The 57,671-nt window shown below is 46.8% G+C and carries 51 protein-coding genes (2 of these 51 only partly in view); 15 read left to right on the top strand and 36 right to left on the bottom strand.

Features of this window, described 5'->3' with window-relative positions:
* Nucleotides 1-832 carry the 3' portion of a sensor histidine kinase gene (locus tag AYR61_RS03295; RefSeq protein ID WP_054711836.1) on the top strand. Its footprint begins 467 nt before the window's first position, so the window shows 832 of its 1,299 coding nt (coding positions 468-1,299); its start codon lies beyond the left edge, outside the window; it ends in the stop codon at nucleotides 830-832.
* A complete protein-coding gene (locus tag AYR61_RS03300; RefSeq protein ID WP_065901666.1) occupies nucleotides 829-1,671 on the top strand; it encodes a DNA-binding domain-containing protein in 843 nt (280 codons plus the stop codon). Before AYR61_RS03295 ends, AYR61_RS03300 begins: the two co-directional genes overlap by 4 nt.
* A gap of 133 nt (nucleotides 1,672-1,804) precedes the next feature.
* On the opposite strand, the gene AYR61_RS03305 is transcribed toward AYR61_RS03300, so the two are convergent.
* The 5 genes from AYR61_RS03305 to AYR61_RS03325 all read right to left on the bottom strand — a co-directional run bounded on the left by AYR61_RS03305 (nucleotide 1,805) and on the right by AYR61_RS03325 (nucleotide 8,116).
* Nucleotides 1,805-2,998, bottom strand: coding sequence for an iron-containing alcohol dehydrogenase (locus tag AYR61_RS03305; protein WP_054711834.1), 1,194 nt, complete (start codon nucleotides 2,996-2,998; stop codon nucleotides 1,805-1,807).
* Between the two features lie 475 nt (nucleotides 2,999-3,473).
* Nucleotides 3,474-4,664: an aminotransferase class I/II-fold pyridoxal phosphate-dependent enzyme gene (locus tag AYR61_RS03310; RefSeq protein WP_056987297.1), complete on the bottom strand. Its 1,191-nt coding sequence runs from the start codon at nucleotides 4,662-4,664 to the stop codon at nucleotides 3,474-3,476.
* Nucleotides 4,665-4,675: 11 nt separating this feature from the next.
* Nucleotides 4,676-5,812 carry an aminotransferase class I/II-fold pyridoxal phosphate-dependent enzyme gene (locus AYR61_RS03315; protein ID WP_065901668.1) on the bottom strand — a complete coding sequence of 379 codons (1,137 nt, stop codon included), beginning with the start codon at nucleotides 5,810-5,812 and terminating at the stop codon, nucleotides 4,676-4,678.
* Nucleotides 5,813-7,087: 1,275 nt separating this feature from the next.
* Complete coding sequence (locus AYR61_RS03320) at nucleotides 7,088-7,657, bottom strand: hypothetical protein (RefSeq protein ID WP_054712279.1); 570 nt, start codon at nucleotides 7,655-7,657, stop codon at nucleotides 7,088-7,090.
* A gap of 15 nt (nucleotides 7,658-7,672) precedes the next feature.
* Entirely contained in the window at nucleotides 7,673-8,116 is a 444-nt protein-coding gene (locus AYR61_RS03325; RefSeq protein ID WP_156319391.1) for a hypothetical protein, read from the bottom strand.
* Nucleotides 8,117-8,458: 342 nt separating this feature from the next.
* On the opposite strand from AYR61_RS03325, the gene AYR61_RS03330 reads away from it, so the two are divergent.
* Both AYR61_RS03330 and AYR61_RS03335 read left to right on the top strand, forming a co-directional pair.
* Nucleotides 8,459-9,457, top strand: a complete 999-nt coding sequence (locus AYR61_RS03330) for an apurinic/apyrimidinic endonuclease family protein (RefSeq protein ID WP_054712277.1) — start codon at nucleotides 8,459-8,461, stop codon at nucleotides 9,455-9,457.
* Between the two features lie 453 nt (nucleotides 9,458-9,910).
* Nucleotides 9,911-10,657, top strand: a complete 747-nt coding sequence (locus AYR61_RS03335) for a hypothetical protein (RefSeq protein WP_065901670.1) — start codon at nucleotides 9,911-9,913, stop codon at nucleotides 10,655-10,657.
* A gap of 517 nt (nucleotides 10,658-11,174) precedes the next feature.
* Here the strand turns inward: AYR61_RS03335 and AYR61_RS03340 are convergent.
* Genes AYR61_RS03340 through AYR61_RS03370 form a run of 7 tightly spaced genes read right to left on the bottom strand, consistent with a single transcriptional unit; the run spans nucleotide 11,175 to nucleotide 18,020 of the window.
* Nucleotides 11,175-11,909 (bottom strand): ECF transporter S component, encoded by a 735-nt coding sequence (locus AYR61_RS03340; RefSeq protein WP_318529577.1) that lies wholly within the window; start codon nucleotides 11,907-11,909, stop codon nucleotides 11,175-11,177.
* Nucleotides 11,906-13,561 carry an ABC transporter ATP-binding protein gene (locus AYR61_RS03345; protein ID WP_083215459.1) on the bottom strand — a complete coding sequence of 552 codons (1,656 nt, stop codon included), beginning with the start codon at nucleotides 13,559-13,561 and terminating at the stop codon, nucleotides 11,906-11,908. The genes AYR61_RS03340 and AYR61_RS03345 overlap by 4 nt, the downstream gene beginning before the upstream one ends.
* On the bottom strand, nucleotides 13,540-14,481 hold the full coding sequence (locus AYR61_RS03350) for an energy-coupling factor transporter transmembrane component T (protein WP_082409401.1): 942 nt from the start codon (nucleotides 14,479-14,481) through the stop codon (nucleotides 13,540-13,542). The genes AYR61_RS03345 and AYR61_RS03350 overlap by 22 nt, the downstream gene beginning before the upstream one ends.
* Entirely contained in the window at nucleotides 14,433-15,299 is an 867-nt protein-coding gene (locus AYR61_RS03355; protein ID WP_065901674.1) for a DUF4430 domain-containing protein, read from the bottom strand. Before AYR61_RS03355 ends, AYR61_RS03350 begins: the two co-directional genes overlap by 49 nt.
* A gap of 32 nt (nucleotides 15,300-15,331) precedes the next feature.
* Entirely contained in the window at nucleotides 15,332-16,282 is a 951-nt protein-coding gene (locus AYR61_RS03360; RefSeq protein ID WP_065901676.1) for a prenyltransferase/squalene oxidase repeat-containing protein, read from the bottom strand.
* 39 nt (nucleotides 16,283-16,321) lie between these two features.
* On the bottom strand, nucleotides 16,322-17,098 hold the full coding sequence (locus AYR61_RS03365; RefSeq protein ID WP_054712257.1) for a DUF4430 domain-containing protein: 777 nt from the start codon (nucleotides 17,096-17,098) through the stop codon (nucleotides 16,322-16,324).
* 43 nt (nucleotides 17,099-17,141) lie between these two features.
* A complete protein-coding gene (locus AYR61_RS03370) occupies nucleotides 17,142-18,020 on the bottom strand; it encodes a DUF5776 domain-containing protein (protein WP_065937528.1) in 879 nt (292 codons plus the stop codon).
* Nucleotides 18,021-18,145: 125 nt separating this feature from the next.
* Here AYR61_RS03370 and AYR61_RS03375 point away from each other — a divergent pair, with 125 nt between their 5' ends.
* Entirely contained in the window at nucleotides 18,146-19,450 is a 1,305-nt protein-coding gene (locus AYR61_RS03375; protein WP_065900857.1) for an IS1380 family transposase, read from the top strand.
* Between the two features lie 191 nt (nucleotides 19,451-19,641).
* Here the strand turns inward: AYR61_RS03375 and AYR61_RS15840 are convergent, their stop codons facing one another.
* From AYR61_RS15840 to AYR61_RS03400, 6 genes are all read right to left on the bottom strand, one after another.
* A complete protein-coding gene (locus AYR61_RS15840) occupies nucleotides 19,642-19,878 on the bottom strand; it encodes a DUF1542 domain-containing protein (protein ID WP_191982295.1) in 237 nt (78 codons plus the stop codon).
* A gap of 3 nt (nucleotides 19,879-19,881) precedes the next feature.
* Entirely contained in the window at nucleotides 19,882-21,228 is a 1,347-nt protein-coding gene (locus tag AYR61_RS03380) for a hypothetical protein (RefSeq protein ID WP_065901681.1), read from the bottom strand.
* A 450-nt stretch (nucleotides 21,229-21,678) separates the two neighbouring features.
* On the bottom strand, nucleotides 21,679-23,061 hold the full coding sequence (gene ltrA / locus AYR61_RS03385) for a group II intron reverse transcriptase/maturase (RefSeq protein WP_065901683.1): 1,383 nt from the start codon (nucleotides 23,059-23,061) through the stop codon (nucleotides 21,679-21,681).
* 540 nt (nucleotides 23,062-23,601) lie between these two features.
* On the bottom strand, nucleotides 23,602-24,708 hold the full coding sequence (locus tag AYR61_RS03390; RefSeq protein WP_065901685.1) for a prenyltransferase/squalene oxidase repeat-containing protein: 1,107 nt from the start codon (nucleotides 24,706-24,708) through the stop codon (nucleotides 23,602-23,604).
* Between the two features lie 456 nt (nucleotides 24,709-25,164).
* Nucleotides 25,165-26,175 (bottom strand): lipoate--protein ligase, encoded by a 1,011-nt coding sequence (locus AYR61_RS03395; RefSeq protein ID WP_054712602.1) that lies wholly within the window; start codon nucleotides 26,173-26,175, stop codon nucleotides 25,165-25,167.
* 109 nt (nucleotides 26,176-26,284) lie between these two features.
* Nucleotides 26,285-27,295 (bottom strand): lipoate--protein ligase, encoded by a 1,011-nt coding sequence (locus AYR61_RS03400; protein WP_054712598.1) that lies wholly within the window; start codon nucleotides 27,293-27,295, stop codon nucleotides 26,285-26,287.
* A 299-nt stretch (nucleotides 27,296-27,594) separates the two neighbouring features.
* On the opposite strand from AYR61_RS03400, the gene AYR61_RS03405 reads away from it, so the two are divergent.
* Nucleotides 27,595-28,062 carry a universal stress protein gene (locus AYR61_RS03405; protein WP_054712595.1) on the top strand — a complete coding sequence of 156 codons (468 nt, stop codon included), beginning with the start codon at nucleotides 27,595-27,597 and terminating at the stop codon, nucleotides 28,060-28,062.
* A gap of 350 nt (nucleotides 28,063-28,412) precedes the next feature.
* Nucleotides 28,413-29,318 carry an RluA family pseudouridine synthase gene (locus AYR61_RS03410; protein ID WP_056987450.1) on the top strand — a complete coding sequence of 302 codons (906 nt, stop codon included), beginning with the start codon at nucleotides 28,413-28,415 and terminating at the stop codon, nucleotides 29,316-29,318.
* A 445-nt stretch (nucleotides 29,319-29,763) separates the two neighbouring features.
* Here the strand turns inward: AYR61_RS03410 and AYR61_RS03415 are convergent, their stop codons facing one another.
* Both AYR61_RS03415 and AYR61_RS03420 read right to left on the bottom strand, forming a co-directional pair.
* The gene (locus tag AYR61_RS03415; RefSeq protein WP_065903763.1) at nucleotides 29,764-30,981 is read right to left on the bottom strand and encodes an ABC transporter permease; all 1,218 of its coding nucleotides are present in this window, start codon (nucleotides 30,979-30,981) and stop codon (nucleotides 29,764-29,766) included.
* Entirely contained in the window at nucleotides 30,974-31,870 is an 897-nt protein-coding gene (locus tag AYR61_RS03420) for an ABC transporter ATP-binding protein (RefSeq protein WP_065901687.1), read from the bottom strand. The genes AYR61_RS03415 and AYR61_RS03420 overlap by 8 nt, the downstream gene beginning before the upstream one ends.
* Nucleotides 31,871-32,033: 163 nt before the next feature.
* On the opposite strand from AYR61_RS03420, the gene AYR61_RS03425 reads away from it, so the two are divergent.
* On the top strand, nucleotides 32,034-32,948 hold the full coding sequence (locus AYR61_RS03425; protein WP_056987452.1) for a DMT family transporter: 915 nt from the start codon (nucleotides 32,034-32,036) through the stop codon (nucleotides 32,946-32,948).
* 372 nt (nucleotides 32,949-33,320) lie between these two features.
* Here AYR61_RS03425 and AYR61_RS03430 read toward each other — a convergent pair whose 3' ends face one another.
* From AYR61_RS03430 to AYR61_RS03455, 6 genes are all read right to left on the bottom strand, one after another.
* Nucleotides 33,321-34,001 (bottom strand): GDSL-type esterase/lipase family protein, encoded by a 681-nt coding sequence (locus AYR61_RS03430; protein ID WP_065901689.1) that lies wholly within the window; start codon nucleotides 33,999-34,001, stop codon nucleotides 33,321-33,323.
* Nucleotides 34,002-34,496: 495 nt separating this feature from the next.
* On the bottom strand, nucleotides 34,497-36,299 hold the full coding sequence (locus AYR61_RS03435; protein ID WP_065901691.1) for an ABC transporter ATP-binding protein: 1,803 nt from the start codon (nucleotides 36,297-36,299) through the stop codon (nucleotides 34,497-34,499).
* 31 nt (nucleotides 36,300-36,330) lie between these two features.
* The gene (locus tag AYR61_RS03440) at nucleotides 36,331-37,071 is read right to left on the bottom strand and encodes a MarR family winged helix-turn-helix transcriptional regulator (protein ID WP_056986913.1); all 741 of its coding nucleotides are present in this window, start codon (nucleotides 37,069-37,071) and stop codon (nucleotides 36,331-36,333) included.
* A 161-nt stretch (nucleotides 37,072-37,232) separates the two neighbouring features.
* A complete protein-coding gene (locus AYR61_RS03445; RefSeq protein WP_065901694.1) occupies nucleotides 37,233-37,769 on the bottom strand; it encodes an antibiotic biosynthesis monooxygenase family protein in 537 nt (178 codons plus the stop codon).
* An 80-nt stretch (nucleotides 37,770-37,849) separates the two neighbouring features.
* Nucleotides 37,850-38,404 (bottom strand): hypothetical protein, encoded by a 555-nt coding sequence (locus AYR61_RS03450; protein ID WP_056986915.1) that lies wholly within the window; start codon nucleotides 38,402-38,404, stop codon nucleotides 37,850-37,852.
* A gap of 172 nt (nucleotides 38,405-38,576) precedes the next feature.
* Nucleotides 38,577-39,086, bottom strand: a complete 510-nt coding sequence (locus tag AYR61_RS03455) for a MarR family winged helix-turn-helix transcriptional regulator (protein WP_083220023.1) — start codon at nucleotides 39,084-39,086, stop codon at nucleotides 38,577-38,579.
* Between the two features lie 87 nt (nucleotides 39,087-39,173).
* Here AYR61_RS03455 and AYR61_RS03460 point away from each other — a divergent pair, with 87 nt between their 5' ends.
* On the top strand, nucleotides 39,174-39,650 hold the full coding sequence (locus AYR61_RS03460; protein WP_054711814.1) for a nuclear transport factor 2 family protein: 477 nt from the start codon (nucleotides 39,174-39,176) through the stop codon (nucleotides 39,648-39,650).
* Nucleotides 39,622-39,798: a hypothetical protein gene (locus AYR61_RS15300; RefSeq protein ID WP_156652759.1), complete on the top strand. Its 177-nt coding sequence runs from the start codon at nucleotides 39,622-39,624 to the stop codon at nucleotides 39,796-39,798. Before AYR61_RS03460 ends, AYR61_RS15300 begins: the two co-directional genes overlap by 29 nt.
* A gap of 625 nt (nucleotides 39,799-40,423) precedes the next feature.
* On the opposite strand, the gene AYR61_RS03465 is transcribed toward AYR61_RS15300, so the two are convergent.
* Nucleotides 40,424-42,802: a phosphoketolase family protein gene (locus AYR61_RS03465; RefSeq protein WP_056986917.1), complete on the bottom strand. Its 2,379-nt coding sequence runs from the start codon at nucleotides 42,800-42,802 to the stop codon at nucleotides 40,424-40,426.
* A 452-nt stretch (nucleotides 42,803-43,254) separates the two neighbouring features.
* Nucleotides 43,255-43,983 carry a GntR family transcriptional regulator gene (locus AYR61_RS03470; protein WP_054711816.1) on the bottom strand — a complete coding sequence of 243 codons (729 nt, stop codon included), beginning with the start codon at nucleotides 43,981-43,983 and terminating at the stop codon, nucleotides 43,255-43,257.
* 159 nt (nucleotides 43,984-44,142) lie between these two features.
* Here AYR61_RS03470 and AYR61_RS03475 point away from each other — a divergent pair, with 159 nt between their 5' ends.
* Nucleotides 44,143-44,649, top strand: coding sequence for an aminoacyl-tRNA deacylase (locus AYR61_RS03475; protein WP_054711818.1), 507 nt, complete (start codon nucleotides 44,143-44,145; stop codon nucleotides 44,647-44,649).
* A gap of 374 nt (nucleotides 44,650-45,023) precedes the next feature.
* Here AYR61_RS03475 and AYR61_RS03480 read toward each other — a convergent pair whose 3' ends face one another.
* Nucleotides 45,024-45,683: an HD domain-containing protein gene (locus tag AYR61_RS03480; RefSeq protein ID WP_404814640.1), complete on the bottom strand. Its 660-nt coding sequence runs from the start codon at nucleotides 45,681-45,683 to the stop codon at nucleotides 45,024-45,026.
* A gap of 207 nt (nucleotides 45,684-45,890) precedes the next feature.
* Here AYR61_RS03480 and aroD point away from each other — a divergent pair, with 207 nt between their 5' ends.
* Nucleotides 45,891-46,676: a type I 3-dehydroquinate dehydratase gene (aroD, locus tag AYR61_RS03485; RefSeq protein ID WP_065901699.1), complete on the top strand. Its 786-nt coding sequence runs from the start codon at nucleotides 45,891-45,893 to the stop codon at nucleotides 46,674-46,676.
* Nucleotides 46,677-46,894: 218 nt separating this feature from the next.
* A complete protein-coding gene (gene rbsK / locus AYR61_RS03490; protein ID WP_054711826.1) occupies nucleotides 46,895-47,827 on the top strand; it encodes a ribokinase in 933 nt (310 codons plus the stop codon).
* Nucleotides 47,828-48,112: 285 nt separating this feature from the next.
* Here the strand turns inward: rbsK and AYR61_RS03495 are convergent, their stop codons facing one another.
* From AYR61_RS03495 to AYR61_RS03505, 3 genes are all read right to left on the bottom strand, one after another.
* Complete coding sequence (locus AYR61_RS03495; protein WP_054711828.1) at nucleotides 48,113-48,673, bottom strand: hypothetical protein; 561 nt, start codon at nucleotides 48,671-48,673, stop codon at nucleotides 48,113-48,115.
* Between the two features lie 552 nt (nucleotides 48,674-49,225).
* Nucleotides 49,226-51,067 carry a hypothetical protein gene (locus tag AYR61_RS03500; RefSeq protein ID WP_065901702.1) on the bottom strand — a complete coding sequence of 614 codons (1,842 nt, stop codon included), beginning with the start codon at nucleotides 51,065-51,067 and terminating at the stop codon, nucleotides 49,226-49,228.
* A gap of 231 nt (nucleotides 51,068-51,298) precedes the next feature.
* On the bottom strand, nucleotides 51,299-51,616 hold the full coding sequence (locus AYR61_RS03505) for a hypothetical protein (RefSeq protein WP_065901704.1): 318 nt from the start codon (nucleotides 51,614-51,616) through the stop codon (nucleotides 51,299-51,301).
* 589 nt (nucleotides 51,617-52,205) lie between these two features.
* Here AYR61_RS03505 and AYR61_RS14790 point away from each other — a divergent pair.
* Together AYR61_RS14790 and AYR61_RS14795 are read left to right on the top strand one after the other, a co-directional pair.
* On the top strand, nucleotides 52,206-52,493 hold the full coding sequence (locus AYR61_RS14790; RefSeq protein ID WP_083215462.1) for a nuclear transport factor 2 family protein: 288 nt from the start codon (nucleotides 52,206-52,208) through the stop codon (nucleotides 52,491-52,493).
* Nucleotides 52,494-52,538: 45 nt separating this feature from the next.
* Entirely contained in the window at nucleotides 52,539-52,829 is a 291-nt protein-coding gene (locus tag AYR61_RS14795) for a hypothetical protein (RefSeq protein ID WP_083215463.1), read from the top strand.
* A gap of 406 nt (nucleotides 52,830-53,235) precedes the next feature.
* Here the strand turns inward: AYR61_RS14795 and tnpC are convergent, their stop codons facing one another.
* The 4 genes from tnpC to adhE all read right to left on the bottom strand — a co-directional run.
* The gene (gene tnpC / locus AYR61_RS03515) at nucleotides 53,236-54,840 is read right to left on the bottom strand and encodes an IS66 family transposase (protein ID WP_225356493.1); all 1,605 of its coding nucleotides are present in this window, start codon (nucleotides 54,838-54,840) and stop codon (nucleotides 53,236-53,238) included.
* Nucleotides 54,841-54,909: 69 nt separating this feature from the next.
* Complete coding sequence (gene tnpB / locus AYR61_RS03520; protein ID WP_065901706.1) at nucleotides 54,910-55,263, bottom strand: IS66 family insertion sequence element accessory protein TnpB; 354 nt, start codon at nucleotides 55,261-55,263, stop codon at nucleotides 54,910-54,912.
* Nucleotides 55,244-55,435 (bottom strand): hypothetical protein, encoded by a 192-nt coding sequence (locus AYR61_RS03525; RefSeq protein WP_054712986.1) that lies wholly within the window; start codon nucleotides 55,433-55,435, stop codon nucleotides 55,244-55,246. The genes tnpB and AYR61_RS03525 overlap by 20 nt, the downstream gene beginning before the upstream one ends.
* Nucleotides 55,436-55,694: 259 nt before the next feature.
* Nucleotides 55,695-57,671: the 3' portion of a bifunctional acetaldehyde-CoA/alcohol dehydrogenase gene (adhE, locus tag AYR61_RS03530; protein WP_156319314.1), read on the bottom strand. The gene runs 654 nt beyond the window's last position; only the last 1,977 of its 2,631 coding nucleotides appear in the window; its start codon lies off the right edge, out of view — the gene reads right to left on this strand; its stop codon occupies nucleotides 55,695-55,697.

The raw sequence follows: 57,671 nt of genomic DNA on the forward strand, positions 1-57,671 counted from the left end.
TATCGTCGCACTCGTTCGAAGCCTATGTAGTTGTTTACTCGCTTTCCTGTACCATCACTTTACATTAATGATGCGCGAAGATAGCCACGAGCAGCGCTACTATCATTTCGTTTGGATTGCCGCCTCAGTTAAAAGTGAGGTGTACTTCATGAAGAAAAACATCAGTGAAATTGAAAATGTCATGAAGAATGCCTATCTGCTAAATCAGAATCTTCAAGATGAAAGTGTTGACCCCAAAAATCGTGATATGGCATTATCAATTGCTCGTGATGTTCATGAAATTAAAAAGGATTATCAAAATGTAATTCGCGGACTTGGTGATTATTTTGATGATGGTGAAGAAACTGCAATGAAATTCACTGACATTTTACGAGTTGTCACTAGTTATATTCGAGTCACGATTAAAGATCGTCAGCAAAACATTGTCATCAACGTTCAAAATGATGTTGAGTTGGTGGTGCCCAATCATTATTACGTTGTCTCTGTCATTTCTAATTTAATTTTTAATAGTATCGATGCCCTTCAAAATAAGACTAACGGTCTCGTCAGAGTGACTGCTGAAGATGCTGGTGACAACATCATCGTCAACATTAGTGATAACGGGTCAGGTATGGATGCTAAAACCATGGCCATGATATTCCAACCAGGCTTCACCACCAAATTTAACGAGGATACCGGCGATGTCTATCGTGGCATTGGACTCTCTCATGTTAAAATTATTGTGCAAGAACAGTTTGACGGAACCATAGAAGTTGCTTCGAAATTGGGCCAAGGCACTAACTTCAAGGTCACTTTTAACAAACAACGTTTACTTCAGGAGGCAACTGCATGAACTTCTACATCGTTGATGACGACCCATCCATCCCAATGATCCTGACACAAATTTTGGAACAAAATGCTGATAATACTGTTGTTGGGACCGCACCTAACGCTAAACAGGCTTTATCCGAAATTATGATGCTCAATGTTGACATCGTTCTGGTGGATCTTTTGATGCCGGAGATTTCTGGCATCGACCTGATCAAACGTCTAAAGCAGCTTAAAAGTCAGCTACGATTCGTTATGATTTCGCAGGTGCGTGACAGTCAACTACGAGCTCAGGCTTACGAAGCTGGCATTGAGTTCTTTATCGATAAACCGATCAACGTTATCGAGGTCAAAACAGTGATTGAAAAAGTCATTCAAAACATTCAAATAACGTCAAAGCTCAATGATATTCAATCCTTAGTTGGCGGCGTCAATATTGCAACGACACCTCCAATAAACCAATACGAAACGGAAAAGGAAAAAATGCTTTCGATTCTGCGTTTTTTTGGTATCACGTCTGAAGCAGGTTCTTCGGACATTCTTGCAATCAGTCAAATTATGTTAGAACAGAACATCGCATTTCGTGACATTGATTTCAATAGTCAGTACCACATTGATGAGCACGAAAAGAAAATTCTTTTTCAACGCATCCGACGCGCCATCAAAACGGGACTCAGCAATCTCGCCAACCTGATGCTTGATGATATGGGTGATGAGCTTGTCGTAGAATACGCCAACGCACTTTTTGATTACAAAAACGTTCGAACTGAAGCACAATTTTTGCAAGGTGACAGAGCTTCCGGTGGTAAGACGTCACTGAAGCACTTTTTCGATGGGCTTGTTCAGGAAAGTCAATCGCACTAAAAAGAAAAAGACCAAGTTCAACGAGCTGTTGAACTTGGTCTTTTTAGTCTAACACAACGTTACTCTATTCAGATGAATAGTTGGGTGAGCAACGCAATATCATTGGGGAATGACAATGTTAATTTTGTAGTTTTTAAAACATCTCCGGTGTCATTGAATCCTGATAGATTGCCACAACATCCGCCGGCGTCAACTTAATATACCCAGCCGTTTCCAACTGACCTTCTTCGACACCAGCCTTGGCCATAACGTCAAACTTGCTGTCGTCGCTGATGCCGACTTCAGGCAACGTCATTTCAGCACCAAGCGATGCGTTCCATTCGTAGGTCTTTTGAATGGCCTGCTTAGCCAGTGTCAGGTCGTCGTCGCCGGTCAAATGCCAAACGATACGTGCTAAACGGGCAAATAATGGCAAGGTCGTTTCGTCTTCGATGACCTGCTTCATCCAGCGGGGCGTCAGAATGCCTAAGCCGATACCGTGCGTGATGTCATAGTAGGCTGACAGTTCGTGTTCCAGCGGGTGAACCGTCCAACCAGTGACGTTAGCGACACTCACAATGCCGTTTAAGGCCATGGTTGATGACCACATCAGATTAGCGCGGGCATCGTAGTTCGAAGGGTTCTTAATGGCAACGGGCGCCCACTTGATTACTGTCCGCATCAAGCCTTCGATCATGCCCTTCGACACATCGTTGGCGTCGTCACGGTCAAAATACTGTTCCGTTAAATGACTCATGATGTCGATGGAACCCGCAGCGGTCTGACGCGCTGGCACAGTTTCAGTCAATTCTGGGTCAAGGAAGGAAATGGCAGGCGTCTCTGGAACGCGCGTCCCAATTTTTTCGTTGATCTCAGGGTTTGAGATGACCGCGTTATGGTTCATTTCAGTCCCAGTGGCGGACAGCGTTAAGATGTCGACGATCGGCACTTCATCCAGCTTGTAACTGTCGGCACCATTGGCGTTAACAACCAGGTCCCAAGCATCGCCGTTATAGAACTTAGCTGAAGAAATCACTTTCGCAGCATCGATAACAGAACCGCCACCAACGGCTAAGATAACGTCAACGTTGTTGTCCTGCGCCAATTTCTGACCGTCGCGAACAGAACTGATTTTAGGATTGGGTTCAACCCCACCAAGTTCAACAACGTTAAGGTCATTCAACAACCCTTTAACGCGGTCATACAGCCCAGATTTTTGAATCGAGTGCCCACCGTAAATGAACAGCACGTTGTTCCCAAATTGAGCAACAGCATCGTGTAATTCGGCGTCAATGTGATCCTTACCAAACCGAATATCGGTCGCGTTTTTAAAACTAAAGTCTCTCATAATAACCTCCTCTGGGCGGGTACCTGTACCCGTCGTTTTTGTACATCTTATAGTAAAGCACTTAGAGGGGGCTCTAAGTCAAGGCCAGAGTGTGGAGCAAGGCGGTCTAGGGGCGGTGTGTAAGGGACTCTGACCGAAAAGTCCGGGCCTGACTTTTTGGTCAGAGTCCCTTACACGTTAGCCCCGTGCCTGGTCTCGCCTTGCGGAACACGTTTAGTCTCCGTCGCCAAGAAAGCTGAAGCCATACTCATCCGGCTGACAAAACACACAAAAGTCCGGGCCTGACTTCTAGACCAGAGTCTCTTACACGTTAGCCCTGTGCCTCCTGGAACACATTTCGGTACCGCTGCCTAAAAAGCCAATCATTTTTAAACCAAAAACAAAAAGCCAGCACCAACCGATGCCAGCTTCTCAGACTTTATTCATTAAACCCAAATCTAATAGAAATAACTACGGTTCAGCAACTACCCAAACCTTACCGACCAACCGGACTGCCAGCCTTCTCGCCAGCAGCAATCTTCGCAAACGCCTGCGCAAAGTCAGCCTTCAGATCATCCACGTCTTCAACACCAACGGAAAGCCGCAGCAAGCCGTCGCCGATACCGCGTTCGTGGCGTTCGTCGGCAGTCAGTTCAGCGTGAGACATCTTTGGCGGGTAGGAAATGATTGATTCCACAGCGCCCAAAGAAACGGAGAAGACAGGAATCTTGAGTTCCTTGACCAGTTTGCGCACGTTGTCTTCAGTCCCAATGTCAAACGACAGGACCGCGCCGCCAGACGTTGCTTGGCTGAATTGCACATCGTGGCCCTCGAAATCATCCAGACCAGGGTAGTCGACCTTTTCAACGATGGGTTGGTCTTCAAACCATTTGGCGAGGGCTAACGCATTGCTGGCTTCGGCCTTGACCCGAATACCCAGTGTCTTGATACCCCGCAACAGTAACCAGCAGTCACTAATGCCAAGCGTTGCGCCCATTGCGTTTTGAATGAAGTAGACAGCGTCGCCAAGTTCCTTGGTTTTTGTCACGATCAACCCAGCCAAAATGTCAGAATGACCAGCCAAGAACTTGGTGCCGCTATGCAACACAAGGTCAACACCCAGATCCAATGGCTTTTGGAAAATTGGCGTCATGAACGTGTTATCAGCAAAGACTAACGCATCATGTTTGTGCGCAATCTCGACCACCTGGCGAATATCCGTCACCTTTAAGGTTGGGTTTGCGGGTGTCTCGATGTAAACCACCTTGGTGTTTGACTTGAACGCCGCCTCCAGGGCTGCTGGGTCATTACAGTCAACGAAATCATATTCGATGCCGTAGTTGGGCAACAGTTCGGTTACTAGACGGAACGTCCCGCCATAAACGTCACTCGTCACGATGACGTGGTCGCCCTGATGTAAGGTCAAAAAAGCGGTTGAGATGGCTGCCATCCCGGTTGCGAACGCAAACCCGCGCGTCCCGTGTTCGAGTTCAGCAATGCTGTCTTCCAGCACGTCCCGGGTCGGGTTGCCGCTCCGCGTGTAATCGTACTTGCCAAAGTGGTCCAAATCCTTTTGTTCAAAGGTGGAAGAGAGTTGAATCGGCGGGTTCAAGGCACCCGTAGCTGGGTCTGGTTTCGTCGTTGTTTTAATGACCTTTGTTGCATCTGAAAAATCTGATAGGCTCATGTGAATTCCCCCTAGTTTGTGGTCTTGATCGTGTTTTTAGCTGCCACTGAAATGGCATGGTTCAAATCGTCAATTAAATCGTTGCTGTTTTCAATCCCCACGGATAAGCGTAAGAGGTTCTTCGTGATCCCCTTAGCTTCCCGTTCAGCAACGGAGAGATCCTTATGCGTTTGGATGGCTGGCACGGTCAGTAGACTTTCGACCCCGCCCAAACTTTCGGCAAAGGAAATGATTTCCAGGTTCTGCAAAATCGTGTTGACCCAGCTTTCATCACGGACGTAGAAACTGATCATGCCGCCGTGACCGGGATACAGGACTTTTTCAACGGCTGTGTTCTTTTCCAGATCAGCCACGATGGCCTTTGCGTTGCGTTCGTGTTGTGCCAAACGCAGCGGTAAGGTCTTCAAACTACGGAGCAACAACCAGCAATCAAATGGATCTAAGACGGCGCCCGTGGTTGTTAAATTACGGTCAAGCAAGTCCGCGTCGTCTTGGTTTTTACAGACGACCGCGCCGGCTAAAATGTCGTTGTGCCCGCTCAGGTACTTGGTGGCACTGTGGACCACGATATCGGCACCTTCGTTGAGTGGTTGTTGCAGCAACGGCGTGTAGAAGGTGTTATCCACGATGACTTTGACCCCATTTTGGTGGGCCACTTCAGCCGTTTTATGAATGTCAATGATCTTCATCGTTGGGTTCGATGGTGTTTCTAACCAAATGCCCTTTGTTGTGGCATGGCGTGTCAGTTCAGCCAACCGGTCGTAATCCTGACCATCCCAGAGATCGAACTTCAAGCCGTAGTTATCGGTCAACAGATCAAAGAACCGAAATGAGCCGCCGTAGAGGTCATCAGAAACAACAATTTCTTCGCCACTCTTGAACTGAGTGAAGACCAACTGAATGGCCGCCATCCCAGAACTCAGCGCAAACGCCGTGTCGCCGTTTTCCAACTTTGCGATCGCTTGTTGGAGCTGATCACGCGTTGGATTGGTTTCTCGTGAATAATCGTACCCCGTCGACTGGCCTAACCCTGCGTGACGGTATGCAGTTGAAAAGTATAGCGGTGTCGAAACGGCACCCGTTTTTTCGTCGTCTGAACGATTTCCTGCTTGCGCAAGAATGGTTTCAATATGTTGTTTTTTTGTCATGCGAAGACCTCCTAGAAATAGAAAAAGCCTCCGCCCCTACTGTATCGGGACGAAGGTTTCGCGTTACCACCTGAAATTTACTTGAATCTCACAATTCAAGCCTTGAAAAGTACCCTCAAAAATGAGGAGACTCCTGCAAGGTATCGATTGCTGACGGATTCGGTAGCCCGTGGACCCCGAATCAGGCTCTGAGATCATCTTCAGTCGTTGAACCAGGCTGCATTTCACCATGCACAGCTCTCTTAACAAGTTCACGCAACTTACTCTTCTCGTCATCGCCTAATATGAGATTGGTTCTAATTTAACTCTCATTTTGTCGTTGTGTCAACCCTTTTTTCTGCTAAATATTTTGCTTTGTATTATGAGAAAGTAATTATTTAGTACGTAGCTTTCGCTCCGTCCGCCGGTCGGCCCTGCAGGCTGTAGTGGGTCGCTCCGGAGCTATTGAATTTCTTGGCAGAAATTCAAGGATCTCCTCCGTCTCCCGTGGTTGTAGGCGAGGACAAAACCCTCGCCAACAACCACCGACACTACTGCCTGCAGGGCCGACCGGCTCCACTACGCTGATACTTGCTGGTAAAGTTATATTGGTTCACTGGGCAACATCGTAAAACCGGCTAACATTCACCAACACTGTCTTAGATTTTACAATCATGACCTTCGGAGTGACTAAATCTACCCATCTTAATTGATAGAAACACGACCAACACAGAGAGATTAGCTGACGATGAGCGTATTAGCAGTCGAGGGCGGATTCTCTACGAACTAGTTTTGACTGCATTTCGATACTTAACTGTGGTCAACAGTAGATTCACAGTCAGTGGAATGGAGCGATTTGGCACGGAGCTGTGGTGTCGATATCACTTGGTGGGCGAGGTCTTCGGCCACCTAGTGATATGCGAGTCGAATGAGATCCATTCGAGAGCTGCGCAGCAGAAATCGAATTAGCTCATTCGCGAGCCACCACTGCGGAGTGCCAAATCGCGCAATGCAACGGACAGATACAACTGAACTAAATGAGCGCAAAAAAAATCCTCACAGCCAGTAAACTGGTTGTGAGGATCAAACGCAGCCCCTTATCGCTAAGTGAGTTCTCAGAAATCCACATTTCCTTTGAACCATGGCACCCACAAATACGGTGGGAAAATCGTGCCCGCTGCCAGAAAATCACCTAGCCGCTTGCGCAGACCGTCATTACTGACGACGTGATTATTCTCGACTCATCGCATAAAACCAGAGTACCACGTTTCGTCACCCTTGTGAAGCTAAACTTCACTAAGATTCCTTTTTCGTGGTCTTCTTTGCAGTCTTTTTAGCGGCTGTCTTCTTAGCCGGTTTCTTGTCAGACTCAGTCTCTTCCTTGGCCTTCAAGGCATCCGTTTCAGCCCGATGTTCTTCGTTGGTCTTAATCGCAGCTAACTGCGTATCTAGCCACTCGCCAATGGATTCTGCCATGACATCCTGATGCGCCTGAAAATCGTCCACAGAGGCCACCTTATCGATGCGCAATGACGACTGGTTCACATCTGGCGACTCCAGCACACTGTAAATGTTGACCGCCATATCGTCTTCGTCAGACAACATCTTTTTGATGGTGTTCACGTACCGCAATGGCAGGTTGATGATGCTGGTCTCCAAGCGAAATTCGATTTCGGCATCCGTAAAGGAGAGGATTGCTGACGCCAGCTCCCCCTTCTTCACCGTTTCCGCAACGAATTCAACGATCGGTGTCAGTACCGCCTTGTCGCCCTGCTGGTCCAGCGCACCCCGCGTGATCTCAAACGTTTGGCTCGTGACCTGTTCTGTTTCTACCTTTTCAATAAAGTCTGCTACCGCAATATCCATATTAGACCTCGATTATTATTTTTGTTGTTCCTGTTGTCGTTTCAATTCCTGATACTTCTTTTCGTCGCGCACATTATCCAGACTATGCCGGTATCGAAAGGCAAGGATCATCCAGTACCCGTTGAACACAAGGACGGCGATGCCGGCAAAGATCATCAGCGCTTTAATCGTCATATTCGCACTGCTGCCATAAAACATGGTTAAAATGACATTGATCAGCCCGACCGAATAAATGATAATGACCAACGCTAATACATAGTAGCCAGCGTTATGCCCCATCGCACCGATCACAATTGGCACGAAGTAGAGCACCGCTGAAATAATGAGTGACTTCATAATATCACTTGTCGTCACCTGTTGACCTAGTTTAACAAATTTTGACGACATTAGCAGATTAACAACGGAAAACAAGACCCACGACACGATACCCAGCGACACCAGTTGCTTTTTTAACATCATAAACTCCTTAATTTTAAGCGTCGGTTAATGGTTTTACTTCGCCGACTACCGTTACTTCTCAACTCGTTAGTAAAATTGTAGCATAGTCGCTCACTTTGTCGCAAGCAAGTCATTATCCCAATGTAAGGGGTTAAATTGAGGGTGGGTTAGGGTATAATTTAGAGCGTGAAGGGAAACGGGTGAGACCAGAGCGTAAGGGAACTTAGTGGTAAATCACGGTTCTGGATTTACCACTAAGTTCCCTTACGCGGCCGGTCTCAGTTTCCCGAAACGCGTTTCGGCGTGGTAGCCAAGAAAGTTTTAAAACCACCACGCAACCCAAAAGTATGAAAGAAGAAAACCATGGACTATCTAATCAACATGCCCCTAAACCGCCAATCGGTCGATGAATTCGATAGCGAACAGGCACTACGGGACTTCTACACACAATACAACTGCCAGGGCGTCGAAGGCATCCTGGTGGGCAACGATGTGTCGCCAAAAATCAAACCAGATATGGTGCAGGGTCTGCATTTAAGTTTTTATCCCACCTGGATGCCGCTGTGGGAAAACAACCATGACGCCCTCATGACCGAATTTGGGTCCGAGGATGCTTGGACGCAATTTTACCAAGCAAAGGACAAGGAAGGCCTCATCGACGTTTACGGTCAGCAGCTGACTAAAGCACACGAGCTGGGCGTCAAGTACGTCGTTTATCACGTGGGCGACACAACGTTAGATGAGCTGTACCACTTCGACGCGCTGCACACCGATCCGGCCAAGCAACAGCGCATTCTGGACGACACGATTGATTTCGTCAACACACTGTACGACCGCTACCATGACGTGATGGATTACGATTTCTTATTTGAAAACCTGACCATCGGCGGTATGGATCTGCTGGATACGGATTTCCCAACGACCCTATTGGACGCCGTCAAAGTGCCAAACGTCGGCATCGTGCTCGACACCGGCCACCTGACAAATACGAATCTGGAGCTGACGACGCAAAAAGAAGCCAGCGACTACATCCTGCACGTGTTATCCAACAACGCTGAGATTCTCCCCTATATCAAGGGGATGCACATCAACTGCAGCGTTAAAACACGGGCCGGTTACTTCGCTGAAGTGGCCAAGGACCTACCGTTTAACAAGGACGCGTCCTACCTCGACCAGTTCGCCCAAGTCTACGACCGCATCGGCAAGATTGACATGCACCTGCCATTCGAGGACCCCGCCATCCAACAAGTCGTCGATTGCGTCCAACCCGACTTCATCGTCAACGAACTCGCCCACCGCACCCATGCGGAATGGGGCGAGCGGATCGGCGCTCAGATGTCTGCACTTGGTGTCTTGAAATAGCAGCTATCTTCCGCTTCGTTCCGCCGGTCGGCTCCACTGCGCTGATACTTGCTGTTGACTAGCATTCAAGGTATTGGCAACTCTGAGGACATTACACATCGCAATCGACCCGAACCCACTGAACAACAACCGTAGAGAGATTCGCTGACAATCGGATAACCGCAGTCGAGGGCGGATTCTCCACAAACTTGTTTTGACTGTATTTCGGTATTTATGTCTTGTTAGCAGTTAGCTCACGGTCAGTGAAATGGAGCGATTTGGCACGGAGTTGTGGTGCCGATATCACTTGGTGGGCGAGGGTTTCGGCCACCTAGTGATATGCGAGTCGAATGAGATCCATTCGAGAGCTGCGCAGCAGAAATCGAATTAGCTCATTCGCGAGCCACCACAGCGGAGTGCCAAATCGCGCAATGCAACGAACTTAGAACCACATGTAAACCCAAGGGAGGCACAATGAGTCAATTTCAATTTAACATGATTATGTTGATCATCAACGCAGTAGTCGCCTTCTACTTTGTGCGGATATTTGCCAAGCAGATCGTGTCCTATGAGGATTATGAGGGCCAGTTTACCATGATGACGCAGTATCTCAGTGCGATCAGGACGTCATTGCAGTCGCAAGAAGGCCGAAGCCAAACGGCATTTGCGTTGATGCGCCTATACATCATTCCGATTCTCGTTGCCTGTCTGCCATCAATTGCGCACATCACCCTAGTGGGGACCAGCAACGTCACGGACATTATCAGCATGGTCATTTTCATCCTGCTGTTCGGGTCGCTGGCGTGGCTGACAAGCAGGTTGATTACCAGCAACCGTATTTGGCTGCCGAGACGGTTCTTTAACACCATCGTGCATAATCTCTGGCAGGAGTACCAAAAGCTCACCAGCATGCCAGAATACCTCATGACGGACATGCCAAAAGAGCCGCTGACAACGGATCAGCTGGACGTGGTGCACGACCAGGCAAATCGATTGCCGGACGGTGATGACCGCGAGTACTTGATTGCCCTGCTGTCCATGTACCTGATGCATACGGACCTCCTGCAGGCCGAAGTGCTGATGGCCGAAGACTTTACCCATAAGTCAGACGAACAGCGGCACAAGGAATATAACCGCTATGTGCGCATGCAGCACATGATCGTTTACCTGACCCTGGGTATCTTAGCGGTGCAACTGGTCTTACAAACCGTTCACTTTTAAATCAAAAAACAATCCTCGCTGTCGATTTCGATGGCGAGGATTGTTTTTTTACTTCACAATTAAAGCCGGTCAAAACAAAAAGAATGGGTCTGCATGATACACAGAGACCATCCTTTAAATTAAATTCAATTCATTAGAAACTGTCAGTGACATTATCGCATCCACTAACACTGTACCAAGCTTCGCTGAAACAAGGTATCACGCAGTCGAGGGCGGATTCTCTAGGAACCAGCTTTGACTGGCATTCGATGTTTAACAAACAGCTAAATTTAGCAGAATGTCAGCGGAATGGAGCGATTTGGCACGGAGTCGTGGTGTCGACATCAGTTAGCGACCGTTCTTTGGTCGGTTACTGATGTGCGAGACGATGAAGATCCACTCGAGAGCCGCACAGCGGAAATCGAGTTAGCTCCATCGCGAGCCACCACGACGGAGTGTCAAATCGCGCAATGCAGCGAACTTAACAGTTTTTCTCGGCAACATAGCTGAAACGCGTTCCGACAATTCCCAAACACCACTAGAAATCGCTCTTATCCAACTGATCCTGCACATCGCCCAACCCATACTTATACTTAAACCGCGTAATGATCCGGTACCAGGACTCATAGAACAGAAACAGCAAAACAGCAGTCGTAATCCCGTGAGTCAGGTCAAAGTAAAAGCTGGCAACATAGGCTGCAATGAACGTTTTAAGGGTCAGTGGCGAGACGTAGACCAGTGCGTACCAGAGATCCATGATCCAGCCGAACAAAAACCCGTAAACGACTCCAAGTGCGGCGAGGTAGTACCGGTTGTGCGCCCATTTGAAGTTGCGGATCAACCCAGCGGTGACGCCCATCATGCCCCAGGCAAACATTTGCCAGGGTGTCCAGGGCCCTTGCCCAAGAAAAATGTTGGAAACGATAGCAGAGGTGGAGCCCACAATGAACCCCGCTTCTGGACCGAGGACTAACCCGGCCATGATGACGATAAAGCTGGTGGGCTTCACGTCAGGAATGGCCGCCAGTGCGACCCGGCCAAGGGCACCGATCGTTACCAGCACAGCAATGAACACGACTTCTCGCGCCTCTGACTGCCGGTTTTCAAAGTGCCAGTAAAATGGCAGCATGCTGACCACCAGGCAGGCAAAGCTCAAGATCAGGTAATGTTGGTCGCCGTTGAAGTAGACGATCCAGACCAGGCAGAGGATCATGACGGCAAGCGATATGAGGTAACCGCCATTTCGTTTGATGTGATGCATCAAGGTTGTCATTGAATGACCTCCTCGCGGTCGATCACGTCGGGCAGCTGATACCGCAGCATCCGGTTGATCGTGGTCGTATAGAAGAAGTTTTCCTCGAAGAACTTATGCGGTTCGTCTTGGGAAACGACTTTGCCGTCAAACAGCAACGCGCACTGGTTTGCGAACTTAGCACTAAAGGTCATATCGTGGCTGACCATGATAATCGTCAACCCATGGTCGGTCTGCAGGTTCTTCAGGATGCGGCCAAGCGCCATCCGCCGAATCGGATCCAACCCCTTCGTCGGTTCGTCCAGCAACAATAGTTTCGGCTGTGACAACAAAAGGAGTCCGAGCGCAATCAACTGCTGCTCGCCACCACTGGCATCGTGCGGGTTCTGCCCCGCGATGTGGCTGATGGTCATCTCTTCAAGCATCCGTTTTGCGGCATCTTCAGGATCATCCAATCCCAACTGTTTGCCGTGTTCGACGTACTCTTCAGTGATCGAATCATAACTGAAATATTCAGACGGTGTCTGGGACAGGTAGGCCACTTCCTTGTGGAACGTGTCCTTATCCTTTTCCCACGACTTCAACCGTTTGCCCAGCAATTTAGCGGACCCTCGCCGTGCCGGCAACAGCCCCATCATGACCTTCAGCAGCGTCGTTTTTCCGGTCCCGTTCTTGCCGATAATCGCCAGCCAATCGTTCTGATGCACCGTTAAATTCACGTCGTCCAAAACGTAATAACCGTTTTTATCGTACTCAAACGAAATGTGGGAAATCTTGGCAACCGCGTCAGCATCATCATGGGTGGCATGCTGAATTAAGTTTTCGTCGAACTTGGTCTGCGTCTCCTGCAACACGTCGCGGCCAGCAACCACCGTCAGCGGCAACTGTTTCAGCGGCATCTTGTCGGTCAGACCCGTGTTCAAGAAAATGTACGGCACGTCTGGCACAAAACTGCGTAGGGTTGGTTCATCCCACAGTTGTTTGAGAACCGAACTCACCTCGCCAGAATACGCCAGTTCGCCGTCCTTAACGATCCACAGTTTGTTGGACAGCGGCAGGACATCGTCTAACACGTGTTCGTTCATGACGATGGCGATCCCGAGTTCATCGTGGATGCGTTTCAGCAACGAGACAAAATCCTTGGTGGCAATTGGGTCCAACTGCGCCGTCGGTTCGTCCAGCAGCAACAATTTCGGCCGGAGAATCAGCACAGCAGCCAAGTTGACCATCTGTTTTTGACCGCCAGACAAATTCTGCACGTTTTCGTACAGGATGTCCTGCAGGCCAAGGAAGCTGACCAGTTCGGCGATTCGTTTTTGAATCGTGCTGGCCGGCAACCCGATGTTTTCTAATGAAAAGGCTAATTCTTGAATGACGTTGTCCATCACGAGCTGGTCGTCAGGGCTTTGAAACACCATCCCGATATTTTGGGCACTGTCGGCCGCGGAAAGCTTGGAGATCTTCTGACCTTCGAAGTAGATCTCCCCGGTCCGTTTGCCCACCGGCCAGAGTTCCGGCTTCATTTGGCGCAACAGCGTGGTCTTGCCGCTGCCGGAGCTGCCGGCAACGGTGATAAAGTCACTGCTGTCAACGCTGAGGCTGACGTCGTTTAGACTCTTATGGTCGGCTAACGCGTATTCAAAATTTAAGCCTACAGTTTTAATAAGTTCCACCACAGCCACTCCCATGCTTCTAAAATGATTGGAAAACTATATAGAAGAATGACACCTACTAACACGACGATGCCCATCCCGGACAGGCCAGCCGTCCCGAGTGACGGGTAAACGACCATCCGACCGACGCCCTTAGACGCCATGTAGAAACAAAAGATGGTTAGCGGCAGATACCAGCACAGCGAGAACACATCCTGGCTCGTAAACCGGTAACGCTGGTAACTGGACCGTTTAGCGCCGCTGGAAAACCCGCGGGCGCTCATCGAATCAGCGGTTTGTAACGCGTTGTTAAAGGAACTTACTAGCAACACTTCCATTAGTTTCATGACACCAATACTGCGTTTGCGTGCGGACCCCTGACTGACGTCGATACCACGAAGCGATTGGACCTGGGTGATATTTTTGAACCGACGAATGAAAAGTGGGACGAACCGCAATGTGATCATCGTCAGCAGCGTCAGTTTCGGTGAGATCCGTGAGAATAAATACATAAATTTTTGACTGGTCAGGATCTTGTTGTAGAAAATGAAAATCAACAAGACGATGATCAGCGAAACGGCCATCATGAAGCCGTAAACCACAGCTTCAACGGTAATGACTGTTCCACCAAAGGACCAGATCACGTGGGCCCCGCGGTTGTTGATCAGGGGATTCAAGATCATGATGAATGCCATCATAAACAGACTCCCCTCAAGCACGCCCCAGACCTGTTTGTTGCTCTTGGACATAAAGTTCACGGCCAAAATGAGCAGCAGTTCAACCAGCAGAAAAATCGGTTGAATGAAGATCATGGAGCAAGCAATCGTCACCACGTAATAGGTGAACGTGACCCACGGATTCAGTTGTTCAAAGACAAGGTGCGGCTTTTTCCCTATTGACCTGTCCAGCCTCGATCGCCTTTCGTCTCCGTGTACATCCATTGAACTACATCTCCACTTTGAACTTTGTAGGCACCTGCACTGTAACTTGGAAATGTGCCATTAACACTATAAATCCACCCACTCGTTGCAGTCGTGTCTTTTTCAAAAAGATTATCAATACCGCGAACATAAAGCGAAGTTCCTGTTCCACTAATACTTACTGAAACTCCTGAATTGTTACATAAAGTCTGTAGTACACTTGCGGCAGTTGCTCCAGCAGTAAAGTCAACAGTGCCTGAAACCAAAATCTTATTTCCTTGACTCAAAGGTCCATAAACATTAACAGTTGCTTGTTCAGTGTCTGATGAACTAGTAGATTCACCGACAAGAGATGTAATCGGTGCTTGTGGTGTTGTCGTGGATCCGCTAGTTGTGGTACTAGTTGTTGGCGTCTTTGTCGTTGACGTAGTGGTCGTTGTCTTCTTGGCAGCAGGTGCTTTACCCTTGATCAGATAGCTGTGCCAAATCCAACCCTTGACCTTACCATTACTTGATTTGACGTAATAGTAAATGGCCTTTTTGCCATTAGCACGCTTAACCGTTCCCTGTTCTGAAGTGTAGAATGTTGTGTTCTTATAGTGAACAGCATAGTGGTTCGCCTTTGTTAACTTGCTGGTGCTGTAGAAAGTTCCCTTTGTCACGTGATAAGCCTTCTTGGCTAATTTCTTATAGGTGACCTTAACGACCTTGGTACTCTTAGTCTTCGCCTGTGCCGTTGTGGTTTGTGCGGCAGGAGTATTGAGGTTAGCGCCGATAAATAGACCGCCCCCAAGTAGCATCACACCTGCAAGTACTTTGACAAGTTTATTGAACTTCATTTTGACATCTCCCTAATGATTTCTTGACTACTCTAGAAGCTAAAAATCGAACCCTTGTGTAATTTGTAGTTCCGATACTGTTCTAGTGCATAGGTTGCTTGTTGTGTAGACATGTGCAACGCACCAGTATTACTATTCCATAACCAGCGGAACTGGCCCGTTGATTTCTGGAACTTCATCAGCCGCTTTACAGGCGTAATACTGCTTGTACCCTTATAAGTATCCGTGTTGACACCGGCAGCTGATAACCCAGCTAAAGCCATTGCGTTTGAATCTGAGTTGGCTTTGGTAGTGAAAGCGCTGGCGATGATGAAATCACCAGATTTTTGATAGGCTTTGTTCTTCAACAAACTAGTTGCTTTACTGATTGCTGTTTTTACGCCTGAATAACTCTTGTGCATACTCAAAGCCATCAGGGCCATCCCAGTTACATCAACATCACTAGCTGTTCCTGAAATTGCCCAACCACCGGCAGAGTTCTGTGCTTTAACGACCTGACTAACCAAGGTCTTCACAGCGGCGTTACTTTTGCTGCCATAGTTCTTGGAACTCAGTGCAATAATGCCCCAAATTTTACCGTTAATTCCAGCGTTAGACTTAGGTGCGGTCTTGATAATACCGGAAACCAGGTTAGTGCTCTCATACTTCTCTGGGTTGCTGCCAATAGACAATGCCCCAATCATGCTGCGTTCATAATCGACAGCAGAATAGTGACCGTCTAAGCTTTTAAAGTGGGCAGCTAATTCCTTTTTGAATACTGCCTTCGCCTTAGAACTCATACCATACGGTGACCGTTTAACAGCCAAAGCATCCCAGGCATCCAGATCACTCTTAGTGGTCTTTGTCTTGATATAACTAGCCCCAGCGTTGATTGCTTTCGTGTAACTAGCAGTTGGCGTGGTTACGCCAGATAATGACACACCTACTAACGCTGTGGCGCAAACGCTGAGTAACCCATACAGTATTTTCTTACCCTTCACCATGTTGTTCCTCCTAACATCCTGTTCAATTCAATTTAAACCCTACTTTTGTGTAACCTGTGGTGCGTCCCGGTCTTTCCCAAGGTTTTCAGTGTACAGCCACTGAATCTTGTCGCCGGATTTCACCTTATACTTCCCAGCTGAATAACCTGGGAACTTGTTGTTCACTGAGTACAACCAACCACTGCCGGAACCCTTGTCAAATTCAAACAGGCCTTTGATACCCCGAATATAAATGCTGGCACCAGCACCTTGGTAAGAAAGTGCGACATGTTTCTCAGCAGTAACTCGCTTCAAAACAGTGCTGACCTTATCACCACTGTGAATACGAATATTTGACGCTGAAAGCAACACTTTGTTTCCCGAACTAATTGGGCCACGGACAATCAAGCTGCAGGTTGCAGCGTGTGACGTAGTAGCATGAGCGGTTGTCTTATGAGTAGTAGCCGATGCGGTTACAGATTTAACACCACTCTTCTTACTGCCAGTCGTACTCTTGGTTGTACCAGTTGATCCGTTTGTACCGGTCGTCCCAGTACTGTTACCATCCTTAAGCTTTGATACCTTACCACTGGCGTCGGTAGTGGTCGTACCGTTGCTGCTTGTTGCGGCAGAGCTGGCACTAGAGGAAACAGCTTTTTCCGCCTTCTCGGGTGCACTACTACTGCTTTCAGAGCTACTGGTCTTACTTTTGTCCTGTTTCTGCGTAGTATAGCTATTGTTACTTGCAGATTTGTGCATCGCACTGTAGCCCGCGAAGCCCAGGCCAAATATAATGACCAAACTAGCGATGATCGCGAATATTTTCTTCTTTGACATTTAACGATTCCCCTTTGATTCTAAACTACGTGCATGTGAAACTTTAGCCAACAGTAATCACAAACGTCTTGTTCGCAGTGATGTACTGCCCATTGCTTAACTTAAAGCGTGTCGCATTCTTGTACTTGGTAATTGACTTCACCTTAATAGTGGCACCCTTCTTGTAGTGATAGGTCTTACCAGACAGGTTGCTCTTCTTGTAGCGGTTAACACCTTTATTGTCGATGACCTTTACCTTAGCAGCTTTTGTTTGGTAATAAAGATTGCCAACCGAACTTGAACTGCTGGTAATGTAACCCTTCTTATTAACGGTGAGGTCCTTTACTTGGTAAACGGTCTTACCAGCACTGTTCTTGATTGCTTTGAGGATTTGGAAGGTCGGCCGGTTTTGACGCGTCTTCTTACCATAGCTGGCAATTGTTTTACCTTTGAGAGTAGAACTCTTATAGACCTTGATGCTGGTAGTAGCGTAAACGTACTTATTGGTTGAGGTTGACTTCTTGGTTGTAGTCGTTGCCTTTACTGTGTCATCAGTTGATGATGTCTTCGTTGCGTCAGTTTGGGGTGTCCCAGTCACGGTGTACGCGTTAACGGCGGTAATTCCAGCCGATTGTAGTGTGGCAAGATCTGCCGTCTTAGTTACTGCGTTAATTTTTACTTCATAATCTGAAACAATCTTATCGATGGCAGCATAGGCGTTAATTTTGTCGTTAGCCACAATTGTCACATCATTTTGAATAGCCAACTTCTTTGTATTTCCTGAGCTAATAATTGCGTTAATCGCCGCATTTTTTTGTGCCGTGGTCACCGCAGTGTGCGTTGCGGTAATACTTTGAATCATAGAAATACCAGCTGTTTGAGCCGTATCGACAACACTCTTTTCAATACCTGATTTATTCACAAAGATATGCAAAATACCCATCAAACACATGCATCACGCGTTTGATGGGTATTTTGTATTTTCACCTTTTAAGTACACAAAAAGAGCCCCAGCTCTGGTATAGTTAAATTGCTAAACAAAACCACATGAGAGAAGAGGACTCTATATTGAAAACTTTACAGGAAATGGCATTAAATTTCAACAAAAACATTTTAGTATCGCATACGGGTGGTCAATTATCTTCCGATGGCGGGCTAACATTGTGTGTAGAGCTGATGGCAAAATTCCAGTTCACCATCTTGGCCGACAAACTATTGAGGTTCAATGACCAGCGACGATATTGTCAACACAGTAATTCTAGTATCTTAAAACAGTTAATTCTTCAGATTATTGCTGGTTATAGCGCAGATTCTGCGGCAACTTCTTTAGAAAAAGAACCGCTTTTTAAATTATTATTGGATAAACCGTCTTTGGCTTCACAAGCAACAATATCACGTTTTTGGCAACGCTTTGATAAAGATAGTGTTAGCACATTACAGACTTTAAATGAGGCTTTGATCGACCGTGTTCGACTATTAACCAACCAGACAGCCACGATTATTGATATCGATTCGACTCACTCAGACACTTATGGCAAACAGGAAGCCACTAACTACAACGCACATTATGGTACTGAAGGATATCATCCATTACTGGCAACTGATCAAGATGGTAACTTATTGAAAGCTGTCTTGCGTCCTGGAAATGCCTACACCAGCAAAGATGTAAAAGCTTTTTTAACACCACTATTAAAGCATTATCAAACTCAGCTGCCCACGACTGACATTCTGGTTCGTGGTGATAGTGGCTTCGCCACGCCAGAAGTTTACGATGTCTGTGAAGCCAACGATGTGTTTTACATTATTCGACTCAAATGCAATCGAAAATTACAGAATCTAGCTGAAAAGTTCGTCAAGATCAGTGATCAAACCCAGTGGCAAGAGGAAGAGACTCATTACTACTCTGAAATCTATCAATCAGCATCGTGGCCTAAGCCACGGCAGATTTATATTAAATCAACTCGAGTAGCTGGTGAACTGATCTTTTCACATGAATTTATCGTCACTAATCTGACTAATTTAACGGCTGAAACTGCCTTCGAACTGTATCACAAACGCAGCCAAATGGAAAATTACATCAAAGAAGCTAAAACAGGTTTCTTTTTCGATAAGACTGATAGTTCAACGTTTAATGCCAATGCTGCCCGGATGATGGTTAGTGTACTGGCTTACAATATTGTCAACTTTTTAAAGCAGCTAGCACTGACAAAACATGATTCCGGCTTGTGCGTTAGCACATTGCGGATCCGTTTATTCAAAGTTGCGGCACGTGTTGTGCATACTGGCCGACGCATTCAGTTGCGGCTGAGCTCGTATCATGTTTACCATCGGCTGTTCTACCAGGCTCTACAGCGTATCCAGGCTATTGAATAACCGGCAAAATTAAAAAAATCTGTACAACCAAGGGACAAGTGTATCCAAAAGTTCAAAGCAATTCTGAGTTAGTTGAAAGATCTCACTAGCTAGAACTGATAAACATCGTATTTCAGCAAAAGATAAAGACATACCCGTCAGTTTTCGAAAAAATACGAAAACTGACGGGATTTTTATGAACTATGAATAATTCAGGCAATATTATTAATATTAATTTGTGCCACATAGTTACTCAGTTCATTATCAACGATTGCTTCGGCGGCTGTTTTTTCAGCATCAGTAGCTTCTGTATCGGCTGCAATGACAGTCTTTTGCTGTGAAGCAGCATTATTAAGCGCTTGGATTGCAGCCTGCTTTTCAGCGTCCGTTGCAGTCTGGGTCGTTGTCCCAGCAGCTTTTAGTGCCGCATTACCATCAGCCTTAACGATTGTTCATTCAGTCATAGAAGTTGAAGCATTAATTTTATCAGTATATTCAGCTAATATTGCATCCTCATTGGCTATAGCCGCATTAACAGCATCTTTTTGAGTTTGGGTTGCCTCAACCTGACTATTTCCAGTTAAAGTTGCTTTCAATGCAGTAACATATAAATCGTGATTATTTGTTAATTCAATAATAGCCGCTTGTTTATTCGTTGCACTCACGGTTGAGGAAGAACCATCTGTTGAAGATGAACTAGTGGTAGAAGCAGATGTTGAGTCGGTATCATTTCCTGTTGAACTATCCGTGTTTGCTGACGAAGAACTTGAACTAGAGACTGAAGATGAACCAGTACTATTGGCACCTGTTGACCCTGTTTCATTGCCACTTGATGGTATCGAGCTAGATGAACTTGATGAGCTTGATGAGCTTGATGGCTCGGAAGATTTACTGGTCGACGTGGAGGTCGCACTGTCAGCAGATTTAATTTGACCATACGCCGCCGTGAACTCACTATATAAAGTGGAAAGGTCACCATAAACCTTTGCATTGTTCATTTTAGTCGTATAATCAGCAATCAATTGTTTAGTCTCGGCTTGCGCTGAATCACTTAAAGTACCGTAGGACGTTGCTTGAGTGAGTTTTTGAACGTAAGTTGCAATTTGTGTGGAGGTCGGTGCTGCATCATTTTTTTCTATTGTTGAAATTTTTGAATTCACGCCACTAACCATACTATTAATCGCTGTCTTTGCCCAACCGAGATCGTTTTTATAAGCAGCATTGGTTCCGGTAACAGCAGTTGATGTGATATTCCCAATTGCTTCAGCAGAGGAGTATTTTTCACCTAAAGCAGAGACGGTCTGAATATCAGTTGCCCTTTGATCAGCTGTAATATTTGTATTGTCATTAAGCTTCTGAATTTCAGTATTTATTGCTGTTTGAATGTTCGAATAGGCTGTCGTCCAGTCATCTGGTGTTGCCGAATTACTGATGGCCGCTATATAACTTTGTTCGGTGGATGCAAATGCAAGTGCGGTAGTCTTACTATAATCAGTAGTATTTAAGATTGAAATGATGTCATTTTCTAATTGCTCAATATGCTGTTTGTAAATGCTTTTCAAAGTGTCTTCTGCTGAACCAGTTGATACTTTATCTTCAGCCTGTGAAGCGGCTTCTTTGACCTGTGAAATGGCATCAGCAATATCATCTGATGTCACCATCGTTGTATCGTCTGCATGCGCCATCGTATAATCAGCACCCACTAGCCGATTATTTTTAATTTGGGCCGAGGCAGGTACAATCAACCCTAAAATTGTTGAAAACAACATAATCCCAGTGGTTAATTTTCTTTTTTTCATAAAATCTAACCCTCCAAAGTTCTACACTGATTTGTATCAAGTAATTTATTTAATGATTATTAAAGCGTTTCCATTATGTAAATTATATTTACATTGATTTGCAAATACAATAACTTCACAAAGTGCCACATAATAGTTTCGACCTTAATCAGAATCAACTAAAAAAAAACAAATATACACAAACTAGCAGACTGGAAAACCTATTATCAGACTTTAGTCAATGCTTGTTAAAGGCAATTTTAAACTAAATCTACATAAAAATACTATTTTAATAGCACTATTTAAATCATTAGCACTATTATATGTCACTCATTCAATCTTTTTCTCATAATTGTATGTCAATTTCATTTCAATTATTTAAAGCTAATCGAGTAGGAGGTAATTGATTAATTCAATTACCGACCTCTCACACCACCGTACGTACGGTTCCGTATACGGCGGTTCAATAATTTAAGCACTTTGTATTGACTGGAGTGTCTTGCTCATATTGATGAGTCCAAGGCGTTCCAGTCTTTTGTTTGTCAGAGTATAGGTCAATGTCTTGCTATGCGCAGTTCGCCAATAACCCTTACGGGTATTGGCCATTGTATAAGCACTGGTGCCAGAAAGCCCCAGTTTTACAAGATGATTGACCTTTGTTTTGAGCTTCTTCCACTGTTTCCAAATATACTGGCGAATCCTTGCTCGCAACCATTCGTCTAAGTGACGGATAAAATTGGTCATTTTCCCGACCGAATAGTACTGTAACCACCCACGCATCTTTTGATGAATCTCGTTAAACACCAGGTTTAACGAAACGCCCCGATTGCGCTTGGTCATTTTCCTGAGTGCAGACTTGATGCGTTGCTTGGCCTGCCAAGCAGGTCGCGCATACGCACCTCCTCGACCAACCCCCAAGGAAAATCCCAGGAACTTGGCCCGCAGAGGCGAACTTACTGATGTCTTGTCCTCATTGACGGTGACCTTTAGGTCGCCTTCAAGAAAGCGAGTAACATTAGTCAGAACCCGTTCTCCAGCACGTTTGCTTCGGACATAAATATTACAATCGTCCGCATAGCGGACAAACTTATGACCTCTGGAAGTTAACAGCTTATCCAGTTCGTTGAGATAAATGTTAGCCAAAAGTGGCGATAAGGGGCCACCTTGAGGGGTGCCTTTATCACTTTGTTCAAATAGACCACCATTCATGACACCGCTGGTTAGGAAGCGACGAATGAGATGCAGTATCCATGGATCCGTAATATACTGCTCAATAAATTTAATAAGCAGATCGTGGTTGACCGTATCGAAGTATGCTTTTAAATCGAGATCCACGACATAGTGATAGCCCTGATTGTAGAACTGAACCACTCTATCAATGGCATCTTTAGCACTTCGATTCGGTCGGAACCCAAAACTATTATCTGAGAAGACACGCTCAAATGTTGGCACCATGACTTGCGCCATGGCTTGTTGAACAAGTCGGTCAATCACAGTTGGTATTCCGAGCTTGCGTTTACCACCATTAGGTTTTGGAATTTCAACCCGCTTAACGGGACGAGGCCGATAGGTCTCGTTTTGTAAAGCTTGCAGTAATTCCTGTTTATGTTTCCTCAAGTAGGGCAACAGTTCGTCAACGGTCATTCCGTCTAGTCCTGCTGCACCTTTGTTTCTGCAGACGCGAAGATAAGCCTCGCTCAGGTTATTTCGGTCTAAGACTAACTCTTGAAACTTAGTGCCGTTCATCATCGTATTTTCACCAGAGTCAGTGCTACGCACCCCGACTTGTTCTTGGGCTTCCAGTCCTACTGTCCGCCGGCGGTCAGCTTTTTCTGTATTCTGCGGTTGTTGCACTGTCTCCACCTCCAATATCAATGATGACCTATTATTGTTCAGCCCTTCGTGGCAGATACCACTACTATGGCCTCGGCTGACTCCTGTATCGTTCTGCACCACATCACTGCGATGTTTGTTCCTGTGGCGCTTAGCGCGCCTCTTGTCGGGAACGTACGATACAGGCCTCCCCGGGTAAGAACGCCCACTTTCGTACCATGTCATTGCCAGCTTTACTGCGATGGTCTCGAGTAGTATTGGACTTTGGTTTGTTTGGCAACCTCGTCCGACCAACACAGCCTTATAGCTGATTCTTGTACATCAATGCGGTACTTTGTCGCCGACTTCCTTCAGATTCCACCTCACGATGGACACCCTTGTCATTGACTTGCGGTTCCGACTACTACGGCCCGCAACGGACTTTCACCGTCTAGTTGGCGCCCATGCCGGGCGCACCAACAATAGAGCTCCACCGGTTTCAAACCAGTGAAGCTCTACTGTTATAATACAAGCTTTTAATTATAATCGAAGTTTTTCATTCATTTTCTCGGCTTCATGAAATTATTCTGAAAAATTGTAGATAGATCCTTTGTTGGCTTTAAAATAGTCAAATTGATCCAACGTATATACCGCTTCTTGAGTTGCCGATTGACGACTGTATGTTAGAGCAGGCTGCCAATTAAAACTACCGGCGTCTGTTTCTCCTTCCGGAACCTGATAACTTAATAATGCGTCAACTGGTGATACTGTTGCACCCAACTCATCCGGATCAATGTCACAAGCGGCTAAGCCCGCAATGATCATTGCATCACTGCTAGAATTAATACTATCAGTTCCTTGCTCTGGGTCCAAGAATTCACCTGTATCAGGTTGTAATAGAATATTTTGAACAGCACCCTGAGCCGAAAAAATAGACGTCGATGTATCAATTGTGCCCTGATAAGAACCAAGTGCCTGCATGACCATACCCGTAACATCTAATGTGTACCCATACTCATCAGTCCAATATCCGTCGCTATTTTGCATATTAATCAAACGTGTCGTTAGCGTATCAATCTCGCTTTGATAATCACCAATACCTTTCGTATCAGCTGATATTAATGCGAGGAGTCCATACATCACTGCATAAATATCTCCTTGTCCATCAGCAATACCATCAATTGTTTCCTGAATCAAGTTGGTACCGTTGACGTTTGTGGGATCCTCTCCAATTGCGACAAGCCCAATAATGTCTCGTTCATAATCGGTAACTTGATGATTAGTTCCCGGATATAAAGCCAAAATATTGTTGTAGATTGCAGTAGCCTTTTCGGTCGAAATACCTTCCGGACTACGAACCAATGCCAGTGCATCCCAAGCGTTCAATTGTGATTCATCAAAATCATTGATCCAGGTAACACCAGCTGAAATTGCTGCCTCATAATCCCCAACAACCAGCGCATCTGCACCTAACTGAATGGATGTGTCAAAAGCTTCTTTATCACCATCTTTCAGTGCCTGAAGCGCTTTTACATTCGTGACAACGCTACTACTGGTTGGGTCGGTATTCCCCTTCGCATGAGCTAAGGTCTGCGTAGAGCCGATAACGCCCATCATGCTGGCGGCAACTAATGCGGCGTAAATCAGGCGGTTCTTCTTGCTTGTCTTCTTGATGTTAGTTGTAGTCATGGTCATTTCCCCCTTGGGAGTATGCTGAGTGTCGGACATTAATGTGTTTCTGAATTGATGTTGAGGCATTGAGTTGGCTCCTTTCTGGATTGTCATTCGCAACTAGCAACTGAGATGGTGCAAGTTCACCGCCATAGGCATTCAAGTCTCCTCTTTTTCGATTTATAAACGAACAATTGAAGCCAAACTTTTGCTCACTTGTTCGTTTCTCTATGTTATCAATACTATAACTTAAATGTGTGCAATGTATGGATTTTCCTGGGATTGTTTGTGAAGATTTTATCAAATTATAAAACAATACCACTGTACTCTGTATTTTATTTACTATATATAAACAGTTGTCATGACTAAATCATTATATTTTGGTTATGTATATTATAAATGACATATCTTTTCCACCAAAAAAAGAACCCCCATCCACATCAAGTGACCAAGGGTTCCCTAAAATTCATTCAATTAAGCCAGCAAATCAATCAGCTCATCCTTAGAAATCCCCATAAAGTACTTGCTAATGTCCACATCCGCAAGTGCCCCTTCAAGGGATTCGCGGTCGTACTTGATGCCGGTCAGCTTGTCAGCTAACTCTGAGACATCTTGCGGGCCGAAGAAATCGCCGAAGAAGGTGATCTTGTTGATCTTGCCGCCCTCTACCAGGATCCGGGCATCGATGGTGCCTGAGGTAAAGTGTTGGCGCTTCTTAACGGTGAATTCAGGAGATGTGCCGTAAACCCAGTCCCAGTTGTTGTAGTACTGTTCGTAGATCTTGTCGATTTCCTTTTGCTCGTCTGGGGTAACAACGTATTCCTTATCCTTGATGGCATCCAGGCTATCCACGTGGAAGAGTTCCTTCAATAAAATATCACGGAATTCTGGGACGGTGATATTTTGGTATTCAGGTGCCAAGTACGGCTTCAAGTTAGCCACCCGTGAACGAACCGACTTGATCCCCTTTGACTTGATCTTATCTTCTGGCACGTTCAAGGCGTTGGCGATCACATCCTGATCCACATCCAACATCAAGGTCCCATGTGAGAAGGTCTTGCCGTTCTTAGTATACATTGCGTTCCCTGAGAATTTCTTACCATCGACTAAAATGTCATTCCGGCCGGAAACTTCAACAGAGGTTGCCCCCATATCATGTAAGGCATCCACGATGGGTTGGACAAACGACTTGAAGTCGCCAAACTGTTCAGAGTCTGAGTCCAGCACGAAGCTGAAGCACAGGTTGCCAAGGTCCTGATAGACCGCGCCACCGCCCGAAAGACGCCGGGTAACGGTAATATTGTTTTCCTCAACGTACTTCTGGTTGATCTCTTCAAGCGTGTTTTGGTTACGGCCAACAATGATACATGGCTTTTCATAATAGAACAGCAACAACGGTTCCCCAAAGTCCTTGTTGTTCATCAAATATTGTTCAGTGGCTAAGTTACGGCCAATATCATGTGCTGTCATTGATACGTAGCGCATATCCAAACTTCCCTTCATATTAAATAACCAATCTTTTACTTGTCTAGTTTAACACAGTCATGTAATCGGTTACAGCATTTGTGTTGATCCAATCTGCCTGATACCGGCATTAGCTCAACAATTTCACTAAGGTGGCGTTGTCGATGCCTGAGAAATAGTCAGTGGTGTCGATGGCCGCCAGCGCAGTGGTCAGCGAGGCCTCGTCGTACCGGACGCCCTTGAGTTTATCCGCTACCTCACTGGCATCTTTTTCGCCAAAGAAGTCCCCGAAGAACGTGATCGTGTCGATTTCGCCATTCTTGACCAGGATTCGCGCATCAATGGTGCCGGCGTCAAAGTGCTGGCGCTTTTTGACCGTAAAGTCCGGTGAGGTGCCGTAGACCCAGTCCCAGTTATTGTAGTAGTCGTCGTAGAGCTTCTGGATGGCAGCCTTATCTGCGTCCGTCAGCGTATAGGCCTTGTCCGCGATTTCCGAAAGGTCGCTCACGTTGTAGAGCTTCTTCAGCAGCATGTCGCGAAATGCTGGCACGTCTAGGTTTTGATACTCAGGGGCCAGGTACGGCTTGAGGTTCGTGACCCGCGACCGCACCGACTTGATGCCCTTGGACTTGATTTTGTCTTCCGGCACGTTTAGCGCGTGTTCAACGATGCTCTGATCCACGTCCAGCATCAGCGTGCCGTGGGAGAACATCTTACCGTTCTTCACGTACATCGCGTTGCCGGAGAACTTCTTGCCGTCAACCAGGATGTCGTTTCGCCCGGAAACTTCAACTCCGGTGGCACCCATTTCTTTCAGTGCGTCAACGATTGGCTTCGTGAAGGCCTTGAAATCGCCAAACCGGTCGTCGTCACGATCGACCACGAAGCTAAATGACAGGTTGCCCAGATCATCAAACACAGCCCCGCCACCCGATAACCGACGCGTGACCTGAATGTTGTGTTTGGTGACGTAATCTTGATTAATTTCTTCCATTGTATTTTGATTCCGACCCACAATAATGCATGGGGTCTGATAGTAGAACAGCAAAAGCGGCTCGCCAAAGTCCTTTTCATTCATTAAATACTGTTCCGTTGCCAAATTATACCCAATATCGTGTGATGCCATGTTGTAGTAGTACATAATCGCACTTCCCTTTACAGTGTTACCTTGATTTTACAACTTTTTTCAGAAAAAGAAACCGCTTAACTTTCTTACATAATCGCCGGAATGTCGGGCTTTAAAGGCCATCATTTCGTGCATTTATACACAATCTTTTGGCAGTTTACCCAAAAATAGGCCTTTTTTGTTAAAGCAATTTCGCAGATTATGGTAAACTAGAGGGTGAAGTACAAATGGTTCTCTTTGTTGGGCAAAAACCATCGCGTGCTTACAACAAGCTTTATCTTAAACTGATATATAAATGTGAGGGAGTGGCGCATATGAACCAACAATACCAAAACATTCTGGCCCCAGTCGATGGGTCAAAAGCGACTGATCCAGTACTTGAAAAAGCAATTGAAGTAGCAAAGTTAAACAACACCCATTTGGATATTCTGAACGTGTTGGAAGTCAACCAATTCAGTGATACCTATGGTGGTGCTGTCAGTGGTGACGTGATCTACAAGCTTTCTGAAGACGTCCAATCACGGTTAGCCGAACTCAAGCAAAAAGCCTTAGACGCCGGCGTACCTTCCGTTGACATCCACGTGCGTTTCGGGAATCCAAAGCCTGTCATCGCCCGTGAATTCCCAGCTGACCACAACACTCAGCTGATCGTCATCGGCTCCACTGGCCTCACTGCCGTTGAACGGTTAATGATCGGTTCCGTTACCAACTACGTCAGCCGTTCCGCTGTCTGCGACGTTCTAATCGTTAAGCCAGCTGCATTAGCTAAGTTGGACAAATAATGGATCATTTATCTTAAAGATTGCGGGCTGCTTTTTGGCAGTCCGTTTTTAGTATGTTGGAATTTGCTGGAGCTTGCGTTCCATTCCGTAATTTGGCACGGAGTTGTGGTGGCTCCACAACTCCGTGCCAAATTACGCCATTTCACTCACATTGAGTTCACTTCAAATGGTTGCTAAGGATCAAAATACAGTCAATGCCAGTTTGCGGCGAAATCCGCCCTCGACTGCAGGTCAGCCATTATCAGGTAACCCCTCTGCTTAACTGGTGGCGATGGTCACTTCTTTCAGGGTGGCCGCCAACAAATTGTTCGTTCACTTTCTCACTCAAATCAAAAACGAGGTCGACCTTTATGCAATGGGAACATGTTGCTACCTTACCTGACAATTTCATCTCTAAGCCGTTACGGCAGCTGCTCATGCAGGACTGGTTCATGCCTAAGCATTTGATCTACAGCCTGAAGCGTGGACAGCGTGTGCTTGTTAATGGAGCCTATTTGCCCGTTAACTTTTCTGTTCACGCCGGTGATTTGGTTGCGCTGAGATTTGTTCCTGCGGATTTTCAGACGCCCTTTCAAGACATTGCGCCGGATAGTGCCGCTACCGTTGACGTTGTTTATGAAGATGACGGGCTGTTGGTGGTCAATAAGACGCCTGGGAGCAAGACGCACGTCAATCAGCCCGACGAAGTTGGCGCGACGCTTGACCACGTTGCCGCCTATCTGGCACCGCACGGGCAACAGCCCCACATGATCCACCGGCTGGACCAAGAAACCAGCGGCGCGCTGATTGTGGGTAAGGATCCCGCCGTTGTCCCGATTTTAGTTCGGCTGATCAAGGAAAAATTGATTCAGCGTACCTACCTCACGTGGGTGCACGGGCAACTACAGACAGATCACGGCACCATTAGTCTGCCGATTGGCCGCGACCCGGAAGACCAGCGAAAACGCACGGTTGACGGAGAACATCCGCAAGCGGCGATCACCCACTACCGCGTCATCCGCCGAACGGCCAACGCCACGCTGGTGGCTGTTCAATTGCAAACCGGCCGCACCCACCAGATCCGCGTCCACTTCGCCGACCTGGGTCACCCCATCGTGGGCGACCCGCTGTACGCCACCGATAACCAGCGCCAGCGCATGCTGCTGCATAGCTGGCAAGTGAAGTTGCCGTTACCGTATACGTTTAAAACAGTCTTGGTAGAGGCGCCGGTACCAGACTCGTTCACCACATTTGAAAAACAGACTAAAAAATCGTAAGACCGTTGTGGCCTTACGATTTTTTGTAGTAATTGACGCTGCCAATTATCTGATGATTTTGATTGGAACTTCATGGTACCACTGGCACGCTCTTAGTATATAGCTTCGCTGACAATGGCATAGCCGCAGTCGAGGGCGGATTCTCCTCGAACTGGTTTCGACTGTTTTTGGATACTTGGCTAAACGACGAAGTAACCTGGATGTTAGTGGAATGAAGCGATTTGGCACGGAGCTGTGGTGTCGATATCACTTGGTGGGCGCGGTTCTCGTCCACCTAGTGATATGCGAGACGATGGAGATCCATTCGAGAGCTGCGCAGCAGAAATCGAATTAGCTTCATCGCGAGCCACCACAGCGGAGTGCCAAATCGCGCAATGCAACGGAATAGACAGTATTTTTCGGCAACATAGCTGAAACGCGGAATGCAACGAACCCAGAAACCCTCTCAGTTCGCCAATCCCCGCCGAAGCCGTTTCCAAAAACTGCCGTCATCGGTTTGGAGCATGAGTCCGCCGTAGATGCGGCCAATGTACCAGGTCATGCCAAGCAATGTGGCGAGGAGGATCAGCATGGAAACGCTGATCTGCAGCGTGGTTGCAGTGCCGTTGATGATGCGCATGGGCATGAAGTAGGAAGAAAAGAATGGGATGTACGACATGATTCTAACAAATAGCGCATCCGCATTACTCTGAAACGGAAAGGTCGCGAAGAAGGTAATCATACTCAGGTAGACGGCTAGGTAGCCCGCCTTGGAGGAATCTTCCGGCTTAGCAACCAGCGCCCCGCAGAACGCCGCCAAAACGGTGTAGAGGATGACACCAACGAACAGAAAGACCAGGTTGATGCTCATCAGGTTACCAACTACCTGATTGATGAGACCGTGGTAGGTGTGGTACATCTCGCGGGTGGCGGAAAAGTGTTGTGCCGCGGTGAGGCTGGCCCAACCGCCCAGAACGTATACGACAAGCTGGGTCACGATCATGAGCAGTACGCCAAAGATCTTTCCCAGAAAGTACTTCAACGCCGTGGTGCTGGAGAAAATGATCTCCATGATCTTCGTCCCCTTTTCAGAGGCGATTTCCTGTGCCGTAATCGACGAATAGGTTGTGAGGATCATGTACACCATGAAGACGAGGATCCAAAACGACGCCATTTTTGCGGTTTTCTTGAGTCCCAGACTCGACGTGACCCGCTGTTGCACGACGGGCTGTTGCTGCAGTGTGACCACTTGGCGCTTAGTCAGTTTCGCCTGGGCAACGTTTTGTTGGGTCTGCATATTCGTCAAAAAGGTGGTCAATTTGGCTTTGCGCGTGCTGCTCAGTGCCTGCGACCCATGGTAAACGGCCTTGAGCTGCTGACCTCCTGTCAGGACAAGGTAACCCTGAATTTTCTCGGTCTTCTGTGCCTGTTTAGCCTCGGCAACCGTTGTGATGGATTGCTTCACGTCAGCCTTGCTGGTCGTTTTCAGATAAGCAGCCCGTAATGCTGGTTGATTCGACACAACCGCGATCTGGTCACCGCTGCTAGCTGAATTTGCTGAGATCCAGCCAATGCCAAACGACAGCCCAATCATCACAAATGGGGACAAGACTAAAATCAGGAAGCTCCATGATTTCACTTGCCGCAAATAAGTATTGACCGTGACTAACCAGAGTTTACGTATGCCCATCACCCGCTTTCAGTCGGAAAATTTCGTCCAGTGTTGGTGGCTGTTGACTAAATTCTTCAATGTAATGGCCACCGGACAATTGCTGGAAGATGGGCTGGCCGGCAGCCGGATCATCCACCCGCAACATGAATCGGCGGCGGGACAGTTGTTTCAGGTCGATCACGTGGTCAAGTTGCAGCAAGTCTGCCTGCGACCAGTCCGTAGTCACGAAGATCTCTGATTTACCGAACTGCTCACGAATCTCGCGAATTTCTCCGTGCAACACCATGTTGCCGTGGCGCAGCATGACCAGCTCGTCGCACAGCGCCTCCACGTTACCCATATCGTGACTGGAGAAAATAATGGCGGCGCCCTGCTGCTTGGCAGTTAAGATTGCCTGTTCCAGCAGGTCGACGTTGACCGGATCCAGCCCGCTGAACGGTTCGTCCAGGATAATCAGCGATGGTCGGTGAATCAGCGTGCAGATCAACTGAATCTTCTGCTGGTTCCCCTTCGACAACGCCCGAATCTTATCCGTGCGCTTGCCTTTCACCTCAAACCGCTGCAGCCAGTCATCGATCTCACCCTTAATTTTGCGCGCTGGCTGCCCCTTCAACTGCGCGAGGTAGAGGATCTGCTGCTCCACCGTGAGTTTGGGCATTAGACTGCGCTCTTCCGGCAAATAGCCGATCTGATCAAAGACCGTTTCATTAATGGTTTGGTCATTCCAAGAAATGGTGCCTTCGTAACTTAAGAAGTTCAAAATGCTGTGAAACGTCGTCGATTTACCAGCCCCATTTTGGCCGATCAACCCCAATATCTCACCATCCGCTACCTGAAAATTAATATCATGCAGTGCTTCCAGGTCGCCGAAGTGTTTGGCGAGGTGCTCAATTTTTAGCATCATGTTGCCTCCCCTATCATCGTTGCCCCTATCATACCAAATAATCGAAAACGGGTCGTAAAAGTGTCGCAAAAATGAGACTGTTTTTCGTTTTTCTCCCATTTATCTCTTAGGTTCCTTTAGTAAAATAACTGTTTAGATTGAAAACTAAGGGGAATTGACTATGGAACTCAAACAACAGGTTGGCGGCAGCGTCCGTAAGGGCATGTTTTGGGCCATCATGGCGTCAACGATGTGGGGCATTTCAGGTACCGTCCTGCAGTTCATTTCGCAAAATCAGCACATTCCAGCCAGCTGGTTTTTATCAACGCGAACCATTGGCGCTGGCGTCGTTCTGCTGATCATCAGCTTTATGCGCTACCGGATGGCCATTTTTGACATTTTTCGGTCGTGGCGCTTAATTGGCTGGCTGTTGGCCTACGCTGTATTTGGCCTCATGGCGAACCTGCTGACGTTCTACATGTCCGTTCAAACCGGGACGGCCGCAGCCGCCACCATTTTGCAGTACCTCAGCCCGCTCTTTATCGTTGTGGGCAGTCTCGTGTTCAAACATGAAAAACCGTTTCGAAGCGACCTGATTGCCTTCGTCGTTTCTGCGCTGGGTGTTTTCCTGGCCATCACAAAGGGCGACGTGTCACAACTTGCTATCCCAATGAACGCCCTGTTATGGGGCATCGGTTCCGGAATCACGGCAGCCTTCTACGTCGTTTTACCACGACCCATCGTTAAGGCGGGGCACTCGCCGATGGTCATTCTTGGCTGGGGGACCTTTATCGCCGGTATCCTGTTCAACTGTTACCGCCCGGTGTGGGTCAACACGCCGCCAATCACCACTGAACTTGTGCTTTCGATTAGCACGGTAATCGTTGTCGGCACGATTCTACCGTTCAGCCTGTTGCTGTACAGTACGAACTTCGCACCATCCGACGTCATCAGTATCGTCGACGCCGCTCAACCCGTTGTCACGTTTATCTTGAGTGTCCTGTTTTTGAGTCTGCAGATCACCTGGGTCGAAGTCGTTGGGTCTGTCTTGGTCATCATTGCGATCTATCTGTTGCAGCGTGGGCGTGCGGTTTAATTCGGTAGTTTGAGATGGCGTTACATTCCGCAATTTGGCACGGCATCGAAGTGGCTCGCGACTGAGCTAATTCGATTTCTGCTGCGCAGCTCTCGAATGGATCTCATTCGACTCGCATATCACTAAATGGCCAAAGAACGGCCATCAAGTGATATCGACACCACGATACCGTGCCAAATTGCTCCATTCCACTCACTCTGAGCTTTATGCTGCCAATCTGTTAAGTATCGCAATACAGTCGAGGACAGTTCGAAGAGAACTCCGCCCTCGACTGCAGGTTTCCAATGATAGCAATGCTTCAAACGTAAGCGTCTGAATAAAAAATACGCAAAAAAAGAGACCGAAATCGCACTGATTTCTGGTCTCTTTTAATTAATTCAGATATGGTTTTAAATTATCGAAGACAATCTCGTACCCCGCTGGCAGCATATGGGCGCCGTCAAACGTCAAGTCCGCTTTCAAGTTGCCCGCTTCATCCGTCAACCCAGCGTTGGCGTTGATGAAATGAACCGCCTGTTGTTTTGCTAAAGTAGCGACCTTATCACTGGCATCAGCCATCGCATCGTTCCCTCGTTTTGCCAACAGGGCATCACCCTCATCCCCATCGCTAAACTTGCCCGTGTGGTTTGTTGGGTAATAGGCCATCACGTAAATTTCCGTGGTTGGCAACTTAGCCTTGATCTGGCTCAAAATCTCACTGTAATTGGCGAGAAATGTCGCTTCAGGCACGCCAAAACCAATGTCATTTGACCCAATATTGATGAAGATCTTGCTGGGTGCTAAATCAAAAATCTGGTCATCCATGTGCGCCAACAAATCAGCCGTCGTCGTGGCGCGGACACCACGGTTATAGATGTGTTTGCTTAATCCAAGATTCTGCTCGGCTTGCATCTTCTCGATCGGAAAGATCTCCATCAACGACGACCCGACAAAGACGATCTGTCCAGGTTTTGCTGTCCGATTTTCATCACTATACTGTGCCCACAGTTTCTCTTGGAACTGCTTGATCTCTGGATGCAAATTCGTTAATGCTTTGGTGTTCTTTAACGTCATGGTGGTCTACTTCCTTTTATATATAATCTAAACTGTCTTTGCGTTCCACCGACTTGTACAAACGCTACTTTAAATTAGCTCTGCAACAATAGTAATCTCACTGTTTGCAAGCTTTATGCCAATGTCGCTTGATCCGGAACTTCGCAAAGACAGAAGCATTATTCTTAATGAGTTGCTTGCAGTCGAGGGCGGATTCTCTACAAACTAGGTTTAACTGAAATTCGATACTTAATCGTTGTTAGCAGTTTGCTTAAAGTTAGTGGAACGGAGTAATTTGGGACGGAATCGTGGTGTCGATGTTACTTAATGGGCGCGTTCTTCGGCCATTTAGTAACATGCGAGACGATGAAGATCCATGCGAGAGCTGCGCAGCAGAAATCGAATTAGCTTCATCGCGAGCCACCACGATGAAGTCCCAAATTACGGAGTGCAACGGACTATTAAGCTAACAAAAAAACAGGGCCATCCAAGACCCTGTTTTCTTGTCAAACCTGATTAAGCAGTTTGCGGTGCCTGTTGCAACATCATTTGGTTTTCAACGTATTCGCGGTACAAAGGTAACTTGTTGATGAGTTCCTTGTGGGTGCCGTGACCGCTGACTTGACCCTTTTCAATGAAGTAGATCTGGTCAGCGTCAACGATTGTGCTGAGTCGGTGCGCAATAACTAACGTGGTCCGGTTATGCATCAACTTTTCAAGGGCTTTTTGAACCATCATTTCAGATTCGGAGTCCAGACTAGCCGTGGCTTCGTCTAACATTAAGATCTTAGGATCTCGCAGGAAGGCCCGCGCAATCGCTAACCGTTGCCGTTGACCGCCGGAAACTTTGACCCCGCGTTCACCGACTTGAGTGTCAAGTCCGTCAGGCATGTCGGAAACGAAATCCTTCGCGTAGGCCATTTCCAAAACATTCCAGAGTTGGTCATCCGTGTACTCGCCGTCTAGGCCGTAAGTCAAATTGTAACGAATGGTGCCGGCCATAATAGCAGCATCTTGGCTCACCAATCCAATTTGACTCCGCCAGTTCGTGAGGTTGACCCCCGTAACAGTGGTGTCGCCAATCTTAATTTCACCCTTGTCTGGGTTGTAGTAGCGTTCCAACAAACCAAAGATGGTTGATTTCCCACCACCGGAAGGACCGGCGAAGGCAACCACTGTATTTGGCTTTGCTTCAAAGGAAACGTCCTGTAAGATCGGTTGCCCCTTCTCGTATTCAAAGTCAACGTGGTCAACAGCGAGCGTCTTGCCGTCAAGGGCAACAGATTCGCCAGAGGTTTGGTCCTCTTCAGGCATCTGCAGCATCTCTTGAATCCGAGCGGTTGACCCGCTTGTCTTGGCCATATCAGTGAAGAACTGACTCATTTGCGTGAACGGTCCGATCATTTGGGTCAGGTACATCAGAAATGAGATCAACGTCCCAAACGTCATGGTGCCAGAAGCGACCCGGCTTGCGCCGTAAATCAGCAGGCCGACCATCATACCCATCATCACCATCTGCATCAGCGGGCTGGCAATGGAGTCGTAAATGGCTTCCTTGATGCCGATCTTGTACAGTTTTTCAATCTTACCGTTGCCGTCTTCGTGTTCCAGATCTTCCGCCGTGGAAGACTTAACCAACCGAATGTCGCTGAGAATTTCGCTGGACTGACCGTTAAAGTCAGCGAGGGCATCTTGGCGGGCAATTGAGATCTTGTGGGATTGTCTGATGACTGGCATCATCACGACTAACACCAGTGGCACGGCAATGAACATGATCAACGTCATTTTCCAGTCCATTAGGAGCATCAAAACTAGTGCCCCAACAAGTTGGAGAATGGAAGTGACCATAGTCGGCATTGAGTTGGCCAACAGGTCCTTAACTTGTGACGTATCGTTGATCAGCCGAGATGAGATTTCCCCAGAACGAGTCTCGTCAAAGTAGCTGACTGGCAATCTGAGAATCTTAGCCCACAAAAACTTGCGAAGTTTGCGAACGACATCCTCACCGAAGAAGCCAAGGACGCTGCCCGAAACGGCACTAATCAGTGCGCTCAAAACGAAGAAGGCAATCACAAGCCCCATGAGGCCCGTGTTCATGTGGTGGCCTAACTGGTTGATCAACTGCTTAGCAAACTGGGGCACCATTAATTGCATCCCGGTGGCGGCTAACCCTAAAATCAAGCCAATCGCTAATTCCCAAAAATGGGGTTTGATGCTGCCCACTAATTTTGCGAAAGCCTTAAAATTAAATTTTTGTTTCTTAAATGCGTAGGGTTGTTGTTGACCGCCCCGTGGTGCTTCAGGTGCTCGACGTTGCATGATTTGAGATCTCCTCTATCTTGAACTTAATCTATTTTTCTGATTCAGTATCGTCATCTGGGTCGAAGCCGTGGCCGTTACCCCAGTTCCCATCTGATGGGTCGAAACCGTTACCGTTGCGGGGATCAAACCCGTTGCGTGGGTCAAAGCCACGACCGTCGTGTTGGTCAAAACCATTGCGACCACCCCAACCAAATCCGTTGCGGTTACCGTGGCCTTGGTGGTGGCCGTTAAAGCCGTGGAATCCGCCACGCCCGTTGAAGAATTGTTCTGGTGCTTTATCGAAGAAGTCTGGGCGTTCTTCGCCGTCGTCCCACTTGCTGAACTTTTCATCCAGACTATCGGTGAGCTTAGCGAACAACCGACCAAATTCTTCCTTTTCATCATCGTTTAAGCCGTCAAATAAGAAGTCAGAGAATTCTGTCTTGAAGTCGTGAGAACTCTTGATCAAGTCGCGACCTTTGTCTGACAATGAAATCAAACTGATCCGCTTGTCATCCGGTGAGTCGTGCCGTTCAACCAGCCCGTCCTCTTCCAATTTCTTGATCATGACGCTGACGGAACTTGGGCGAATGTCCAATTCGTCAACGATTTGGGAGTTAGTCAACTCATCCTTTTGCGATAACAGATAGATCAATCGCATCTGCCCGCGCTTAGGCTGGTTTGCCCAAAACTCTCGTGACTTTTTTGAAACGGCTGAAAATCCCCGTTTCTGGAACGTGTGCATTAACCGACCAAACTCGTTTAATAAATCTCTTGAAGTGTATGCCATAATTTTGTGGTCTCCTTTTATTTAGTTAGATGTCATTATTTTAAACTAACAAGTTGTCCTGCTGTAAGGTTGAGCTGGCGTCCTCGGTGATCCGATCCCAACTCACAAGATACAGTATAACTACTTGGTTAGTTAATGTCAATAAAAGCTAACTATTTAGTTTAATTCATTTCAAACCCTGACAATGCCACGTGGACCGTGACCTTTTCAGGCATCTTCGCCAGCAGGTCAAACAGGTGCTTGTTCATGTGGCGCTTAAAATGCCGCTGCATGCTGGCCTCATCTTCGTAAAATTCCAACGCCCAAACGATATCGGCGTCCTCCGTCGACCGGCAGAGCATCCAAGCCACGGGCTGGTCGCCGGCATCATCGTCGCGGTACATCTCAGTCAACGTGGTCAGTAAGTCTTCACGGTGCTCATATTCCGCGTTTAATTTCAAAAACATGGCTGGTTGATCCATCGCCAAGCCCCAAGTGGACTGTTCTTGACCGTCAAAACTGGATTCGATCATGGTCGTTGTTGAGCTGATCGGCATTTCAATCAGTTGATCGTTATCATCAACGGTCAACCACACCCAATCCAGGTGTGGCATTGGTTTCGTTAATTGGCGGATCGACTCAGTTGCAACTAAAAGCTGGTCATCAGATTCTGATTGCATCGGCGTCATACGGGTCGTATTCATGGTAGGTTGTGTCATCGTACTCATCCTCTTCTTTCAGGTTTAGTTTAGTCTCGTAATGACTAAACTAACAGTCAAATCTAACTGTCATTTCCAAGTTAATCCATCGCAAAGCCGGACGTCAGCACGTAGAACGGCACCTTCATTTCGGCAGTGCCCAGTAAATCAAACGCTGGGTCTGTGGCAAGGTCCTTGAAGTACCGGCGCATGCCGTCTTCGTCCTGGTGGAACGTCATCAGCCAAATGGTATCCGAATCGGCAACATCGCGACTGATCACCCAGTCAACGGGCGCATCCGGGTGCACCATTTTCAACATCTGGCGGGCCATCTCATACAAATTGCTGCCTTGGCCAGTCGTGGTATGTAACTTTAAGATACCGCCTGGCTGCCCCGCTTCAAGTGCCCAAACATGGTCACGGTTACCGCTGAAACTGGCCGTCATGACGTCTGGATCAAACTGCATTGGAATCTCTAACAGCAACTCGTCTTCATCGTCTTCAGTGCTCAACATGACCCAGTCAATTGGCCGAGTCAGGCTGGCAAAGTGACTCATTTGAGCCGTAAGCCCTTTGACCTGTTCGTGAACGGACAGTCTTTCGTGGCGCGGCACGTTGGTTGTGATCGTTAAATCTGCGGTTGTTTTACGCATCATGGTAATCATCCTTTTTTAAAATTCCAGATAGCTGTCATTTAGTTAGCCTTTATTATTACTAACTAACTAATACCATTCTAACTAGTTAGTTAGCTCATGTCAACCATAACTAACAAATAAATTTGGTGAAGCGACGTAATCGCCCACCATAATAACGATTCAACAGTGACCTTTATTTTTCTAACCGAGTAACGATCTCCGGATCAATAATGCCCGCCTTAACCATCAGCTCAATACTGCCGCGCATATAGGCAATCAATTTTTCCTGGTCAGCCGCATCCAGTCTGGTCAAATAGCCGGCAAGCCGATTTTCCGTTAAGTCTAAATGCCCTTTCACGAGGGCAGCCCCCTTTTCAGTGCGATAAACGTTGACAACGCGCCGATTCTCCGGATTTCTTTTTCGAGCGACTAACCCACGTTCCTCCAGTGTTGCAACTAGCCGGGTCAACTGCGAACTGCTGATGCCAATGACTTGTGCCAACTGCGTCATCGTCATCCCAGAATTCTCAAACACATTGCGTAATGCCATGGCCTGCAGCCGTGTCATTCCTAAATCATCAATCGACCGATTCTGCAAAAAGGCCTGCGTATAGATCGTAAATAGCTGACCAAACGTCTTGGTATTCAGGGTTTCCTTTGTCATGAGCTGCACTTCTTTCTGTCCGTTTTTTGTCTTATTCATAATAGTTGACAATTGTGAAATATGCAATTATATTATATTTGATAATTATGAACTATCGGGTTTGACTGACGAAAGGATCCTAAAACTATGATTTTTGAAGAACAGCGGCCAACAACGAAAAATGAAAAGCAACTATTAGATAAGTATCAAATCACAGAACTGGTGCACTATGAGCGATACGCCCGCGATTACGGTCTCTGGGACGGGATGGCCACCTGCTATACCGACGATGCCACCATTGAAATTTCCTGGTATAAAGGTGACATCAAAGGGTTCCTTGAAGCCTCAAAGCCAGCCCCTGACGCCCAAACTGACGCACTACCAGCACATAAGATGCACGAAACGTTAGTCTGGCTTAACGGGGACAATGCAGTTGCGGTCGTCGTCACGACCATGACTGGCCGGACACCTGTTCAGGGGCAAACAATGGACAATCTCATTTACGTGCGGCTGGTCTACTCCCTCAAACGGGTCAACGGCGAATGGAAGATCTATGCCATGACACCCGTCTACGAACGCGATACCCTTGTTACCCGTGACACCCAAGGATATCAAACCCGTTAAAGGCGCCCGTGACAGTTATAAGAATTTAAGCATCGCCTTGAAGGACATCGGTGAAACTGCAAGCGATGATCTTCCCGGTTTAGATAAACCCGAAACCGTTCAGAAATTCATGACTGGGATTCAAGACTGGTTCACATCCAAAGACTAACGAAACATACACAGTCATTAAAGGCTGCCCAGATTCTCAAAATGGCTCGCCTACCAAAAAACACCGTCAATCAATCCTGTTTAGGATTTTGATTAACGGTGTTTTTGGTTAGTTTGAATATCATTGTCGCTGCGTTTCGCCACTTTGAGTAAACTGGCCTGCAATCTAACGCCGCTACTTTACAACCATTAGGCTCGATTGTTGGCAGTCTATGAAATTGAGACTCAGAATGCAGTTTGAAGAATCGCTATCAGTTGTAGAACAAGCAGTCGAGCGCGGATTCTCTGCAAACTGTCATTGACTGCCTTTTAATGCTTAACGCTTGTTTGAAGTATCCTCACAGTAAGTGGAATGGCGCAATTTGGCACGGAGTCGTGGTGTCGACATCAGTTAGCGACCGTATTTTGGTCGGTTACTGATGTGCGAGACGATGAAGATCCACTCGAGAGCCACGCAGTGGAAATCGAGTTAGCTTCATCGCGAGCCACTACGCGGAGTGCCAAATTGCGGAATGCAACGGACTTTAGCACAAAATCATTTTTTCGAAAAAAGACCAAAAAAGACGCCTCAACCGACAAGCGGTTGAGGCGTCTAGGCAGTTGATCAAGCTAATTCAGCGCGTGAATTACTTGAGTGGTTGCCACTTCCAGTTGTTAACTTCTGGCAAGTCAGTACCGTTTTCACGGATGTAAGCATTGTGCTTAGCAACCATGTCATCCATACGTTGTGCAAAGTATGAACCCTTTACAGCGTATTCTGGAATGTTTAATACGGCATCCTTAGCCAAGTGGTAACGGTCAAGTTCGTTCAAGACACGCATGTCAAATGGTGTGGTGATGTCACCGTTCTCACGGTAACCATGAACTGACAGGTTGTGGTTGTGACGGTCGAAGAAGATGTCCTTTACTAAGTCTTCGAAGCCATGGAATGCAAAGATTACAGGCTTGTCAACAGTGAAGTAACGGTCGAATTCTTCGTCGCTTAAGCCACGAGGGTCGATCTTAGGTGAACGAAGCTTCAAGATATCAACAACGTTGATAACACGAATCTTCATTTCTGGGAATTCGTCGTGTAACAATGATACAGCGGCGAAGACTTCCCAAGTTGGTTCACTACCAGCAGCAGCGAACACAATGTCAGGTTCCTGACCTTGGTCAGTAGAAGCCCAGTCGATGTAGCCTAAACCATTGTGAACAAGGTTAGTGGCTTCGTCAATTGAGAACCATTGTGGACGTGGGTGCTTTGAAGTAACCAGCAAGTTGATCTTTTCGTATGAACGGAAAGCAACATCAGCAACAGCTAACAAGGTGTTAGCATCGCCTGGCAGGTATTCACGGATGAATTCAGGCTTCTTTTCAGCCAAGTGAGTTAACATACCTGGGTCTTGGTGGGTATAACCGTTGTGATCTTGTTGGAATACAGTTGAAGTATCAACAAAGTTCAGTGATGGGTATTGGTTACGCCATGATTGTTCTGCAGCTTTACGCAACCACTTCATGTGTTGAGTCAACATTGAGTCGACAACACGACCAAATGATTCGTAAGTAGCGAAGAAACCGTGACGACCAGTTAATACGTAACCTTCTAACCAACCTTCAGCTTGGTGTTCTGAAAGTTGTGAGTCGATAACGCGGCCTTGTGGTGCCATGTCTTCGTCGTAAGGTTCGTGAATGTCTTCTTCCCATTGACGCTTACCATGATCAAGCATGCTGTACAGACGGTTTGACTTAGATTCGTCAGGGCCGAAGGCACGGAAGTTGTCTGGATTAAGCTTCATGGTGTCAGCAACCCAGTCAGACCAAACGATCATGTCTTGGGCTTCAGTAGCACCTGGAGTAGTAACCTTAACGGCGTAGTCCTTGTAGTCAGGGAGCTTCAATGGCTTAGGATCGATACCACCGTTAGTGATAGGGTTAACTGACATCCGCTTGTCGCCCTTAGGAGCGAAGTCGCGAACTTCTTGCTTGAGCGTGCCATCAGCGTTGAAGATTTCTTCAGGCTTGTATGACTTCAACCAGCTAACCAACTTGTCAGCATGTTCCATGCTGTCAGCTGCGATAGGAAGCGGAACTTGGTGAGCACGGAATGAACCTTCAACAGGGTTACCATCGAAGTCTTCCTTAGGACCAGTCCAGCCCTTTGGTGAACGGAAGATAATCATTGGCCAGTTAGGCAATGAGTTATCGTTGTTCTCGCGAGCGTTCTTTTGGATTGCTTTGATTTCAGAAATGGCTTCGTCCATAGTCTTAGCCATTGCTTCATGAACAGGCATGTGATTGTCTGGGTCTTTGACTTCGACGAACTTAGGGTTCCAGCCCATACCCTTGAAGTAGTTAGTTAACTCTTCGTCGGTCATCCGTGAAAGGATAGTAGGGTTAGAAATCTTGAAACCGTTCATGTTGATGATTGGTAATACAGCACCATCTTTGATTGGGTTGATGAACTTGTCTGAGAACCATGAAGCAGCCAATGGGCCGGTTTCAGCTTCGCCATCACCGATTTCAACAGCGGCAATTACATCTGGGTTATCTAAGATTGCACCAGTACCGTGTGAAAGTGAGTAACCAAGTTCGCCACCTTCGTGGATTGAACCTGGTGTTTCAGGAGCGGCATGTGAGGCAACCCCACCTGGGAATGAGAATTGCTTGAATAACTTCTTAAGACCTTCTTTGTCTTGAGAAATGTTTGGGTAAATGTCTGAGTAGCTACCGTCAAGGTATGAGTTAGAAACCATAACTTGGCCACCATGACCTGAACCTTCAATATAGAACATGTTCAAATCATACTTGTTAATCACACGGTTTAAGTGAGCGTAAATAAAAGTTTGAGAAACGATAGTTCCCCAGTGACCAATAGGCTTAACCTTAACGTCGTCAGAAGTCAAATCCCGGTCCAACAATGGGTTGTCCCGTAAGAATAATTGACCTACTGAAAGATAGTTAGCGGCACGCCAGTACTTGTCAACGCCTTCCAAATATTGTTTGGAATCGTAATCTACTGCCATTAGAGTAACACTCCTTTGATTGATTTAAGATAACTACATAATCTTAGCTGATAGAAATTATGGTGCGAAATTACCAATACAATTTTTATACTGATAATTTACAAACACTATATTAAACTGTTTTGAACAAAAGTCAACCTTTTTATAAATTGATACGGTCCAATTATAAAATAAGTTAGTCCCGTACCGATCAACTCCTGTGCATTATGTCAAATTTCGCACGTCATGTCCACTGATTTGACGCGGGTTTAAGGAAAACTATGAGTTTGGTTGGGCCTGTTTCTTTTTGGAGGCCTTTACAGGATAAAGACGCAAAAAAACGACCAGGAGTTTTTTTTTGGTCGTTTTTCTTGTGATTTTTTGTTCTGTTTTTAGGGATGCTGGCTTTCTATTAGCCTCAAGCCGAAACGTGCTCCGCCCTCTAAACGCCTTGCTCCGCACTCTGCCACACTCTACTCCTCATCCAACGTCACAAACGTATTATAATTAAAATAATCATAACGCATCCGCATATTGGAGACTTCAAACGGTGTGCCGTCATCCAGGAAGAAGATACCTTCCATAATGGAGGTTGGTTCCGTTGGCTTCAAGCCCAATAATTCTTGATCATCCGCCGTTGATGGTTCTGCTCGGATCGTCATGAACGACTTTGTGACCACCTTGCTCTGCTGGTCTTCCAGATAGTTGAAGATTGAGCCAGAGACGACTTTTTCGGACAACTCTGGCACAATCTTGATTGGAATGTACCCCTGTTCGATCATAAAGGGTTTGTCATCAAACAGCCGCAACCGTTTGATCTCATAAACAAAGTCCCCTTGCGATAAGAAGAGGTCCTGCTGCAGGCTTTCACTGGCAGGCACCACCTTAAATGACAATAATTTAATTCCCTGGGTCTGACCATCGCTCTTAAAACTGTCAGTAATTCCCAAGTTTGTTCCTTCGTAGTGGAAAATGGTCTGGTTACGCATATATAGCGGATTAATGAAGGTGCCAGACCCGCGTTTCTTAAAAATAATGCCTTGATTCGCTAAAACGCTAAGCGCCCGCTTGATTGTACTACGGCTTACGTTGTATGCTTCACTTAGGCTTCGCTCATCTGGTAGTCGTTTGTTAGGAAACTGATTGTCGTGGATGCGCGCTTTTAAATCATGCAGCACTTTTCGATAAACTAAATCTTTCATGACTTTCTCCTTGCAACCAACTAACTTGATTCTGTAGTTAAATCGAGTATAACAGATTTTGACCGTTTCGCCTACATTGAAACGCACTATTAATAAAATTGGTTCTATTCAATAATACATTTGGACTGCACCAAATCTAAACGATAAGGAATGAAAAGGATGTCTAAGAAAAATAAAAAGAGTCGGTTACATAAAACGCTTGTCGAGCAAATTCTCGATAAGAATAAGATTGCTTATGAACAACTTTCCTTTGCCACTCACGAAGAAGGCGACGTCGCCCAGATGGACATCGACGAAAGTACGCTGGATCAACATACCATCTATAAAACATTAGTGGCATCTGGCAAGGAAACGGGTCCCGTCGTTGGCGTCCTACCGATCGATACCCACTTGGACTTAAAAAAGCTCGCCAAGGTGTCTGGCAATAAAAAAGTCAGTATGGTGCCCCTAAAAGAACTCGTTAAAACAACGGGCTACGAACACGGTGCCAACACCCCAATCGGTATCTGGGAAAAGTTGAAGTACCCCATCTACTTCGATAATACCGCAAAGGAACAAGGCGAACTGATCGTATCATCAGGACAGATTGGTCGTTCAGTAAAGGTCAACGCAGAAGATCTTTGCAAACTGGTGCACGGCGAGTTTGTGGACCTTTTGGAAGTGTAATGAATAAGGGTAAAGAAAAGAGCCGGTAATCATGAAATTATCGGCTCTTTTTTATACTTTAGTTTTTAAGATAAAACGTAATAAGCATTGCTGTCGATGACTGAACGACAGTCGAGTGCGGATTCTCTACAAACTGTCTTTGACTGCATTTCGATGCTTAGCCTGCATAGAAAGTAGGCTCATAGTGAGTGGAATGCAGTCATTCAGCACGGAGTCGTGGTGTCGATGTCACTTGATGGCCGTTCTTTGGCCATTTAGTGACATGCGAGACGATGGAGATCCATTCGAGTGGCGCAAGGCGACAATCGAATTAGCTTCATCGCGAGCCATTACGGTGGAGTGCCAAATCGCGCAATGCAACGGATAGCAACCCACTATCTCATCCCGTTCCATTCCCCTTTAAACGCATCCAAAAAGTCCAACATCGTCTGCTGCCGCTTCTTGGCGATCCGTTGGGCAACTGGCGTGTTCATTTGCTCGGCAAGCTTCAATAGTTTTTCATAAAAGTGGTTGATGATGGTTTCATTATCCAGATTGCGATACTCTGCCTTCGTCATGTGCTTGTGAGGCGCAATTTGCGGGTCGTAGATCTTTTCACTATGGTGACCGCCATAGTAGATGGCACGCGTGATACCGATGGCGCCAATGGCATCCAAGCGGTCGGAATCTTGGACGATCTGGCCTTCCAACGGTAATTTCTGCTGGTCCTCCGTCAGCGTTTTGCTAAACGACATATTTTTGATGATCAGCATGACCGTCTCGATTTTTTCTTGTGACATGTCGACTGATTTCAACAAGTCAACCACGTGTTGCTCAGCGGCTGGCACGTCGTCGACTAATTTATCGTCGATCACGTCGTGCAGATAGGCGGCAGCCAGCGTCAACACATAGTCGGCCGAGGGTTCTTCTGCCAGCAGCATTTTTGCGTTCGTGACGACCCGGTTAATGTGGTCCAACCCGTGGCCGGATTTATCGGCAGCCAGCTGCTGGGTTGCGTAAGTTTCAATAGTTGCTAATTGTTCGGTTGCTTCCAATGTCATGTCTCCCAATCCCAAAATAGAATGAATCACCAGTGTACTGGTCTGTGATTAAAATTAAATTAATCTTTATTATACCACCGCACCCAAACACAAATTTCACAACATGTCGTTTTTCTGAAAACGAGTTTGCTTGTACTTTAGGGGGTAAAATGCTATCGTCGTTAATGATAATTAGATTAGATGAGGAGGAGTTCTGTACTTATGACCCCCGTAACTTTTAAACAATTAACGCTGGGCAGCGGTCTGCCAAAGATCTGCGTCCCAATTACTGGCACCGATATCGCTAAGGTGATCGGCCAAGCTGGTGAAGTTGTGTCCTCTTCCACTGACTTAGTGGAGTGGCGGTTAGACTACCTCAACAACCTTGAAGATTTGGACCAACTAGTTCAAACGGCCAACCGGTTAACGGAAATTCTTGGCGAACTGCCGCTCATTGCAACGCTCCGTGACCGCACAGAAGGCGGCAAACGCCAGATTGCGGACAGCGACTACCGTGACATTTACACAGAACTGTTGACGAAAACTAAGATCACGGCCATTGATCTCGAGTGGCAGCGTGATCCAGAAACGATTAAAAATCTCATCGCGTTGGCTGAATCAAACCACGTGCGCACCATCATCAGCCACCACGAATTTGACCACACCCCGTCTGAAGCCGATATGGTCAGCCAGTTGACTGCCATGGCGCGCACGAACGGCAGCGTCGTAAAATTAGCCGTAATGCCGCAGTCAAGCGATGATGTTCTGGCATTGATGAACGCGACCCACCAAGTCAGTGCCATCATCGACCAACCGCTGATCACCATGGCAATGGGTGCACTGGGTGCCGTCAGCCGCATCGCCGGTCAGACGTTCAATAGTTGTTTGACCTTCGCATCCGTTCACGCCCAGTCAGCCCCTGGCCAACTCAGTGTGGAACAAACGCGACAAATCCTGACGACCCTCGCACCAACGATTGAAGGATTAGAAACAAGTACGTTAAATTAAATCAGCAAAGCGCTAGCCATCAGTTACCACTATTACATCGTGATAACCGAACTCGGCTGGCGTTTTTACTGACCAATCAGTATAATTGACCTTGAATAGTCGTTTTATGGTTGAAATGGCTTACATTATCTGGTATATTATTGAGTGCAAAATACGTAAAACGTTTTACTTAACTTAACCAATGATTGAACAAACACACGAATGAGAGGCTAACTACTATGACCAACCGCGTAACTGTTATCGGAAGCTTAAATGTTGATACGATTCTTGAAATCCCACGTTTACCTAAACCAGGCGAAACACTTGCCATGCACAACCAGTCCTTTGCTGGCGGCGGCAAGGGCTCTAACCAGGGAATCGCTGCTGGCCGGGCCGGCGCTGACACCCACTTCATTGGTAAGATCGGCGACGACACCAACGGTCAATTCATGATCAACTCCATGAAGGATTCCGGCATTAACGTGGATCAAGTCACGGTTACCAAAGACGCTAAGACCGGCCAAGCCTTCATCTTACTGGACGATGAGGGGCAAAACTCCATTCTCGTTTACGGCGGTGCCAACCAAAAATTAAACGTTGACGATGTCAAGAACGCCGAAGCCACCATTGCTAATAGCGACTTCATCATTACGCAGTTCGAAACGCCGATGGACGTTGCCGAAGCCGCATTCAAGACCGCCAAGGCAAACGACGTTGTGACGATTTTGAACCCTGCTCCTGCTCGTCAGGCCATCCCTGCCAGCCTGCTCGCCGTCAGCGACCTAGTCGTGCCAAACGAAACCGAAAGCCAGACCCTGACCGGCATCGAAATTACCGACGAAGCCTCGATGGTCAAGGCTGCCAACAAGATGCACGACATGGGTGCCAAATGTGTCATCATCACCGTTGGGAGCAAGGGTGCCTTCTACCACACCGTTAGCGGCGACACCGGCTTTGTGGACGCCTTCAAGGTCAAGGCTGTCGACACCACTGCAGCCGGCGACACCTTCATTGGTGCACTGAGTTCTCAACTCAACAAGGACATGAGCAACCTAACCGACGCCATTCGGTTTGCAAACCGGGCATCATCGATCACTGTGCAACGCATGGGCGCACATCCTTCGATTCCTACTTTAGCTGAAATTGAAGCTGCTGAGGCTGCTGCTAAGTAGCGACGAGCGTTAAACATCGCTGCGTTGCTATGAGCTGAATCTCTAAATTAAAATAATAAATGGTACCCTAACTCAAAGTCAGCTGGGGTACCATTTTTTCTACTCATCATTTTTGTAAATCGAATCAGATTTAAACCATTTAAGTGGTGCTTCTATCCCACATAGCGAAAACGAGTTCCGGAAAACAGAAAGCTGCGTGTAAGCCAACTCTGACAAAAATACCAAGCCCAGGCATTTTCGTCAGAGTCAGCTTACACTCCGCTTCCTCCCGTTTTCCTCCACTCTCTAATCGATTGCTTCAATCTGCCCCGTAGCAATTGGCAAGGTCACATGTTGGTCAAAGTGGCCAACCATGCCCTGAACCGTGTCAGGAATGGTTAATTCTGGGTCAGTCCCATGAATGTAAATGACCCGCTTGTCTAATTGCAGCTCTTCATCGTTAAAGGATGACTTGAAGTTCTTGCTTAACTCACTTAGCGGTACCTTTTGCTCGTAAGAAAAATCACCATTTGCATCCGCAACTGGGTAACGGTCGTGAGGAATATCCATCTTTTCAGGGGCATCGTCGAACGGCACCATGGTCGTCCCTGAGACGGGTTCGGTTTCAGGCAGATCAACAAAACCGTCACCATTTGCATCCTGAGCAGCCGTTGCAATCAATGCCTGCTTGCCATCTGGGAAGCCATGGAAATGCTCCCAATGTTCAGTGTTTGCTGGTGTGCCGTGCATGTCGATCTTAATCGTCAAAGTGTCGCCGTCAATGTCAAAACTAGCATGACCATAAGCTGCTGAGCCAATCTTTTCCGCGTTTAGTGGTACCAACTGTGCTTCATAATGTGTTGTCATAGTAAGCCCTCCTTGAACTCTAAAACCTGACACTAGTTTATAACTAAGTTGTGCAAAATTCATTTAATTTGATTGTAAGTTAACGTTGTGTAGCAAAAAGACGCCTGAGTGTTGCTTCAGGCGTCTTTTTTGGGGTGCTTGTATTTGATTATAGAACTATTATTTCAAGGCTGTGGGCTACTGTGTAAGCCAACTCTGACAAAAATCCAGACCTTATTTTCACGTTTTATTGTCTGAGTGGTGCTTGCTACTGGCTTGCTATTAGCCTCGAGCCGAAACGTGTTCCGGGAGGGCAAAGGGTTGCACCTAAGCGACTTCGCCCGCAAAAGCCAAGCCCGGGCTTTTACGGGCAAAGTCACTTAGGCTCCACCCTCTGGACGCCCTTCCTCCACACTCTATGGTGCTTGCTACTGGCTTTCTATTAGCCTTGAGTCGAAACGTGTTCCGCAGGGCTGAGGGCTACTGTGTAAGCAACTCTGGCAAAAATGCCAAGTTCGGGCATTTCTGCCAGAGTTGCATACACTCCGCCCTCAAAACGCCCTGCTCCACACTCTACTTCCCTAAACTCCCATTCCTAAAAGTATCCAACCCAACATTAGCGGTCGCCAGCTGGGTCTTCGTTGTTGCCGTTGCTCTGAAGCTGACCTTATCGCCCGCCTGGATGAACTGGAAGATTGGCTGGAAGCTCTTTGACGTTGTATCCATTCGGTACACGTGGCTGTCGCCCTTCAAAATAAACAGGATCTGCTTATCATCCGGCTTGACCACCCGTTCAACAGTACCCGAAATCGTTTTACCGGTCACTTTTGGCGTTGCGGCTGTGGACTTAATACCCGTCCGTTGTTCAAACAAGGCCAGCGTGCTATTGGCATCGTCACCGACCGCGTATGTCCCGCTTTGGTTGTTGCCATCCGCCTTCAAGTACACAAACTTCATGAATGAGTTATTATCCCGGTCCAGCATAGAAACGACCCACGTTGGTTTACCGGCGATCCGGTACAACAGTGGCTGTGTTCCCTTGTAGTCCTGCGGGTTAATATCTTGTTGGGAGTAGGAAATGGCCCGCTCCGGCGTCATCACGTTACCGTGTTCCTTGTAGTAGTGCATCACGTTTGTCCGCGCGTCCACGAAGGTGTAGCCCAGCACTGAACTTTGGTGATTGTTGATACTGGTCATCCCTGAGAAGTAGTAGATCCGACCCTTGTAGGCGTACGGCGTGAGTTTGCTGCCGCCTTCAGTGCCGGCCTCGGTCGGTTTCATAACATCGCTATGGCCACCAAAGCTGGTGGCGTTCCAGAACCCATGACGGTACTTGCCGAACATGGTAATTTCTTTGGCAACCAAGTCAGGACTGACCGCAACATCGACAAACTTTGGTACGTTGTTTGGTGAATAGACCTTCACCTTCCCGGTCACCGTGTTTAAAACGGCAACTTTGTAGTGACGATAATCGTAATTGCGGTTGAAGTACGACAGCGGTTTGGCCAGCGTCCGCACGTAGTATGGCGTCCCGTTGTTATCAACTTCCAGTTGTGAGGTATTTCCCACCATCGTGTAGCCGAGACTATGCGCGCTGATTCGACGGTCGGCATCGCGGTTGAAGTACGCGCTAGGCGTGTACCGCATCGGCTTGCTGACAAACTGCGGATCAGCGTTTTTATCGGTGGCGTTCGTCATGAAGTAACCGGGCACTTTTTGGTAGTGCAGGTAACGCCAGAACCCACCTGTAAACGCAACGGGCGCAACGTAGACCATCTTGCCTTTATACATCTGAACCCGCATTGAGTTGAGATCGTAGACGTTGGAGTTCTTAAAACTGTTCAGCGAGTTGTTCATGTCGGTTGAAACGGTCTGTGGTGCATTGACCACGGGCTTTTCAGCGTTGTCTTTAATGACCGGCATCGGCGCCGTATCCGTCGTGTTGTTAATGTCCGTTTTAATGGATGACACAGACGGCTGCGGATTCATTTGCGTGATCACGGAAGAAATGCTGCCAACGATAAAGAAGACCACTAGGGCAGCCACACCGGCCCCAATCATTTTCGTCAACCAGCCGGCAGTGATGCCGAACTGGCGCAGCAACTTGGTTAGCCAGCTGTCCTTACTTGACGGCGCACCCTCGTTAACAACGCCGTGGGTAAACACAAACCGGCGTAGTACGGCAACGAAGATCAGCCCGCCAATGAACCACATCAGCCACCCATCGATCAATGATGGGTAAGCCAGATCCGGTAAATTGAAATAGGTGTTCACGTAACTCACAATAAATAACACAATGACAGCCGTAATTCCCCATAGCCGCCACCGTCTCGTACTGACCACCAAATACCAGATAAACGGAATCAGAAGTCCTGACAGTTTAACCAGCGTGATCAAGGCAAAATAACTAAGCATGGTGCCCTCTCTTTCTACAGTTCAACCAATATTGAATCCGGTTTCTCTATAGTAGAAAGTGTACCATATCTCGCGGTGCATGCCACTATTAGCTTTGTCTGAATTTATGAACACCAAAAATGCCACTGCCATACGCATGGTAGGTGATACGGGCGCATTGGGTACGATCACCTAGCTCAAAACAAAAAGCCCCCGAATGCAATTTGCATCAAGGGACTTGCTATTCATCAATTACTGCACACTAGCGGCGTAAGTATCCAATAGTGTTGCAATCTCTTTTATAACCGCCACAACGTCAACTGGTGATTCTGATAACACCCCGTTTACCAACACCTGAATCATCTGCTGCTTATCCGTGACTTCGAAATGATATTCCTTTAAAAAATGATCCACTAAGTACTCAGCAGTCTCTTTTCGATCTTCCATGACTGGGTAAGCTTCAGGATGATCCGAGGCGTTGACCCACATTGCGTATGTTTCTAAATTACGGCACACATGGGATATGAAGTTTTTATCTTCCGGGGTTAATAAGTAAATTGCTTCAGCCACAATTAACCACCACTCTCAATATATTTTAATCGTTCTTTAATCTTTCCTAATTCTAACACACTTCAACATCTGTTCAACAGATTTGCTCAAACTTTGTAAAATAAGTAACAAAGTGTTGCTAATACAGCTAGGCACACAAATGGAAGCGGTTAACTAAGGAAACCACGGTATCAGTATAACGTACATGACACCATCTTGTCACCATTTACCCTAATCTCTTAGGCAGATTGTTACTTTTTTGGCAGAATGGCCTAACTGTAAAACTGATTCACTTGAAACGATAACATCATCGATTCTGTTTGTCTATAAATATTATCTAAGGAAAATCATTATTTATTTCTAAATTTATTCTCTCATCAATTCTTGAAAAAACTGTACCCATTCTGTGAATTAAGTGTGACCTTTTGAAACAAGTCTGCCTGTTTGACTGATTTTTGGGATGCCATTTCAAAATTTGTTTCATTCGTACCTGATTTGTAACATATTTATCCAACGTGGACACGTTATCATTGATTACGCTTATAATAACCATTAGAGTTGATACTGATAAAAGCAGTCAGTATGCTGCATCTATTTAGGAGGAAACACCATGAAATTACTAACTAAAAACGCGCCATTTACTGCCGCAGAAGTCGTCGATAAGGCCAACATCATTGAGCTCATTCAATTCGAACGTTTCTGCCGCGATAACAGTCTGTTTGATGAAATGAACAAGACTTATACAGATGATGCCAAGATCGAAATCTCTTGGTTCCAGGGCAGTGCTAAAGACTTTGTTTCTGAATCAGCCAACATGGCAGGCAACACTCGGACGTCACACCAAATCTACAACACCCAGGTTTGGATGACTGGTGACCGGGCCGTTGCTATTATGTAGGCTAGCATTAAGGGGCAGCAAGAACTCGAAGGCGCCAAATTAAACTTGAGTTCTGATTCAAAAATCGTGTACGAACTGCAACGCGTCGACGGCGAATGGTTGATCCATTACATGACCTGCATCTATGAAGCAGACACCCTGGTGCCATTGACACCAGTGGACAACGTCAAGGTAGACCAGACTGAACTGGCAAGTTACCGTCCAAGTTACGCCTGCCTCGCCTACACCCTTCACAGCCACGGCTACGACATTGACCAAGACCTGCCAGGTATCGATCGGCCAGAACAGGTCGCGGCACTGTATCAAACGATGAACGATTGGCTGGAAGCAAAGTAGTTTCTATGACCCACAGTCCAATGTAGATTTATGTCCTGCACAGTCCTTAATGCTGTCAATTTAGAAGCAGCGTTAACCAAATCGACTACCACTCAAGTCAGCACGTTCGCACTAAAAACGTGACCGGCAGTCAAGAGCGGATAATCTACAAACTCGGGTTAACTACATTTTGATGCTTAACAACAAGTTAAATCCATGCTCACAGTAAGTGGAATGGAACAAATTGGCACGGAGCTGTGGTGTCGACATCAGTTAACGACCGTACTTTGGTCGTTTACTGATGTGCGAGTCGATGAAGATCCATTGTAAGCAGTAGATAACTGACCGTATTGAATACTGCGATTTCATCACAAATATAAAAAGAAGCCTGGTATGTCTCGTTCTTTGAGACATACCAGGCTTCTTACTATGATGCGTTCTTGTCTTCGTTCTTATCAGGAATTAGTACTCCAGCTTGCGCCCTTTTGACTGCCTCAAGATCGGATTCTTTGAAATTCCATGGTAAATAAGCTGCTAACTGTTCCTTTTTTGGGAAAGTTGGTAGTTGCGCAACTCCGAGTAGAATATATTCGATATATTTCGTCGGATCAATGTGATTGGCCTTGGCACTCTCGACAATTGTCATCCAAATTGCTGTTGATCTAGCACCTTCTGGGCTAGTACTGAACAGCCAGTTCTTTCGACCAATCACTAAACTCTTCATCGTTCGTTCAGCGGTGTTGTTGCTCCAGTCCATGGTTCCATCGTTCACGATTCGACTCAGATACATGCGTTGATCAGCCGCGTAAGTCACGGCTTTACCTAGTCGGGACTTAGCTAGCCCGTCATAGTGATCGACCCACTGCCAGAACTGTTTTAAAAGCGGTCTTATTTTACTACGCCGACGTCGCTGGCGTACTCGTGGAGAAAAGTGTTGCCAGGTCTTTTCGAGTCGAAACATGCTGTTGATCAATCGCAAGGGTGTTTCAACGTACTGTTTATCGGCATCAAACGCATCTTTGAACTTTCGCCGGACGTGCGCCCAACAGCCGACGCGCTTGATTGCCTGATCACCAAGCAGATTATAGCCCGCATATCCGTCGCATTGTAACACGCCTTGATACGTGCTATAGAGTTGTTTCTGCGCGAATGAACCAGCTCTGGTCTGGCTATAAGCATAGTACACAATCCGATTGGTTAGCTTCAAAGGGATGGTCGCGACCCACATGTAAGATCTTGACTTTGCTGCCCGACCAGGCTCGTTAATAACTTGGATTGGTGTTTCATCACCTTGAAGGTGATGACGGGCAATTAATTCTCGGTGGATCAGACCATACAATGGTTCTATCAGTTGGCTAGTTTTGATGATCCAATTAGCTAAGGTCCCCTCTGAAACATTAAAGCCGCCCTGTTTAAGGGCTCTTTGTTGTCGATACAAGGGCAGATCTAACAGAAACTTGTCACTGATCACATGCGCTGCCAGTGATGCTGACAATGGACTATGGGCTAATAAACCATGCGGCGCCTGGCTCTGAAACATATAAGTAAGGCCAGTTTGTCTTTCACATTCACTGCAGGTGCCAGTTTCTATGTAGATTCTTTTAACGTACAGGCGTCCCGGTTCGTAACAGACTTCTTGGCGGACAAATTTTTTGCCGACGATGAGCCAGTCAGAGTGTCCGTGAGGACACTGACTGGCATCGAATGGAATTAAAACGTCCTGAACCGGCAGGTCAGGACTGATTGTTTGTTTGCGTGTCTTCTTTTTCGACCTGATCTTGGTTATTACTTGGTAGGTCTCTTCGCTTTGGTTCCCAGTTTGCTCTGGTTCGGTAAAAACACCACTTTGTCCGAATAATGACAATTGATCAGAATTAATTCTTTCAGAGCTTTGGCCATAGATCTTTTTGGTTAAAAATGCCACCTGTTCTTCCAGAAGTAGAATCGTCTGTTTTAGTTCGTGCACTTCTTGTTTTAGCTCAGTGTTCTGTCGAATTAGTTCGGCTTCAATATTTTTTACGTGCTTAGCCATCGCATTCACTCCTTTCCGTATATAAGAGTTGTTGAAATGAGTTTACCACTCGCTAAACGGGTTTAAAAGCTATTTTTTGTGACCCGGTGGGTTCACTTGATGAATGGTCGACTCCAGCGACCACCCGCTCAGGAGACGAAGTAACTGTTTGGGATTTAGCTTACGAATTGCAGCTTGATCAACTGGCCATTGGAGTCGACCATTCTCAATTCGTTTGTATAATAACAGGAATCCGTCACCATCCCAGTACAGTGCTTTGAATCGGTCTTTACGACTCCCGCAGAACAAATATAACGCGCTGTTATATGGGTCCAAATCAAATTGATCTTGAACCACCCCAGCTAGACCATCAATTCCTTTTCTTAAATCTGTTTTTCCGCAGACCAGAAAGATCTGATGAAGCTTATTTTGGTCGATTATCATCGCTAAACACCGCCTTTAGGAATGCATCTAAAATATAACCATTAATGTGATTGTAGATAATGACAGATTTGTTGGTGCCGACTTTGATGTGCATTGCTTTCGTCGTAACCGTTGGTTGCGACTGTGGCGTTTGACCCATGCGAATTTGAACAATATCAGGTTTTTCAGTCATAAAAAATTACCTCACCAATTTTATTTGATGAGGTAATCGTAAATCATTTTAGAGTTGATTTGAATACGGTCGGTTATCTACTGCTTACGATCCATTCGAGTACTGCGCAGCAGGAATTGAATTAGCTTCATCGCAAGCCACTTCAGCGGAGTGCCAATTTGTGGAATGCAACGAACACCCCCACAACCCAAAAAGAACCACCACATCCATAAAACCTGATGTGGTGGCTCTTTTTAAATCCTAGTTAAAACGCAGCTAGTTATTTTTCAACGCCTTTACCGTCGTATTCATCGATCATGATCTGACGCAGTTCACCGATCAATGGTTCCTTAGGGTTGGCAGTCGTGCATTGGTCTTCGTAGGCCAGTTCAGCAAGCTTGTCGACACTAGCATCAAAGTGCTTCTTGTCAACGCCGTTTGCCTTCAAGCTCAAGGTCGTGTCAACGGAGTGAGCAAGGTCGATGATCTTGTTGACCAAGGCTTCTTTGAGTTCTTCCTTGTTCTTGCCAGTCAGGCCGATGTAACGAGCAATCTCAGCGTAGTCTTCATCAGCACGGAAGTATTCGTACTTAGGCCACATCGTGAGCTTGCGAGGTTCCTTAAAGTTGTAACGAATCACATGTGGAAGGGTGATGGCAATGGCTAACCCATGAGGCAAGCCGAATTCACCACCCAGTTTGTGAGCGATGGAGTGGTCAACACCCAAGAAGGCGTTGGCAAAGGCCATCCCGGCTAAAGTAGCCGCATTGTGCATCTTTTCGCGGGCGTCAATGTCGCCGTTGTATGATGCGGTCAAGTTTTCAAAGACTAATTTGATTGCTTGTAGTGATAATGGACGAGTGTAGTCTGACGCCATGTTTGAAACGAATGATTCGATGGCGTGGGTCAATGTATCCAAACCAGAGTAAGCAACGGTCTTCTTTGGTACCGTTTCAACGAATTGAGAGTCGACGATAGCAACGTCTGGGGTCAATGCGTAGTCTGCTAATGGGTACTTAACGTGGGTTTCTGAGTCAGTGATAACAGCGAATGGGGTGACTTCCGAACCAGTCCCTGAAGTGGTTGGAATAGCAACGAATTGCGCCTTAGCTGGCTTTTCTAACTGGTAAGTCCGCTTCCGGATATCCAAGAACTTCTGCTTTGCACCGAAGAAGCTTGCGTCTGGATGCTCGTAGAATAACCACATGCCCTTAGCGGCGTCCATTGGTGAACCGCCACCCAGTGCGATGATCGTATCTGGGTTGAAGTTGTTCATCTGTTCAGTACCCTTTTCTACTGTGTCAGTAGTTGGGTCTGATTCAGTCACTGAGAACAACTGGTATTCAATTTCGTTTGACCGACGCTTCAATTCACCAAGCACCTTGTCAACGTAACCGTGGGAGATCATGGCAGGTGAGGCCACGATGAAGACCCGTTGAACGCCAGGCATTGAGTTGAGGTAACGAACTGATGTCTTTTCAAAGTAAACTCGAGGTAATTTAATCCATTGCATATTGTTCCGCCGCTTTGCGATTGTTTTGATGTTTAACAGGTCAAATGATGAAACGTTGTGGGAGATGGAGTTCTTGCCCCATGAACCAGTCCCAAGGGTCAGTGAAGGAATCATTTCGTTATAAATGTTCCCGATCCCACCAATGGCTGATGGTGTGTTAACAAGCACACGGCTGGCCTTCATCTTGATCCCAAATTCAGTAGCGAGGTCATCGTCCATCGTATGGATGGCTGCGGTGTGACCGAGACCACCGAAGTGGAGCAGGTCGTTACAGATACTGAAGCCTTCCTTGTGGTCAGCTGACTTGAAGATTGAGATCACTGGGCAAAGCTTTTCAGCTGATAACCAGTTCTTAGGCCCAACTTCGTGAATTTCAGCAGCCAAGACTTTAGTGTCTTCAGGCACTTCAATGCCGGCTAACTTAGCGATTGCAACGGCTGACATCCCAGGAATAGGACCCTTAACACCGCCGCGCTTCGTATCAAACATCGCATCAGCAAGTGCTTGTTGCTGGTTCTTCTTAATGAAGAAGACTTTGCGTGCTTGCATTTCCTTCTTCACATCGTCGTAAATATCAGCATCGATAACCGCGCTGTTTTCTGAAGCACAAACCATCCCGTTATCAAACGTCTTTGAAAGGACGATATCGTTAACGGCCCGCTTGATGTTGGCCGTCTTTTCGATGTAGGCAGGACCGTTACCAGGACCAACACCCAAGGCTGGCTTCCCAGTTGAGTAGGCAGC

This window comes from Secundilactobacillus paracollinoides (genome assembly GCF_001702155.1).
Lineage (GTDB): Bacteria > Bacillota > Bacilli > Lactobacillales > Lactobacillaceae > Secundilactobacillus > Secundilactobacillus paracollinoides.

Coding starts and splice junctions, on each gene's coding strand:
- AYR61_RS03300 (WP_065901666.1), top strand. CDS start 829: ATGAACTTCTACATCGTTGATGACGACCCATCCATCCCAATGATCCTG.
- AYR61_RS03305 (WP_054711834.1), bottom strand. CDS start 2,998: ATGAGAGACTTTAGTTTTAAAAACGCGACCGATATTCGGTTTGGTAAG.
- AYR61_RS03310 (WP_056987297.1), bottom strand. CDS start 4,664: ATGAGCCTATCAGATTTTTCAGATGCAACAAAGGTCATTAAAACAACG.
- AYR61_RS03315 (WP_065901668.1), bottom strand. CDS start 5,812: ATGACAAAAAAACAACATATTGAAACCATTCTTGCGCAAGCAGGAAAT.
- AYR61_RS03320 (WP_054712279.1), bottom strand. CDS start 7,657: ATGGATATTGCGGTAGCAGACTTTATTGAAAAGGTAGAAACAGAACAG.
- AYR61_RS03325 (WP_156319391.1), bottom strand. CDS start 8,116: ATGATGTTAAAAAAGCAACTGGTGTCGCTGGGTATCGTGTCGTGGGTC.
- AYR61_RS03330 (WP_054712277.1), top strand. CDS start 8,459: ATGGACTATCTAATCAACATGCCCCTAAACCGCCAATCGGTCGATGAA.
- AYR61_RS03335 (WP_065901670.1), top strand. CDS start 9,911: ATGAGTCAATTTCAATTTAACATGATTATGTTGATCATCAACGCAGTA.
- AYR61_RS03340 (WP_318529577.1), bottom strand. CDS start 11,909: ATGACAACCTTGATGCATCACATCAAACGAAATGGCGGTTACCTCATA.
- AYR61_RS03350 (WP_082409401.1), bottom strand. CDS start 14,481: ATGGATGTACACGGAGACGAAAGGCGATCGAGGCTGGACAGGTCAATA.
- AYR61_RS03355 (WP_065901674.1), bottom strand. CDS start 15,299: ATGAAGTTCAATAAACTTGTCAAAGTACTTGCAGGTGTGATGCTACTT.
- AYR61_RS03360 (WP_065901676.1), bottom strand. CDS start 16,282: ATGGTGAAGGGTAAGAAAATACTGTATGGGTTACTCAGCGTTTGCGCC.
- AYR61_RS03365 (WP_054712257.1), bottom strand. CDS start 17,098: ATGTCAAAGAAGAAAATATTCGCGATCATCGCTAGTTTGGTCATTATA.
- AYR61_RS03370 (WP_065937528.1), bottom strand. CDS start 18,020: ATGGGTATTTTGCATATCTTTGTGAATAAATCAGGTATTGAAAAGAGT.
- AYR61_RS03380 (WP_065901681.1), bottom strand. CDS start 21,228: ATGAAAAAAAGAAAATTAACCACTGGGATTATGTTGTTTTCAACAATT.
- AYR61_RS03390 (WP_065901685.1), bottom strand. CDS start 24,708: ATGACTACAACTAACATCAAGAAGACAAGCAAGAAGAACCGCCTGATT.
- AYR61_RS03395 (WP_054712602.1), bottom strand. CDS start 26,175: ATGCGCTACGTATCAATGACAGCACATGATATTGGCCGTAACTTAGCC.
- AYR61_RS03400 (WP_054712598.1), bottom strand. CDS start 27,295: ATGTACTACTACAACATGGCATCACACGATATTGGGTATAATTTGGCA.
- AYR61_RS03405 (WP_054712595.1), top strand. CDS start 27,595: ATGAACCAACAATACCAAAACATTCTGGCCCCAGTCGATGGGTCAAAA.
- AYR61_RS03410 (WP_056987450.1), top strand. CDS start 28,413: ATGCAATGGGAACATGTTGCTACCTTACCTGACAATTTCATCTCTAAG.
- AYR61_RS03420 (WP_065901687.1), bottom strand. CDS start 31,870: ATGCTAAAAATTGAGCACCTCGCCAAACACTTCGGCGACCTGGAAGCA.
- AYR61_RS03425 (WP_056987452.1), top strand. CDS start 32,034: ATGGAACTCAAACAACAGGTTGGCGGCAGCGTCCGTAAGGGCATGTTT.
- AYR61_RS03430 (WP_065901689.1), bottom strand. CDS start 34,001: ATGACGTTAAAGAACACCAAAGCATTAACGAATTTGCATCCAGAGATC.
- AYR61_RS03435 (WP_065901691.1), bottom strand. CDS start 36,299: ATGCAACGTCGAGCACCTGAAGCACCACGGGGCGGTCAACAACAACCC.
- AYR61_RS03440 (WP_056986913.1), bottom strand. CDS start 37,071: ATGGCATACACTTCAAGAGATTTATTAAACGAGTTTGGTCGGTTAATG.
- AYR61_RS03445 (WP_065901694.1), bottom strand. CDS start 37,769: ATGACACAACCTACCATGAATACGACCCGTATGACGCCGATGCAATCA.
- AYR61_RS03450 (WP_056986915.1), bottom strand. CDS start 38,404: ATGATGCGTAAAACAACCGCAGATTTAACGATCACAACCAACGTGCCG.
- AYR61_RS03455 (WP_083220023.1), bottom strand. CDS start 39,086: ATGAATAAGACAAAAAACGGACAGAAAGAAGTGCAGCTCATGACAAAG.
- AYR61_RS03460 (WP_054711814.1), top strand. CDS start 39,174: ATGATTTTTGAAGAACAGCGGCCAACAACGAAAAATGAAAAGCAACTA.
- AYR61_RS03465 (WP_056986917.1), bottom strand. CDS start 42,802: ATGGCAGTAGATTACGATTCCAAACAATATTTGGAAGGCGTTGACAAG.
- AYR61_RS03470 (WP_054711816.1), bottom strand. CDS start 43,983: ATGAAAGATTTAGTTTATCGAAAAGTGCTGCATGATTTAAAAGCGCGC.
- AYR61_RS03475 (WP_054711818.1), top strand. CDS start 44,143: ATGTCTAAGAAAAATAAAAAGAGTCGGTTACATAAAACGCTTGTCGAG.
- aroD (WP_065901699.1), top strand. CDS start 45,891: ATGACCCCCGTAACTTTTAAACAATTAACGCTGGGCAGCGGTCTGCCA.
- rbsK (WP_054711826.1), top strand. CDS start 46,895: ATGACCAACCGCGTAACTGTTATCGGAAGCTTAAATGTTGATACGATT.
- AYR61_RS03495 (WP_054711828.1), bottom strand. CDS start 48,673: ATGACAACACATTATGAAGCACAGTTGGTACCACTAAACGCGGAAAAG.
- AYR61_RS03500 (WP_065901702.1), bottom strand. CDS start 51,067: ATGCTTAGTTATTTTGCCTTGATCACGCTGGTTAAACTGTCAGGACTT.
- AYR61_RS14790 (WP_083215462.1), top strand. CDS start 52,206: ATGAAATTACTAACTAAAAACGCGCCATTTACTGCCGCAGAAGTCGTC.
- tnpC (WP_225356493.1), bottom strand. CDS start 54,840: ATGGCTAAGCACGTAAAAAATATTGAAGCCGAACTAATTCGACAGAAC.
- tnpB (WP_065901706.1), bottom strand. CDS start 55,263: ATGATAATCGACCAAAATAAGCTTCATCAGATCTTTCTGGTCTGCGGA.
- AYR61_RS03525 (WP_054712986.1), bottom strand. CDS start 55,435: ATGACTGAAAAACCTGATATTGTTCAAATTCGCATGGGTCAAACGCCA.